This is a genomic window from Bacteroides sp. 4_1_36, from assembly GCF_003466325.1.
Classification (GTDB): Bacteria; Bacteroidota; Bacteroidia; order Bacteroidales; family Bacteroidaceae; genus Bacteroides; species Bacteroides uniformis.
This window is the reverse complement of sequence record NZ_QSOX01000012.1, coordinates 115343-160461: the sequence shown is the minus strand read 5'-3', so window position 1 is coordinate 160461 and position 45119 is coordinate 115343. Positions and strand designations below refer to the sequence as shown.

The 45119-nt window shown below is 43.7% G+C and carries 27 protein-coding genes and 1 pseudogene (1 of these 28 cut by a window edge); 19 read left to right on the top strand and 9 right to left on the bottom strand.

All coding sequences use genetic code 11. The features are described 5' to 3' along the window. Positions 1-212: 212 nt before the first annotated feature. On the bottom strand, positions 213-653 hold the full coding sequence (locus DXD65_RS13060; protein ID WP_005834355.1) for a DUF6078 family protein: 441 nt from the start codon (positions 651-653) through the stop codon (positions 213-215). 246 nt (positions 654-899) lie between these two features. Here DXD65_RS13060 and DXD65_RS13050 point away from each other — a divergent pair, with 246 nt between their 5' ends. From DXD65_RS13050 to DXD65_RS13040, 3 genes are all read left to right on the top strand, one after another. Further along, complete coding sequence (locus DXD65_RS13050; protein ID WP_005834356.1) at positions 900-1808, top strand: DUF6268 family outer membrane beta-barrel protein; 909 nt, start codon at positions 900-902, stop codon at positions 1806-1808. A 65-nt stretch (positions 1809-1873) separates the two neighbouring features. Then, positions 1874-2632 carry a LytR/AlgR family response regulator transcription factor gene (locus DXD65_RS13045; protein WP_117887712.1) on the top strand — a complete coding sequence of 253 codons (759 nt, stop codon included), beginning with the start codon at positions 1874-1876 and terminating at the stop codon, positions 2630-2632. A 10-nt stretch (positions 2633-2642) separates the two neighbouring features. Next, positions 2643-3662 (top strand): sensor histidine kinase, encoded by a 1020-nt coding sequence (locus tag DXD65_RS13040; RefSeq protein WP_057281444.1) that lies wholly within the window; start codon positions 2643-2645, stop codon positions 3660-3662. Here DXD65_RS13040 and DXD65_RS13035 read toward each other — a convergent pair. Then, positions 3649-4582 (bottom strand): annotated as a pseudogene (locus tag DXD65_RS13035) (acyltransferase family protein). The gene DXD65_RS13040 and the pseudogene DXD65_RS13035 sit on opposite strands and share 14 nt — an antisense overlap. 168 nt (positions 4583-4750) lie before the next feature. Between DXD65_RS13035 and DXD65_RS13030 the strand changes: the two are divergent. The 12 genes from DXD65_RS13030 (at position 4751) to DXD65_RS12975 (ending at position 31004) form a co-directional block, all read left to right on the top strand. After that, positions 4751-6814 carry an acetate--CoA ligase family protein gene (locus DXD65_RS13030; protein ID WP_008662517.1) on the top strand — a complete coding sequence of 688 codons (2064 nt, stop codon included), beginning with the start codon at positions 4751-4753 and terminating at the stop codon, positions 6812-6814. Between the two features lie 148 nt (positions 6815-6962). After that, positions 6963-10976 carry a two-component regulator propeller domain-containing protein gene (locus DXD65_RS13025; RefSeq protein WP_199670740.1) on the top strand — a complete coding sequence of 1338 codons (4014 nt, stop codon included), beginning with the start codon at positions 6963-6965 and terminating at the stop codon, positions 10974-10976. A gap of 65 nt (positions 10977-11041) precedes the next feature. Beyond that, entirely contained in the window at positions 11042-13594 is a 2553-nt protein-coding gene (locus DXD65_RS13020; RefSeq protein ID WP_005830794.1) for a hypothetical protein, read from the top strand. Positions 13595-13675: 81 nt separating this feature from the next. Continuing rightward, entirely contained in the window at positions 13676-15766 is a 2091-nt protein-coding gene (locus DXD65_RS13015; protein WP_005830792.1) for a glycoside hydrolase family 172 protein, read from the top strand. A gap of 154 nt (positions 15767-15920) precedes the next feature. Continuing rightward, positions 15921-16925 carry a GRP family sugar transporter gene (locus DXD65_RS13010; protein WP_005830790.1) on the top strand — a complete coding sequence of 335 codons (1005 nt, stop codon included), beginning with the start codon at positions 15921-15923 and terminating at the stop codon, positions 16923-16925. Next, on the top strand, positions 16926-17882 hold the full coding sequence (gene rbsK / locus DXD65_RS13005; protein WP_005830788.1) for a ribokinase: 957 nt from the start codon (positions 16926-16928) through the stop codon (positions 17880-17882). Between the two features lie 36 nt (positions 17883-17918). After that, entirely contained in the window at positions 17919-19463 is a 1545-nt protein-coding gene (locus tag DXD65_RS13000; RefSeq protein ID WP_005830786.1) for an ADP-ribosylglycohydrolase family protein, read from the top strand. A gap of 176 nt (positions 19464-19639) precedes the next feature. Then, complete coding sequence (locus DXD65_RS12995; RefSeq protein WP_198136114.1) at positions 19640-22762, top strand: SusC/RagA family TonB-linked outer membrane protein; 3123 nt, start codon at positions 19640-19642, stop codon at positions 22760-22762. A 28-nt stretch (positions 22763-22790) separates the two neighbouring features. Next, the gene (locus tag DXD65_RS12990; RefSeq protein ID WP_008662530.1) at positions 22791-24581 is read left to right on the top strand and encodes a RagB/SusD family nutrient uptake outer membrane protein; all 1791 of its coding nucleotides are present in this window, start codon (positions 22791-22793) and stop codon (positions 24579-24581) included. 76 nt (positions 24582-24657) lie between these two features. Continuing rightward, the gene (locus DXD65_RS12985) at positions 24658-27033 is read left to right on the top strand and encodes a GH92 family glycosyl hydrolase (RefSeq protein WP_117887710.1); all 2376 of its coding nucleotides are present in this window, start codon (positions 24658-24660) and stop codon (positions 27031-27033) included. Positions 27034-27075: 42 nt separating this feature from the next. After that, the gene (locus DXD65_RS12980) at positions 27076-28266 is read left to right on the top strand and encodes a glycoside hydrolase family 172 protein (RefSeq protein ID WP_005830778.1); all 1191 of its coding nucleotides are present in this window, start codon (positions 27076-27078) and stop codon (positions 28264-28266) included. A 53-nt stretch (positions 28267-28319) separates the two neighbouring features. Next, a complete protein-coding gene (locus DXD65_RS12975) occupies positions 28320-31004 on the top strand; it encodes a discoidin domain-containing protein (RefSeq protein ID WP_008662537.1) in 2685 nt (894 codons plus the stop codon). 126 nt (positions 31005-31130) lie between these two features. On the opposite strand, the gene DXD65_RS12970 is transcribed toward DXD65_RS12975, so the two are convergent. The 4 genes from DXD65_RS12970 to xerD form a co-directional block, all read right to left on the bottom strand. Then, positions 31131-32669 (bottom strand): YifB family Mg chelatase-like AAA ATPase, encoded by a 1539-nt coding sequence (locus tag DXD65_RS12970; RefSeq protein WP_005830774.1) that lies wholly within the window; start codon positions 32667-32669, stop codon positions 31131-31133. A 37-nt stretch (positions 32670-32706) separates the two neighbouring features. Continuing rightward, on the bottom strand, positions 32707-33780 hold the full coding sequence (locus tag DXD65_RS12965; protein ID WP_117887709.1) for a TlpA disulfide reductase family protein: 1074 nt from the start codon (positions 33778-33780) through the stop codon (positions 32707-32709). A 111-nt stretch (positions 33781-33891) separates the two neighbouring features. Beyond that, complete coding sequence (locus DXD65_RS12960; RefSeq protein ID WP_117887708.1) at positions 33892-35586, bottom strand: tetratricopeptide repeat protein; 1695 nt, start codon at positions 35584-35586, stop codon at positions 33892-33894. A gap of 136 nt (positions 35587-35722) precedes the next feature. Continuing rightward, positions 35723-36676 carry a site-specific tyrosine recombinase XerD gene (gene xerD, locus DXD65_RS12955; RefSeq protein WP_016272363.1) on the bottom strand — a complete coding sequence of 318 codons (954 nt, stop codon included), beginning with the start codon at positions 36674-36676 and terminating at the stop codon, positions 35723-35725. 118 nt (positions 36677-36794) lie between these two features. Between xerD and aroQ the strand changes: the two genes are divergently transcribed. From aroQ to DXD65_RS12940, 3 genes are all read left to right on the top strand, one after another. Then, positions 36795-37214 carry a type II 3-dehydroquinate dehydratase gene (gene aroQ / locus DXD65_RS12950; protein ID WP_005830766.1) on the top strand — a complete coding sequence of 140 codons (420 nt, stop codon included), beginning with the start codon at positions 36795-36797 and terminating at the stop codon, positions 37212-37214. A 20-nt stretch (positions 37215-37234) separates the two neighbouring features. Next, positions 37235-38692, top strand: coding sequence for a pyruvate kinase (pyk, locus tag DXD65_RS12945; protein ID WP_005830765.1), 1458 nt, complete (start codon positions 37235-37237; stop codon positions 38690-38692). Positions 38693-38810: 118 nt separating this feature from the next. Further along, positions 38811-39440 (top strand): O-methyltransferase, encoded by a 630-nt coding sequence (locus DXD65_RS12940; RefSeq protein WP_035447197.1) that lies wholly within the window; start codon positions 38811-38813, stop codon positions 39438-39440. A 9-nt stretch (positions 39441-39449) separates the two neighbouring features. Here the strand turns inward: DXD65_RS12940 and DXD65_RS12935 are convergent, their stop codons facing one another. From DXD65_RS12935 to DXD65_RS12925, 3 genes are all read right to left on the bottom strand, one after another. Further along, positions 39450-40685, bottom strand: coding sequence for an FtsX-like permease family protein (locus tag DXD65_RS12935; protein ID WP_117887707.1), 1236 nt, complete (start codon positions 40683-40685; stop codon positions 39450-39452). After that, entirely contained in the window at positions 40685-41017 is a 333-nt protein-coding gene (rbfA, locus tag DXD65_RS12930) for a 30S ribosome-binding factor RbfA (protein WP_005834378.1), read from the bottom strand. Before rbfA ends, DXD65_RS12935 begins: the two co-directional genes overlap by 1 nt. Before the next feature lie 695 nt (positions 41018-41712). Then, positions 41713-44223 (bottom strand): YfhO family protein, encoded by a 2511-nt coding sequence (locus DXD65_RS12925; protein ID WP_117887706.1) that lies wholly within the window; start codon positions 44221-44223, stop codon positions 41713-41715. A gap of 244 nt (positions 44224-44467) precedes the next feature. Here DXD65_RS12925 and DXD65_RS12920 point away from each other — a divergent pair, with 244 nt between their 5' ends. Continuing rightward, positions 44468-45119, top strand: the 5' portion of a protein-coding gene (locus DXD65_RS12920) for a 5'-methylthioadenosine/adenosylhomocysteine nucleosidase (RefSeq protein WP_008662547.1). The gene runs 53 nt beyond the window's last position; only the first 652 of its 705 coding nucleotides appear in the window; the start codon lies at positions 44468-44470; its stop codon lies off the right edge, out of view.

Genomic DNA, 45119 nt, shown 5'->3' with positions numbered 1-45119 from the left:
TCTACTGATATCGGTTATAAAAAGAAAAAGCGTCTAGCTAAATCAGGAAAAGACATTACCTTCTAATGTAAAGCCGTTTACCATAGGGTGTAACGGCCGTTACTCCATATTGTAACGGTCGTTACACCATAGTGTAAAGCCTTTTACCTCGTAGTGTAAATGAAGTTACCGTTTGGGGTAACCGGAGTTATCATGTGAGGTGACCGGAGCCGTCATGTGAAGTCGTACTCTTCTACATAAGCGTCGAAGTACTCCGCCCGTTGGAGTCCTAAGTTACGGGCAATTGCAATGACTTGTTGCTGCTCGGTTGGTGAGAGCAAAGTTTCCCCTTTCCGCTTCTGATAATATCTTCGGATACCCCATAAGCCGATGAGCCGGTAGCGGAACGTGCCGGACTGGCCGACAGAGATGGCTTCTGCCGTATGGATAAAGCCTTTGGCATAGCGCACTTTCTTATTCGAGCAATAATATTTGCATTTTCCCGCTGTGGACTCTATTGCTTTCGGATTCAGTACATATAGGAAGATGTTGTTTGAGGGTGCATACGTATATGCAATCCGGCGCAGGCAGGTGTCAGTATAAGGGCATGTGTCAGTAGCGCATAAGCCGAAGTTATGGGGAACTTTGGAATAATCGAAAGTTTCTTCTTTCATCATTTTTTTGTTTAAAGTACCGCAAAGGTACAATTAGTTTGGAGATTGATGGGTGCTTCACCTGATATTTGTTTTATCCCGAAAATATTATGTATTTTACGTAACGTGAAATGCGTAACGTAAAACATGGAATCATTCCGCCTTCCGGTTTCCGTATTTCGTCCTCCCCATTCCGCACCCCGTCCGTAAATGCTTCCCGCTTACTTGCCGCAGGACTATATTTGCAGAAAACATTTGCATATTCCCATGAAGACAAACTCTGTGATTCTATTGGTGTTGTGGCTTGCGGCGTGGCCGTTCTGCTGCCGGGGGCAAGGCTATATCAGTTACGACTATCTGCCCGAAAGTTCGTTGAAGGATGACCTCGGCAACGAGTATGGTTCGGGCAGCTTGATGATGGTATCGGGAAGGTATAACCTGCCGCTTTCCGTCAGGCATGACGACAAGGGCAGGCTGGTGGCGTGGTCGGCAACCGTCAATGCTGCCTATGGCGTATTCCATAATAAGGGGCAGGCGCGGGAGTTGAATCCGGACAATCTGCTGAATGCCAGTCTGAATATCTCCCACATCCGTCCCCTGTCCGACAAGTGGAGTATCATAGCCTCTGTGGGCGGCGGTGTCTATGCCCCGTTGGACGGGGTTTCCATGAAGACCCTACTGGCTAATGGAGCAATCATCTTTGTCTATAAACTGCGGAAGAACCTCGACTTGGGCATCGGTGCGGGGTTGACGAACTCTTACGGTATCCCGATGATACTGCCCATGATGTACTTCAGTTGGAGGAATGCCGGCAGGTATGAGCTGAAAGTGGATATGTCCAGCGGCATGAAAGTGTCCGTCGCCACCTGGCTGAACAAGAAGCTGAAGCTGGAACTGACCGCCCTCGATATGGACGGCATGTCTGCCGTGATGGAAGTCGACGGGAAATCGAAAATCTATTCTACCGTCATGCTGAGGTCATACATCAGTCCTTCGTACCAGTTGAGTAGGAAGACGGCTGTTTATCTGGGAGTGGGCGGTAACTGGATACGCGGGATAAGTATGTCGGACCGTAGTTTGAAAGGTTTTCTCAATAACTTCAAGAACGATGAGGACGAGCCTTGCTTCAGACCGACTCTGCGCCTGACGGTGGGATTCAGGTATACGTTGAAATGACAAATGCCATTTTAGTAAAGACAAGAGGTAAAATGGTATCTTTGTCGCAATAACAGACACGTTTTATGGTAAAGTATTTATTAGTAGAAGATGAGCGCTTCGCCTACGAAGAGCTGAAGCGTATGATGCAACGGCTGCGCCCTTCCTGGCAGTTGGCGGGCTGGGCAGAGAGCGTGGAGCAGGCTGTACTGCTCTTGCGTCAGGGCAGCCTGGACTTGATGATTGTAGATATCCGCTTGTCCGACGGGTTGAGCTTTGAGATATTCGAGCAGTGTCCCGTCGATTTGCCCGTTATCTTCACCACCGCCTACGACGAATATGCCATCAAGGCTTTCAAGGTAAACAGCATCGACTATCTGCTGAAACCCATTGAAGAAAGCGACCTAGAAGCAGCCTTGTGCAAGTTCGAGCGCAACAGTGCCCTCCGTTCTGCGGCTCCCGAATATCGGCAACTGGAACTCGGCTACTTGGCAGCCAACAAGAAGAACCGTTTTCTGGTGCAGGTGGGCGATACCTTCCGCTACGTAGAAACTCCGGATGTCGCTTTCTTTTATAGTGAGGACAAGCTGACTTATCTGCACCTCTTCTCCGGGAAACGGCATATCATCAGCTACTCGCTGGACCAGTTGGAGGGAATGCTGGATAGGGATGTTTTCTTTAGGGTTTCAAGGAGCTGCATATCCAACATTAGGTCCATCCGGAAGAGTTCCAGGTACTTCGGCAGTCGCTTGAAGCTTTACTTCGAGCCGGAGTGCCCGCACGAGGTATTGGTGAGCCGCAGTCGCGTGGCCGATTTCTTGAAATGGGTGGACGGAGTGGTATGAGTTATAAGTTATGAGGCATAAGAGATACATATTCCTTTTTATACTGACGGTTTCCGTCTCGTTGCTTGTCATAGGGTGCGTTTATAACGTCATCAGCGGTAAGCCGTGGTATGCGAATATCATGGTGCAGTTCTTTCTGAATCTTCCTTTGTGCATAGGGCTGGGGTTCATCGACTTTGGGGTTATCAACTTGATATATAAAAGACTGAAACAGCGCAACAATGCGGTGAGGATTCTGGTGGATATTGTGTTGACCACTGCACTGGCTGTTCTGTTGACGTACATCTTGAACTTCCTGCTGATGGGCGGGCATGGAAATTTCTGGCATATCCTGAGAAACTCCCTGCCGGTAGTGCCGTGGAACTGGATTATCGTTCTGCAGATAGAGATATTCTTCTATAGCCTGCAACGTTCGGAGATGGAGAAGCAGATGGCTGTCATCGAGAAGGAGAAGGCGCTGTATCAGTTCGAGGTGCTGAAAAACCAGATTAATCCTCATTTCTTATTCAATAGTCTGAATGTCCTTGCCTCCCTTGCTTATCAGGATGCCGAAAAGACGAACCGGTTTGCCAAGAAGCTGTCTACGGTGTACCGCTATCTGCTTACTACGCACGGCAGGGCTATGGTGACCGTGCAGGAAGAGCTGGCGTTCGTAGAGTCGTACTTATACCTGGAGCATATCCGCTTTGGCGATGCACTGCATGTGGAGATAGAAGATGATTTGCGGAATCATCATTGTCTCGTCATTCCTGCCAGCATACAGATGCTTGTGGAGAATGCCTTGAAGCATAATATCAGTACAAAGAAGTCGCCGCTGATAGTCCATATATCCATAGGAAACGAAGGGATTACGGTGCGCAACAATCTTCAGTTGCGTAATTATGTGACCAGTAACGGAGCGGGATTGAAGAACCTGCAACGGCAGTATGCCCTATACGGCACGCTGGTGGAGATTCTTAAGGACGAAAAGGAGTTTGTGGTGAAACTTCCCTTTGTGGGCGGAGACGTGAACCGCCTCAACACAATATAGTACTCTTCCCGAAGAAGAATCTGGAAACGTGTATCTTGTCCATAGCCCACGCCATACCCATGCAGCCGCTAAGAGTGAAGGCGGTGGCAGTGACAAGGAACAGCATCCCCGTAGGGTCGAAGGCGAACACGGGCAGAAACGCCTTGGACAGAATGGTGAAAATGGGTGAGAAAAGGAGTATGACCAGCGTATTGCGCCCTATAAAGAAGGCAAGCCGTTTGGCTTGTGCCGGCAGATAGCCGTAGGCTGCCAACAGCAGGCTGATGGAAAGCCAGGTGATGGCGACTCCTGCCAGAGTACCCCTTATCCAGATTGGCGGGAAAACAGCATAGTATTACGAATGGAACAATGGCGAAGGTTGTGGCGCGAAAGACTTGTGTAAAACGAAGCCCGCTTTGGCTCACTGTCATGCCGATAAGGAAATAGAGGGCATTGGAGAAGTTCATCAATCCTCCCCAATGGGAAAGGGCAAACAGGCAGACACCGGTCACAACCAGCCGGGAGACAACCGACAGCCTTACATAGCGGAATGTGATATAATAGATGAGGCTGCACAGAATCAGTGTATGCAGATACCAGTAAGGCCCCATCGGATGGAGGAATATCTTGTCGAGCAATACGGTAGGAGTAATGGCATCTACACTTTCGCGTACGGGCAGGAAATGCGACATCACCGTATAGGCCGCCTCCATGCAGGCATACGGAATGAAAATCCATAGAAACTTGCGGAGAAAGCTTCGGGCATCCTTCCGGTTATTGGCCAGATAGCCCGAAATAATCAGGAAAGCGGACATGTGGAACGTATAGACGATTTGTTTCGCATACGGATACTTGTCGCCTATATATACAAGGTGGAAGATAATCATCAAGGTGATGAAGATGCATTTCAGATAATCTATCTCTTTGACACGGCTTTCCATATAGGGTAGTTTTCTGCGTATTGTTATTGATGGCACAAATATATATACTTCCGTAAACTTATTTATATTTTGCAAAGGGATTAAGCTTATTTTCTCTTTTACCGATTGCTTTTATGTATGGAAAATGTATATTTGTGCATGAATCATTAACTTAATGTAAAACAGACTATGATAACAAGCCAATTACTTCACCCGGCCAGTATTGTGGTAGTGGGGGCATCCAACAATGTACACAAACCCGGAGGGGCTATCCTGAAAAATCTGCTTAGCGGCGGATATACCGGTGAGCTTCGTGCCGTGAATCCGAAAGAGACTGAAGTGCAGGGTGTTGCTGCCTTTGCGGATGTGAAGGACATTCCCGATACGGACCTTGCCATCCTTGCCATACCTGCCGCGCTTTGTCCCGATGCGGTGGAGATGCTTGCTGCGGAGAAGCAGGTGAAGGCGTTCATTATCCTTTCTGCCGGTTTTGGTGAGGAGACCCATGAGGGTGCTGTGCTGGAAGATCGCATACTGGAAACGGTGAACCGGTATGGAGCCTCTCTGATAGGCCCCAACTGTATCGGTTTTATGAACTCGTGGCATCACAGTGTATTCAGCCAGCCCATCCCGCAACTGCATCCGCAAGGGGTGGACCTGATTTCCAGCTCCGGTGCCACAGCGGTGTTCATATTGGAGAGCGCCGTAACCAAGGGATTGCAATTCAACTCTGTATGGTCTGTGGGCAATGCCAAGCAAATCGGCGTGGAGGATGTGTTGCAATACATGGACGAACACTTCAATCCGGAAGCAGATTCCAGAATAAAACTTCTTTATATAGAGAGTATCGGTGACCCCGACCGTCTGCTGTTTCATGCATCCTCGCTCATCAAGAAGGGCTGTAAGATTGCGGCCATCAAGGCGGGCAGTAGCGAAAGCGGCAGCCGGGCGGCGAGTTCGCATACGGGGGCCATTGCCAGTAGCGATTCGGCGGTAGAGGCCTTGTTCCGTAAGGCGGGTATTGTGCGTTGCTATTCGCGCGAGGAGCTGACGACCGTAGGTTGTATCTTCACACTGCCGGAACTGAAAGGGAAAAACTTCGCCATCATTACCCATGCCGGCGGTCCGGGAGTGATGCTGACCGATGCATTGAGTAAGGGTGGACTGAATGTTCCGAAACTGGAAGGACCGGTGGCGGAGGAACTTAAGGGTAAGCTTTTCCCCGGTGCGGCTGTGGGGAATCCCATTGATATTCTGGCTACGGGTACGCCGGAACATCTGCGCCTCTGTCTGGAGTATTGTGAGGAGAAGTTTGACAATATTGATGCTGTAATGGCTATTTTCGGCACTCCGGGGCTGGTGACCATGTTTGAAATGTATGATGTGCTGCACGAGAAGATGCTGCATTGCAAGAAGCCGATTTTTCCGATTCTTCCTTCCATCAATACGGCAGGAGCCGAGGTTGCTGCTTTTCTGGCAAAAGGCCATGTGAACTTTGCCGATGAAGTGACTTTGGGTACGGCACTTTCGCGGATAATGAATGCCCCGCGGCCTGCCAATAATGAAATCGAGCTCTTTGGAGTGGATGTTCCCCGTATCCGCCGGATTATAGATTCCATTCCTGCGGACGGTTATATCGCCCCGCACTATGTGCAGGCATTGCTCCGCTCTGCAGGTATTCCTATTGTGGAGGAGTTTGTTTCGGACAACAAGGAAGAAGTGCTTGCCTTTGCGCGTCGCACGGGGTTCCCGGTGGTGGCAAAGGTGGTGGGGCCGGTGCATAAGTCGGATGTGGGCGGTGTTGTGCTCAATATCAAGAGTGAACAGCATTTGGCATTGGAATTCGACCGTATGATGCAGATTCCCGAAGCTAGTGCTATCATGGTGCAGCCGATGCTGAAGGGTACGGAATTGTTTATCGGTGCCAAATATGAAGAGAAGTTCGGACATGTGGTACTCTGCGGTCTGGGCGGTATTTTTGTGGAGGTGCTGAAGGATATATCTTCTGGTCTTGCACCGTTGTCCTACGAGGAGGCTTACTCCATGATTCACTCGTTGCGTGCCTATAAGATTATCAAAGGTACGCGTGGGCAGAAGGGAGTGAATGAAGATAAATTTGCCGAAATTATTGTACGGCTTTCCACCTTGCTGCGCTTTGCAACGGAAATCAAGGAGATGGATATCAATCCATTGTTGGCGACTGAAAAGCAGGTGATAGCGGTGGATGCGCGCATTCGGATAGAAAAGAAGTAGGAAATATTGCAGCTCTAAATCCCCCTTATCTAGCGAGATAGAGGGGGATAGGACGAATCTTTCATTCATTGGGACGCATTTTTTATCGTTCGTTGGCAAAATGGCCTATATTTGAGGTCTAAATAATAGAGCGATGAAGAACACGAATCTGAAGAAAATGCTGATAGCTTTTATATGCCTGATATGTTTTTTCACTTGTTATGCACAAACAATCGGGGAGCACTATTATCTTAATAGTCTTACTATCCGGGACGGGCTATCTCAAAATACAGTATACGATATTCTACAAGATAAAGCCGGCTTTATGTGGTTTGGAACCAAAGACGGTCTAAACCGCTATGACGGTTCGTCATTTAAGATATTCAAATATGATAGGACAGATGAGCATAGTCTTGGGAACAACTATATACTTGCTCTATATGAAGATGTGGAAGGCAATATTTGGGTGGGTACGGATATGGGATTGTATATATATTATCCGGAAAGAGATGTTTTTGAGCCTTTCAAACAGTTAAGTGATGAAGGTACTACCATAGATAATGCTGCAGCCATGATTGTTGGAGACAAAAATGGAGATGTATGGATTACGGTAGAACGCCAGGGTATATTCCATTATAATTTGCAGACAAAGGCATTAAGGAACCATACACTTAAGGAGTTCCCTTTTTTGACTTCGAATGTACATTGTGTTGTTTTTGATAACAGTGAAACGATTTGGATTTATGGAAACGGATTGTTCTATTCAAAAGACGGACTCAAGACGATTCATCCTTTTGTCTCTTCTGATGGTAAGAAGGTCTTTGAAGGTGATCCGCTCATGAAGGTACTGCCGGGGGCTTATAACTGCTTTTACATAGCTTCTGTCGGTGGAGGTATAAAGGAAATGAATCTTAGTTCGGGAAAAGTCCGCGATTTGCTGTTGACAGATGAGACGGGGGAACGGATATGGTGCCGTGAGTTGATGTCTTTTTCTGACGATGAATTATGGATAGGATGTGAGTCTGGGATCTATATTTATAATCTTCGAACAGATAAATATGTGCATTTGAAAAGTTCTATGTATGATCCGTATTCACTGTCGGATAATGCAGTTTATTCTTTGTGTAAGGATTGCGAAGGTGGCGTTTGGATAGGCTCTTATTTTGGAGGTATCAATTACTATCCGCATTCATATACTTGTTTTGAAAGATATTATCCGAAGGGAGTGAATGATGGCTTACATGGGAAACGGATACGTGAGTTCTGCCAGGATAGTCAGGGAAAGTTATGGATTGGAACAGAAGATGGTGGATTGAATAGGTTTGATCCGGTGACGAAGGAATTCAAGTTCTTTACTCCGAGTCTTGGTTTTACAAATGTGCATGGGTTGTGTTCGGTAGAGAATGAGCTTTGGGTAGGAACTTTTTCCAAAGGACTGAAGGTAATTGATACCCGTACGGAAACTATTGTAAGGTCATATCAATATGACGGCGGCCCACATTCCTTGAATGACAATAATGTTTTTGCTATTTGCAGGACTGCTGCAGGGGACATTTATATTGGGACAGGATGTGGCTTGATGCGTTATAACAGACAAACGGACAGTTTTGATATAATTCCGGAATTAGTAGGAATATTTGTGTATGACATTAAGGAAGATACCAGTGGAAACTTGTGGTTGGCTACATATGTTTGTGGGGTTTTTCGTTATGATGTCAGTAAGAAAGAATGGAAGAATTATGTACACAATGAAAAAGATGAAAAGAGCCTTTCCAACAATAAGGTTCTGAGTGTTTTTGAAGATTCACGCCGGAATGTCTGGCTGACTACCCAGGGAAGAGGAATCTGTCTGTTTCATCCGGAAACAGAAAACTTTACACGCTATGATACCGGTAATGGATTGCCGAATGATGTGGTTTACCAAATTGCAGAAGATGAAGACGGGGTATTCTGGTTAACGACGAATAATGGTTTAGCCCGTTTTGATTTAACTTCAGGAGCGGTAAAAGTATATACGACGGCGAACGGGTTGCCGAGTGACCAATTCAACTATCGTTCCAGTTTTAAAGATAAGGACGGTACTATCTATTTTGGTAGTATTGACGGTTTTGTCGCCTTCAATCCAAAGACATTCTCGGAAAATAAATATGTTCCTTCTGCCGTCATTACCGATTTTCTCCTTTTCAATAAAGAGATGCGGGCTGGTGCTGAGAATTCGCCGTTACAGGAAAGTATTACTTTCTCGGATAAGTTGTTACTCTGTGCGGAGCAAAATTCTTTTTCTTTCCGGCTTGCTGCTTTGGGGTATCAGGCTCCGAAGATGAATAAACTGATGTATAAGTTGGATGGTTTTGATAGTGAGTGGTTGACTGTAGGGGAGAGTCCGTTGGTGACTTATTCTAACCTGCATTATGGAGATTATACGTTTCGGGTAAAGGCAGGCAATAGTGATGGAATATGGAATGAAGAAGAGACGACTTTACATATCCGTATTCTGCCGCCTTTCTACCTTTCTGTTTGGGCATATGTCGTTTATGCATTACTGTTCTTGATTTTCTTTGCCTATCTTTATCTCTATCTGAAGCAGCGGAATAACAGAAAACAACAAAGGCAGATGGAAAAGTTCGAGCAGGAGAAAGAACGTGAAATCTATAATGCAAAATTCGATTTCTTTACGAATGTGGCACATGAGATACGTACTCCTTTAACTTTGATTAAAGGACCCTTGGAAAATATCATTCTAAAAAAAGATGTTGATGCGGAAACTCGTGAGGATCTGAATATCATGGAACAGAATACGGAACGCTTACTGAATCTGACGAATCAGTTATTGGATTTTCGCAAGACTGAAAGTCAAGGATTCAGTTTGAATTTCACTAAATGCAATATAACGGAAGTAGTACAGAAGACACATTTGAGATTTACTTCTCTTGCCAAACAGAAAGGACTGGATCTCACTTTGAAAATACCTGAACGGGCTTGCTACGCGCATGTCAATAAAGAAGCTTTTACCAAGATACTCAGTAATCTGTTGAGCAATGCCATGAAGTATGCAGAGAGCTATGTACAGATTTTCTTGGAAATGGATATGGCTGTGGAGAATGGAATATTCCATATTCGGACAGTGAATGATGGGCCTATCGTACCGGATACAATGAAGGAGGAAATATTCAAACCATTTGTACGCTTTAATGGGGAGGAAAATGGAAAGGTGACTTCTGGCACAGGTATTGGACTGGCACTTTCCCGTTCTTTGGCTGAACTGCATCGGGGAAGTTTACGAATGGTGGAGGGAGAAGACGCAAATATATTTTGCCTTACTCTGCCACTCACCCAAGATAATGCTATTACGATGGAATCTGGGGATGTCAGTAATATGGAACCTTCTGCCGAACTTCAGGCGAAGTGGGAGGAGCTTAAAGAAAATAATGAAAACAGATATACTGTATTGGTAGTTGAAGATAATCCGGAAATGCTTTCTTTCGTAAGTAGGCAGTTGTCGCATGAGTATATCGTTCTGACAGCTGTCAATGGAGAAGAGGCTTTGCGTATATTGGATGAAAATTTTGTGAACTTGATTGTAAGTGATGTCGTGATGCCACTAATGGATGGCTTTGAGTTATGCAAGACTGTAAAGTCCAAATTGGATTATAGTCATATCCCCATCATCCTATTGACAGCTAAAACTAATATACAGTCTAAAGTAGAGGGGTTGGAGCTAGGAGCTGATGCATATATTGAGAAGCCTTTCTCACCGGAATATCTTTTGGCTGCGATTGCCAGCTTGATTAAGAATAGAGAAACGCTACGTCAAACTTTTGCCAAGTCTCCCTTTGTGGCTGCCAATACAATGGCGTTGACAAAGGCTGATGAGGAATTCATTAAAAGGCTGAATGAAATAATTCTTTCTAATCTTCATAGTCCGGAGTTCAGTATGGAGGATATGGCTGAAATGCTGAATATGAGCCGTTCTAATTTCTATCGGAAAATAAAGGGAGTACTTGATTTGACTCCTAATGAATATTTGCGTATAGAACGCCTGAAGCGTGCAGCCCAATTGTTGAAGGATGGTGAAAATCGGGTCAATGAAATTTGCTATATGGTAGGGTTCAATTCTCCTTCTTATTTTTCCAAATGTTTCTTAAAACAATTTGGGGTATTACCTAAAGATTTTGTGGACTGAAGTGGAAGGTCTCAGGGTAAAGTATGTATTTTCAATAAAAAATAAATATCAAAAATCGGAATATTATGAAATGTATAGTTAACAAACTATTTATCGGTGCACTGTTCCTTTTGGGCGCCTTGGTTTGCAGTTGTCAAAACACAACGGAAAATACGGTAGAGAGCAGTGTAGAGGGAAAAGACACACTAGGATTTAAGTATATTGATATTGTTCATATCACACATACTGATTATGGCTATACTGACCATGCATTGATTGCTGTTGATTTGCATAAACGTTTTATTGATGTGGCATTGGATTTGGCATTGAAGACCAAAGATGAAATTCCGGAGAATCGGTTTGCATGGACAGTAGAAGCGTTAGATCCATTTTACTCATGGTGGAATTCAGCTTCTGAGGACAGACGGGAATCAATGCTAGACATGATTGAAAACAAACAGATTGGAATCAATGCTATGCCTTTTCATATACACCCTTATGCCAATAAGGAACAATGGGATGAGATGTTTGACTGGATTCCTAAAGATATGTGGTCTCAATTGGATATTGAAGTGGGTATGCAACATGATGTGAATGGTTTCCCACGTGCAGCAGCAACAAGGTTACTTGACCGTGACATACATTATATCTGGACTGGCATTAATCCGCATTGGGGTGGTTCTCCGGTAGAGCAACCTGGTGCTTTTTGGTGGAAAATGCCTGATGATAGAAAACTTTTGGTTTGGTCAGGATATCCTTATTGGCAAGGTTATCTTTTCTTTGCGGAAAAGGAGTGGCGTTTACAACAGCGGGAATATGCCAATACGCAAACATCATGGCCGCGCAATGGTAATATTCTACAGACTGATGATGTATCTATGCATGGAGCATATGATGTGTGTGTGAAACGCTTGAAGGATTTGAGAGAAAAAGGGTACGATTACCCCTTCCTTACATTGACTTTTACCAATGAGTGGAGATGTGATAATGATGGTCCTATGCCACAGTTGCTTGCTTTTATCAAAAAATGGAATGAGATGGGTTTCAAGCCTATGTTGCGTATGAAAACAGCAGGTGAGGCGATGAGGAATATAGAAAAGGAGATTGGAAATCAATTGAGAACTTTCGAAGGTGAGTGGCAAGATTGGTGGGCTTTTGGTGGTGCAGCTATGCCACGCGAGATGGAAGTGGCACGTCGTGCTGTTTACCATACAAAAGCGATCAGTTCGCCAGTATGGGGAGAACTGAATAGTGGAGCTAAAGATGAATTGAAAGAGATTAACCGTTTGTTATGCCGTTATTTTGAACATACATATGGTTCTAATGAGACTTCAGAGGCACCTTATAGTTTATATACGCAAGGACAGCTGAATGAAAAGAATGGTTTTGCTTATCGTCCGTGGGAGCGGGGAAAATATTTACTGGCACAACTGGCACGTAATAAGTTCGCGCAGGCAGATGCTGGTTTGTATGTTGTTAATGCGGCAAATGCATCTTATACAGGATGGGTTAAACTGGATGTTACCGGTTTTAGGGAGGTAGACTATAAATCTGTACGAAACTTGGAGAATGGAAAGTCATATCCTTTGTTTAAAGAGGGAGATTATGTTTGGCGCTGGGTAGTTGATGAGAATCTTAATACTAGTCGTGAGGCGATTCCCGGAGGAACTGAGGCATGGTTTTGGGTATCTGATATGCCGGCTAATTCGTTTACTCGTTTTGCACTTGATACCTCGGAGGTAGAGATTATTGATAAGAAAATAGATTTGCCGGAGTTATTTTTTGATAAGAACGGTTGGGTGACATCTGCACGCTGGAAAGGTATGGATGAACCGTTGTTTACGGAAGGGCTTGCCGACTTCATGGTAGTACACTTCAATGATATGGACAGATGGTCTCAAGGTGATATCTATATGCATATGGATGAAGCACAACGTATAGAGAAGTTCAATGAGATTACTAGAATGGAGTGGGCAAAACCGAAAAGTAAGGCTAAAGTGAGAGAAACACCTTATTCATGGATTGTTTCGCAGGATATGGAACATCCAAGGGTGAAGAATATGAACCGTCAGGTTGAGATTTTCAAAGAGGTTCCGAGAGCGAAGGTTAATATTTTCTTTGACAGAATTTCATCAATAGCACCAGAAGTATTCTATGCTAAGTTTCCTTTTCCTCAGGATTGTAGACAACCGGTTGCTACCAATGGAGGAATTCCTTATGAACTGTACAAAGAACAAATACCTAACTCATGCAAGGACTTTTTTGTTATAGACAGCTGGGTGAAATATGAAGCGGAGGATGGTGCACGGATCTGGTCGTCAGGAGACGTTCCAATTGTCAGTTTTGGAGGACATCATATGGGGATGCGATTGCAGGATGCTCCTAAAAAAGAAAATGAACTTTATGGTATGCTTTACAATAACTTATGGGTAGTTAACTTCTGTGTAGATTCTCCCGGTGAAATGAATTTTGAGTTTGATTTGACATACCGTGAAGGGAAACAGTCTGTTGAGCAGCTCACTGATATGGCTGATTCGTATTATATTCCGATGTCTATTGTGAATACTCCAGAGGCACTGGAAGATCCGGTAGTCCATAAATATTTGAATACACCCCAACGTTTGACGTCGGGATACTGACTAAGACTATGTATGGACTGTAAGGGAGCTTATGTATTGGTATAGAAAATATCTGGTATAATTTTAATATCATGACAAATAATGACATGTAGTAAATTCTTTTTGGTCTTGCTGATGCAGGTGTTTATACTTTCTTCGTTTGCTAATGGTAATGAGATAACTTTTTCCTCTTTGTTGCAGGAGATGACCAACCGTGAGTCATTGGTTGATTATCCATCTCCATATTACACTGTGCGGCAGTTCAGCAGTTATGACCGTTTCTCAGATCATGCAGTGAAAGGTTCTTATGACTGGTTTGCTAATTGGGATTTTAGCCAGTTTCTTCGTACGGAAGAAAAGGATGGACGTAGGGAATTTGTTATGTTTGACGCAGAAGGACCTGGTGCTGTAGTACGTATATGGATTACGGTGGCCAACTATAATGATAACGGTATATTACGTTTTTATTTGGATGATTCGGATATACCAGCTATTGAAGGTGAGGTACTGAGTCTTATCAGTGGTCACTTTCTGGCAGATGCGCCTATATCTACGTCTGTATCTCCTTTGACTCCTTATAAACAACGGGGACATGATTTGTATTTACCGATTCCTTATGCAAAGCATTGCAAGATTACTTATGAAACTCCTGGTATCACTGCAGCAGGGAATCGTCCACCCGGAGAGAACTTCTTTTATAGTGTAAACTATCGCACATATGATAAGGGAAGTATTGTAAAAACATTTACTTTGGATGATTTGAAAAAGGAAGCTGATGTACTTGATGGTACACAGAGAGAACTGATGGAACAACCTATTCTTGAAGGAAAATATCAAAAAAAAGTATCTGGGGATAAGGCTATTACGAATTTATCGGGAGAGAATCGGATTGTTCTAGAGGGTGGAGGAGCTATACGTGGTATACAACTTAAACTATCTGCTGATGATTTGGCTCAAGCTTTACGTTCCGTGATACTTAGAATTACTTTTGATGGTAATCAGACAGTTTGGTGTCCGGTTGGTGATTTTTATGGAACGGGTAATCGTCTTTCGCCTTATAGTTCGTTTTATACTACTGTAAGCAAAGATTCTATGATGACTTGTTATTGGGTGATGCCGTATAAAGATAAATGTGAAATTTCTCTGGAGAATTTGAGAACTGAAGTAGTGAGTACATCTCTTACTGTTTATTCGTCTGATTGGGAATGGAATGAGAGAACCATGTATTTCGGCGTAGGCTGGATGGAATATCATCGTAAATATACAGGGTTACATAAGAGTATCAATGGGACATTGGATGCAGAAGACATAAACTTTGTAACTTTAACTGGTCAAGGTGTTTATGTTGGTGATGCTATAACAATCTTTAATACAGTTGGTGATTGGTGGGGTGAAGGGGATGAAAAGGTATATATTGATGGAGAAAGTTTCCCGTCACATTTTGGGACCGGGACGGAGGATTATTACGGTTATGCTTGGTGTATGCCAAATTTCTTTGAACATCCTTTTATTGCCCAACCCGATGGCACAGGAGCTTATCAGCCTGGACACGTGGCAAATTTGAGATATCGTGGGTTGGATGGCATAACGTTTAAGAAATCTCTTGTTTTTGATATGGAATTTTGGCATCAGAGTGCGACATATGTCAATTACGCACCGACTACTTATTGGTATATGCTTCCGGGAGGAAAAACGAACCGGAAACCAGAAGAAAAGATGGCTGTAATTGATATAGCGAAGCATAAGAATGACCTGGTGAGTAACTCTGTTGACAAAAATGGAAAAGTGGAGGGAGAATTTATGAATATTTCTGTAACTGGTGGCATGGAACGAACGCAGTGTATTCCTGAGATGAATTGGAGTAATGGAGTACAGTTTATATGGAGAGAAAGTAGGAAAGGAGATTGTGCTAATTTAGGTTTTGTGGTTGATGAGGGAGGAAAATATTCGGTAAAGTGCAGGTTTACGATTGCCCCAGATTATGGTCGCTTTTCTGTTGAGGTAAATGAAAGTCCGGTTCTTCCCTCTGTTGATACTTATAATTCAAAGTTGAGCATGATGACAGTTGAACTAGGTATATTGGAGCTGAAGAAAGGGGAGAATTTCTTGAAACTTGTACAGCTGGATAAAAATGAAAAGGCAGTTAATTCATTGATAGGATTGGACTATTTGACTGTAGAAAAGGTAAAATAGTCTCAGGATATAAGATGTGAAATAGTTTGGAATGGGATTGAGACTTTTGTATTATTTATTGGGACATTTATTATATGCTAAATCCTTTTTGCAGGTTAATTTTGTGGTCAGTAACTGTTTGAGTATTTAATTCTAATAAATCAATTCTAATACTATGTTTATCATTGAAAATTATTCGTTGGCAGTAGTGTTTTGTTTTATAACAATGCTGTGTTGGGGGTCTTGGGGCAATACCCAGAAGCTGGCGGGCAGTCGTGTCTGGCGATACGAACTCTACTATTGGGATTATGTAATAGGTGTGTTACTTTTGTCACTTCTGGCTGCGTTTACAATGGGGAGCGTAGGGGAATTGGGACGAGGTTTTGTTGATGATTTGTTGCAGGCTGACGCATCTAATCTGGCTTCGGCTCTTATCGGGGGTGTCATATTCAACCTTTCCAATATTCTACTTTCTGCCTCTGTTTCTATTGCAGGTATGTCTGTGGCCTTTCCATTGGGAGTAGGGCTGGCTTTGGTTCTGGGAGTATTCATTAATTATTTTAATGCACCGCAAGGTAGTCCGGTATTCCTTTTCTTAGGAGTTCTGCTGGTGATTGTGGCGATTGTCTTTAATGCTTGGGCCTATAAGAATATGGGAAAAGGTGGGGAGCAACAAAAAACAAAAGGTATTGTGATAGCTATAGTGGCAGGTATTATGATGTCTTTCTTTTTCCGCTTTATTGCAAGTTCTATGGATTTGCAGAATTTTGAATGTCCTGAAGTCGGTAAGATGACCCCCTATACAGCAATGGTGATTTTTTCTATTGGTATTTTCACCAGTAACTTCATTTTCAATACAGCCGCCATGAGGCGTCCTTTTGTCGGTACATCTACATCTTATGGGGATTATTTTGCTGGTAGTTTCCGTCTGCATGCTGTAGGAATATTGGGTGGTATAATCTGGGGTATTGGCAATCTGTTCAGTTTGTTGGCTACGGAAAAAGCCGGTGCAGCCATTTCATATGGATTGGGACAAGGTGCTACGATGGTGGCTGCATTCTGGGGCGTATTTATTTGGAAAGAATTTGTGGGAGGTCCTAAAATAAACAGAACTTTACTGACATGTATGTTCATTCTGTTCTTGTCTGGAATCGGTTTGATTATTTATGCGGGACTTTAAATGGTAATTTATATATCTAATGATGAAATGGAAAAATGTAAGAAAATAGTTGTGGTCGGTAGCACGAATGTTGATTTGATTGCCCGCGTCAGTCACCTGCCTGAACCGGGTGAGACAATAGGAGATGCAGAATATTGCCTTTCATATGGAGGCAAAGGAGCTAACCAGGCAATTGCTGCTGCCCGGTCAGGAGGACATGTCTCATTTATTTCTTGTCTGGGAGATGATGCCTATGCAGATACACTTATAACCTCTTTTGTAGATAGTGGAATTGATGTGGATTATATTCAGAAGTGTGTGAGACACTCTACTGGGATTGCTTTTATTTTTGTTGCGGAAAATGGAGAGAATTGCATTGCTGTGGCTCCAGGGGCAAATAATTTATTGCGAGGAGAAAGAATGGATACTATTCTTCCAGTTATAAAAGAAGCGGATGCATTGGTGCTGCAGCTGGAGATTCCTTATGAATCGGTGATTTCGTTGATTGAGTATGCTCATACTGTTGACACTAAAATCATTTTGAACCCAGCTCCGGCCAAGCAGATACCTTCTTATATCCTGGAGAAAGTGGATATTCTTATTCTGAACGAGACTGAGGCTATGCTTATAGCAGGACAGTCATTGGACTTTTCGGAACCGATAGGTATTGCTCGAAGTCTATTGAGAAGAGTAGGACAAGTCGTAATTCTGACATTGGGAGAAAAGGGGTCGGTTATTGTTTCGGATGAGATGGAGAAACAGATTCCTTCATATGTAGTGAATACAGTAGATACGACAGGAGCTGGTGACACGTTCTGTGGTGCTTTTGTAGCTCAGTGGGTGGAAGGAGTAGATTTACAGGATTGTGTACAGTTTGCAACAGCAGCTGCTGCTTTGTCTGTCACAAGAATTGGAGCGCAAGTTTCGATTCCTTATCAAAAAGAAGTAATTGAATTTATGCGCAATAGAATACTATAGGCTATTGGATTTGCAGAATACTTATGAGATAATATTATGAAAACAATCGGAAAAAAATTAGTTATTGTATTAATCTTGTTTTTGGCTGGAGGAACAATGACTTCTTGCCACCAACAATCTTCGTCAGTTACAAATACCATGTCTACAAGCCAACTTTTGGATAAAATAAAAGGAGGATGGGCAGGACAAACCATTGGAGTTAGTTTTGGCAGTCATACGGAGTTCAGATATCAGGGAACATTTATACAAGATTATCAGTCTATCCCATGGCATGAAGGCTATGTACAAGAGTTAATGGATTCTTGGCCCGATTTGTATGATGATATTTATATGGATTTGACATTTGTAGATGTATTGGAAAGAGTTGGACTAGACGCTCCTGTTGATTCTTTTGCCATTGCATTTGCGACGGCAGACTATAATTTGTGGCATGCTAATCAGGCTGCTAGATACAATATTTTACATGGGGTAAAGGAGTCTGGGCATTGGTTGTTTAATCCCCATGCGGATGATATAGATTATCAGATTGAAGCTGATTTTGCTGGCTTGATGAATCCAGGTATGCCAAATTCTGCTTCTGAGATTAGCGATAAGATTGGACATATTATGTGTTATGGTGATGGTTGGTATGGTGGAGTATATGTGGGTGCGATGTATAGTTTGGCTTTTATATCAAATGATATTCAGTATATTGTGGAGGAAGCTTTGAAAACCATACCTATTGAAAGTACATTCTATCAATGTATTTCGGATGTAATAAAATGGCATAAACAATACCCGGATGATTGGAAACAGACATGGTTTGAATTGCAGAAACATTATTCGGAAGAAGTTGGATGTCCTGATGGAGTTTTTGTACCATTAGATATTGATGCAAAGATAAATGCAGCTTATATTGTTCTTGGTTTGTTGTATGGTAATGGAGATTTTACTAAAACAATGGAAATATCTACACGTGCTGGGCAAGATTCTGATTGTAATCCTTCTTCTGCCGGTGGTATTTTAGGTGTGATGCTGGGCTATAGTCAGATTCCGGAATATTGGATGCAAGGTTTGAGAGGAGCAGAAGCCAAGAAATTTAAATATACTTCATTGAGTTTAGATGATTTATATGCTATTAGTTATAGACATGCTCTTCTAATGATAGAGAAAAATGGAGGGACGGTGTTTGACAATCAGGTAATGCTACCGATACAAAAGCCTACTGCTGTACGTTTAGAACAATGTTTTGAAGGAGTGTATCCGCTGGTTAAGAAAGGATTGAACTGTACAGATATTGATACTTTATCTTTTGACATAGATGGGGTTGGTTTTGTAATTAGGGGTGAGGCGATTCGTAGGGACTATAGTCAACCGGATGATATTATAAAAGCAAAACTTTATATTGATAATCATTTTGTAGAGGAAGCTGAGTTTCCAACAAGTTTCCGTTATCGTCGTTTAGATCTTTTCTGGAATTATCAATTGCCCAATGGAAAACATAATATCAAGGTAGTGGTTGATAAACAGAATGTTAATGCATTATTGCGTTCATGGGAATATATTGTGTATTCTGATAAGAAACAACAAAGTTCCTATTAGTTCTGTATAGGAAAAAAATTCTATTTTTTTCTCCTTAAGGGGATGTTTATGGTATTTAATGAGACATTTGTTTCATCGAAATACTGTTCTATAGTCTACTTTTGCTCTTAGTAATAGGTATGGGTAAATTACTATATCTACTTCTTTGTTGAACTAAAAATATGGTATTTAAAATTATGAAAAACAAAAGCGTTCGAACAGAAATTCAAAAGAGTTTTCTTTGGAATTTTAAGTTGTATGCATTTATAGGGTGTTTGGCATTTCCCTTGAATGTATTAGGTGAATCTGTTTCCTTTGACACTGACAATGTTGCTTTTATGTCTCCTTCTCAAAGGATTAAAGTTACAGGTATCGTAAAGGATGAGGCTGGTATTACTCTTCCTGGTGTAAATGTTGTAGTAAAAGGAACAATTATCGGTACGATTACTGATGCTAATGGACAATTTACATTAGAAGCTCCTAGTGACGGTGTATTGTTGTTTACTTATGTTGGCTTTGGAAATCTTGAACTGCCAGTTAATGGAAAAGAGAATCTGGAAATCATAATGAAAGAGGGAGATACTCAATTGGAAGAAGTTGTGGTGGTAGGGTATGGTACTCAGAAAAAGGTCAGTGTAGTAGGATCTATATCCAACATTGCTCCTAAAGCTATTAAGCAAACTGCAACCACTTCACTACCAAATGCGCTTTCTGGTCGCATGCCAGGTATTATAACACGACAGACATCTGGTGAACCAGGATTTGATGCAGCGTCTATTTATATTCGTGGTATTGCAACTTGGGGAGAAAAGGCACCTTTGGTTTTAGTAGATGGTATTGAGCGGTCTATAAGTTCAGTAAATCCAGATGAAGTCGAAAGTTTGTCTGTACTTAAGGATGCTTCGGCAACTGCTGTTTATGGTGTGAAAGGTGCTAATGGCGTTATTCTGATTAATACAAAGAGAGGTAAGCAAGGTAAGCCTCAAGTCTCGTTCCGAACAGAATCTGCTATTCTTTCCAGCTTGGCCGAGCGTAATTATATTGACGGTTATGAATATGCCTCATTAATGAACGAGGGATTGGCTAATGTGGGCAAGGCTCCTCGTTGGTCTAATGAAGAGTTGGAGAAATTCCGTACAGGTTCAGATCCTTATTTATATCCGAATGTGGATTGGATAGATAAGGTTCTTAATAAAAATTCATATCAGACAATAAACAATTTGAGTGTAACTGGCGGTAATGAAATAGTACGGTATTACGTGAATTTGGGATATTCAATGCAGACAGGTATATATAAAACGGATAAAAGTAATCCTCATAATACGAATGCAAAAGTTTCCAGATATAATTATCGTTCTAACGTAGATATAAACTTGACTAGAGACTTGGTTGTAGAGCTGGGTGTTGGTGGTATTATTGATGACCGTAATTATCCGGGTGCTGGTGCAGCAGGTATCTTTAATGGTTTACGTGATACTGGACCTATTGCATTTCCTGTGACGAATCCGGATGGAAGTATCAGTGGTCTGCCTACGTATATCGGCTCTAATCCATGGGGACAATCTACGCAAACGGGTTACTCTGATGAGCATTTGACTACTATACAATCTACAGCAGGTTTAACCTGGGACTTATCTCGTTTAGTAACAAAAGGACTATCGGTGAAGGGGCATTTCTCTTTTGACTTTTATCACGCAAACAAAGCATTGAGATATAAGGAATTTGGTATAAAGCAATATATTGGCAAGAATGAACAAACTGGAGAAGATCAATATATTACACACCGGGACGATAAGGCAATGGGGTATAGTATCGAACAAAATTCAAATCGTGCTATCTATATGGATTTTTCGGTAAATTATCAACGCACATTCGATAAACATTCTGTTGCAGGTATGTTACTTTTAAATCGTCGACAATATGATAATTTGTCTGCTGGGACTTCTATTATGAATTTACCTTATCGAAGTCAAGGTTTGGCGATGCGCGCGACTTATGACTATGCACAGCGATACTTTATAGAATTTAATGCGGGCTATAATGGATCAGAGAACTTTCCGAAAGGAAAGCGAATGGGCTTCTTCCCTGCTATATCTTTAGGATGGTTAGTTTCTGGAGAATCTTTTTGGAAAGATAATTTAGTAAGCAATTTGAAATTAAGATTTTCACATGGAGAAGTTGGTAATGACCAAATTGGTGGTGATCGTTTTTTGTATTTGACAAAGATGGATCAGAATTGGGAACAAGTGTACTATTTTGGACAAGATCAAATTAGATGGCCCGGTATTATTGAATCTAAGATTGGCTACAACAATGTTACTTGGGAAACTGCGGTTAAAACGAATTTAGGACTTGATTTAGGTTTGTGGAAAGACCGTTTTAGTTTACAGATGGATTTTTTCTATGAAAAAAGAAAGGGTATTTTAATGCAACGCCAATCTGTACCAACGGGAGCAGGTTTCTTGGCTGCAAGTGTTTTATGGGGTAATTTGGGAAAAGCAGAAAATAAAGGCTTTGATGCATTGTTGGAATTTAAAGATCGTACTTCTTCCGGATTGTTCTATTCATTACGCGGGAATGTAACATTTGCTCGTAGTAAAGTACTTGAAAATGATAAAGCCGATCCACTCTATTCAAATTTGTCCGAGATAGGACATCCTATCGGTCAACCGTTCGGTTTGGTAGCTGCTGGATTTTTTGAATCAGAAGAAGATATTGACAATTGGTATGACCAGTCTTTATTGGGTGGACGTCCAATACCGGGAGATGTGAAATATAAGGATATCAATGGAGATAATATTATTGATTCAAATGACCAATGCGCAATAGGTTATACTCGTGAACCAGAATTGGTTTTTGGATTTGGTGGTACGATTGAATATAAGGGATTTGATTTGAGTGCCTATTTTACAGGTGCTGCTCGTACGAGTACTTTCTTCGAAGATCGTACTTTCTGGCCATTTGCTAGTGGTATGGGCTTTTTCAATGTATTCAAGGAAATTTATGACAATCGTTGGACACCTGAAACTGCTGGTGCAGCAAAATATCCGGTGGTTACGGATGGCTTTAATGTACAAAGTATGCGGCGGTCGACGGTTTGGCAGAAAGATGCTAGTTATTTGCGTTTGAAGAATCTGGAAGTTGGCTATACTTTGCCAAAGAAAGTTGTAAGTAAATTGAAGATCAATAATCTCAGAGTGTTTGTAAACGGAACTAACCTTTATACATGGGATAAGATTAATCACACAATTGATCCGGAATCTGATAATTGGTATCCTATTCAACGGGCTGTGAATTTTGGACTTGCAGTGGATTTTTAAAAAGTAGAACGATTAAACTTGAGCGAATATGAAACGTATTAATATAGTTTGCATCACTTTGTTGATGATATTATTGGGAGTAAATACTTCATGTGCTGATTACTTAGATAAAGCACCTGATGAAGATTTGACCCTTGATGATGTGTTTACACGAGAGAATTATGCAGAGCAATTCTTATCATCCATTTATTGGAATATGCCCTGGGAATTGAATTTCACGAATGATTGGGGGCACAATCCATTCGTTGGTGCGGCAGATGAGCTGGATTATCCTTATACAAATTGTTTTGCCTACTTCATGAATAATGGGTCCTGGACACCTGATAATGTTTTAAAAGATATTTCCAATATGGCATACCAGGGTATTAGAAAAACGAATATCTTTCTTGAAAATGTAGCTAAGGTTCCTATGGATGAGTCAAAGCGTGCCGGTTGGATTGGAGAGGCTACTTTCTTACGTGCATTTTTTCATTTCCAATTATTGCGTATTTATGGGCCGATACACATTACAGAGAAAGTATTTGATCCCAATGAAGATTTTTCAGAATTGTGTAAACGAATGCCGTTAGATCAGTGTGTAGATTTTATTACTAACGAGTGTGATAAGGCTGGAGGTATGCTGAAAATGAAAGAAGGAGCAGACAGATATGGTCGTGTGACAAAAGCTGCTGCTATGGCATTAAAGGCGAGGGCTTTACTTTATAGGGCTAGCCCCTTGTGGAATGGTAATCCTGATTATGCAAACTTTACAGATAAAGAAGGAAATCACTTGTTCCCCCTCTCTTATGAAGCGGAACGTTGGAAGATTGCTGCCGAATATACCAAAACATGTATAGATGAAATGGAAAAGGCAGGTTATGGGTTGTATTATGCACCGTCAGGTGACCCAATGGAGAATTACCGTTACTTGTTTGTAGAGAACTGGAATAAGGAGATTATTTTTGCAAAGAATGTGGCGATTTATGACCAGATGGAACGTGCTGCCGCTCCGCTCAGTTTAGGCGGTTGGTCAGGCTTATGTCCTACTCAGGAGCTTGTTGATGCATATGAAATGGCAGATGGTACAACTCCTATTTTAGGATATAATGCTGATGGTAGTCCAATAATTAATTCTGAATCAGGATATTCTGAAGAAGGGTTTACGGAAGAGGCAGATGCAGAGGGGTATTATCCGGAAAATACTTTTAATATGTTTGTAGACAGAGAACCGAGATTCTATGCAACAGTTACTTATAGCGGTGCTTACTGGAGAGGACGTCAGATTGATTTCCGTATGGGAGCTCCTGATGGACGTACTGGTGGACCTGACTATACAACTACTGGTTATCTGATGCGTAAGTTTTTGGATGAGGATGGTGTAGATATTTTAAGAGGAGTTTTTGTAAATAAGACATGGAATTATTTCCGTTTGGGGGAACTTTACCTCAATTATGCAGAAGCATTGAATGAGGCTTCTGGTCCGGTGGATGATGTCTATAAATATGTAAATTTGATTCGTAAACGTTCGGGATTGCCAGGGTTGAAGGCAGGTTTGTCTCAAGATGAAATGAGACAAAAAATTAGACGCGAACGTCAAGTGGAATTAGCTTTGGAGACTCATCGGTATTTCGATTGTAATCGTTGGAAGATAAGCGATCAGGTAAAAGCGGTCCATGGTATGGATATTGGTGCCCGTGATAATAGTTTCTTTAAACGTACTTTGGTTGAGGAAAGAGTATTTGAGGCACCTAAGCACTATTTGTGGCCGTTCCATCAAGATGAAGTTAATAAGAATCCTGATATTTTTGTACAGAATCCGGGATGGGGTGGAATTAATTGATAGCTGAATTTGAACTTAATCAAAGAGGTTCGGTAGGCATGTAAAGTATTTATATGAAATTCATATACTTATAAGTATGAAAAAGGTGATATTATTGTTCTTGTTATACTTTAGCTCTTCTCTTTGGGGACAGTCAAGGGATGTCACAGAGTACGTTGATCCTATGATTGGAAATTCTGATTCGAGATGGATGCAATTTCCCGGACCAGCTATGCCATTCGGAATGGTAAAGCTTAGTCCGGACAATCAGGGGAATGTATGGAGAGGTGGTTATGAGTATAAAATTAATCAGATCATAGGTTTTAGTCATATACATAGTTGGACGATGGGGGGCTTACTGACCATGCCTGTTACCGGACCTCTGAAAATTAAGCCGGGAGAAGAAAACGAACCTGATAGCGGCTACCGCTCCCGTATTAATCATAAAAATGAGAAAGCTTCTTTATCATATTATTCAGTCCTTTTGGATGATTATAATATAAAAGCGGAACTAACTTCTACAACACGTACGGGGTTTCAAAGGTATACATTTCCAAAATCGGATAGTTCCCGTATTTTATTTGATTTGGAGAATGGTTCGGAATATCCATATGAAGTTAGATGGGCTTCTATATCCAAAGTCAGTGATTATGAAATAGAAGGTTTCTCTACCCAATCGTCGTATGATGAGCCAACCAATCTGCTGAATGATTATACAGTATATTTTGTTGCTCGTGTCGATAAACCGATGAAATCTTTTGGAACATGGGTCAATGGGTATGTGGATACTACTTCAAGCATTTGTTGGGGAAGACATGATATCGGTGCTTTTATGAATTTTGATACGGAGGAGGGTGAGATTATCCAGCTTAAGACTGCTATATCGTATGTGAGTATTGAACAAGCACGAAAGAATTTGGAAGTGGAGTCTGGAGGCTTTGGCTGGAACTTTGATGCAGTCCGTAAATATGCCGTTAATGAATGGAGAAAAATCTTAAGCACCATTGAAATTGAAGGAGGAACTGAGGAAGATAAACGAAAGTTCTATACGAATTTATATCGTTCTTATTGTTCAAGGACTATTTTCAGTGATGTGGACGGTCAATATGTTGATATGTATGAGCGAACACAACAATTGAAAGATCCTGCTTCGCCTATTTATGGCTGTGATGCTTTTTGGAATACTTTTTGGAATCTCAATCAATTGTGGGCACTTGCTACTCCAGACATTATGAATAAGTGGGTAGAGTCATTATTGGAGTATTACAGAGTGGGTGGATGGTTACCCAATGGACCTCCGGGAGTGGAGTATTGTGATATTATGGGAGCTCAGCATGAGATACCTCTTATGGTGAGTGCATATCAGAAAGGTATTCGTAATTATGATGTAGATAAAGCGTATGAAGCTGTTAAAAAGACCTTGACAACACAGGGAACAGCACTTTCTTCTGGTGGTATTGTAGGCAATAGGCATTTGGATGTTTACTTGAAGTATGGATTTGTGCCTTATGGTGAGAAATCTCATCATAATGTCTTTGGAACTACCTATGAGGGGCCAACTTCTAATACATTGGAGTACGCTTTTGATGATTGGAATGCGGCACAATTTGCCAAGGCTCTTGGCTATGAAGAGGATTATGATTATTTTACAAGACGTGCTTATAATTATAAAAATGTTTTCGATTCGGAAACGAAATATGTCCGGCCGAAATATAGTGATGGAACGTGGATGCCGGATTTTGAACCTATTAATAAAGATGAGCATTCTACCAGTTGGTCGTGGCTGGGCTCTGGATTTGTAGAAGGTAACTCGTGGCAATATACGTGGATGGTACCTCATGATATGAATGAGTTGGTTAAGATGATTGGTAGGGAAGAATTTAACCGTCGGTTAAATGAAGGATTTGAAATTTCTTCTGAATACAGTTTCTCTCCTCCGGGTGATAGGTTCAGTGCGGCTTATGTGAATCACGGTAATCAACCGTGTATGCAGGCGGCTTTTCTGTTTAATTATTCTGGAAAGCCTTGGTTAACGCAGTACTGGGCACGAGAAATGATGAATAAATATTATGGCTCGACCCCTATTCATGGTTGGCCGGGTGATGAAGACCAGGGACAAGGTGGAGCTTGGTTTGTAATGGCTGCAATGGGGCTGTTTGAAGTGAATGGAGGAGGCTGTGTGGAGCCTTTTTATGAGATTAGTTCGCCATTATTTGAGAAGGTAACCATTCATTTGGATGAAAAATACTATAAAGGTGGTAAGTTTGTAATTGAAGCAAAAAATGTGTCCAATGAGAATCGGTATATACAATCTGCCAAATTGAACGGGAAGAAACTTTCTAAACCTTGGTTCTATCACTCTGAACTGGTAAATGGGGGGGAACTGGAGTTGATAATGGGGAAAAAGCCTAATTATAAATGGGGAAGTAGGCCGCAAGATGCTCCACCTTCCATGTCTTCCAATACCCAGTAAAAAATCAATATGTGTATTGTTTAATTGATTAATACATTAAGAATGAAAAAAATAAATTTGATTATGTTGTTCTTTTTGAGTATGTTCGCAACTTTAGATGGTCATACTCAAGTGAGGGGTGGAGAACTAGGAGGGTTGACTACTATTCAAGAAGGTGTCCGTAACCGTAGAATAAGTAGTGCCGATAAAACGGGGAATAATAATGATAATGTAGGTCCTATAAAACCAGGAGAGAAATGGAGTGTTGATATTCCGGGTACTGGTATTATTAACCATATTTGGTTTACTATTGCCCCGATGCATATTATGAGAAATGATCTCATATTCAGGATATATTGGGATGGACGGTCTACTCCTTCAGTAGAGTCTCCGATTGCTGCTTTTTTTGGAAATGGATGGGACGAGCATTATGAATATGCTACACTCCCATTGGCAGTTGGTCCTACAAATGGGACTGGTTTGGTTTCTTATTTCCAGATGCCTTTTGCCAATGGTGCCCGTTTAGAGATAGAGAATCAAAGCGATATAAATATTGATTGCATCTATTTTTATGTAGATTATGTAGAAATGAGAAAATTGCCGGTGGGTTCAGGACGTTTCCATGCATGGTATAATCATGAATTGACGGAAGCTTTACCAGAAGGTGAAACCGAATGGGGATTGGTAGGACCAATGGGTAATAATGTGGACGGTGCTAATAACTATCTGTTTGCTGATATAAAGGGTAAAGGACATTTTGTAGGGATAAATTATTATGTCCATTCTCCTTCAACAATGTGGTATGGAGAAGGAGATGATATGATATTCATTGATGGTGAAGAAAAGGCATCTTTGTTAGGTACGGGCACTGAAGACTTTTTTAATACTTCGTGGTGTCCGAAGACCTTGTTCAATCATCCTTATTATGGTTATGCAAGGGTTAATAATGACAATGGTTGGTTGGGAAGAACGCATGTGTATCGTTTCTTTGTGGCAGATCCGATTTATTTTGAGAAATCGTTAAGAGGGACAATAGAACATGGGCATAATAATAATTTGACACTGGATATTAGTAGTGTGGTATACTGGTATCAATCAGAAGCTGGAGTTCTACCTCCTGCTCCGACCAAAGAAGATAGAAGGCCTAAAGCTTTTATTCGTGATCAGGATATACATAGATGGAGGCATGAGTGGCGAAAGAATTTGGGTAATGGTGCCAAACTGTGGGGAAATGAAACTCAAGTTGGGGGATAATTCGATAACGTTCTATCTATGAGATTCAAATAAACATGATAAACAAATTTAAGATGATTATGAAATTTAAGATTGTATGGGTATTGGTGATGATGCTATCTCTCCATGGCTATTCTCGGGAAAAGTATGGTGATAGTTTCTCTTTTGCAAGGTCTGGAACGGATATTCTTGAAGTAAGGAAAGGAAATTTATCGGTAGGAGCGTCCACTGTGGCATCTTCTTCCAAAGGGAAGCATTCTTCAGCCAAAGCTGTAGACGGTAGTTTGACTTCTTTCTGGCAATCTAGCCAGTCTGCCGGATGGATTGTAGTAGATTTGAAAACCTCTTATTCATTGACTAGCATTTGTCAGGTATTTCATGAATCGTCTGTTTGGAAATTCAAGGTAGAAGGCTCTGTTGATAAAGAGAATTGGTTGCTGTTGGTAGATAAGACGAAAGGAGCTTCCGGTGATGTTTTTGCAGAAAGTGTGAGTGGCGTGTACCGTTATGTAAAATTAACTGTCCTTGAGTCTAAAGATGGTTTTCTGCCTTCTTCGAAAGAATTTGTTATAAATGGAACAAATGCGGATAAGAATATTGCTTTAGGTAAGCAATGCACTAATGTGGTGCTGCAAAAGGATCATAATCCGAATGATGCTTTGGATGGAAATATGTCAACCTATTGGATTGCTGATAATGAGCAGTTTCCCCAATCTTTGACTGTTGATCTGGAAGAGGTTTGTACGTTATCCGGAATTCAGCAAATCTTTAAAGACCATGATAGCTGGAAGTTTAAGATTGAAGGTTCCAATGATGAATTGCACTGGGCTGTTTTGGTTGATAATACAGATGGTATTAGTGGATTTGATTTCAAAACTCCGGTTTCAGGAGAATTCCGTTATATTAGACTGACTATTTTGGGCTCAGCGAAGGGATATTGGGCACACAGTTGTGAATTTCGAGTTTTTGGAACAGAAAAAGATGTGGTTTCTTTAGGCGGTCGGGAACTTGAGGATTTGGCCTTTAATGCTTTAGCTGCCACTTCTTCGTTTTGCGACAATAATCATACTCAGAAGAAGGCCTTTGATGGTGACAATACTACTTTTTGGTATGCGGACAATAATGCTTATCCGCAATGGTTATGTGCGGATTTAGGTTTGCCATGTGATGTTCGGAATATAAAACAGACTTTTGTGGAAAAAGATGTTTGGTCCTTTATTATTGAAGGGTCAAATGATAATAAAAAATGGGACTTATTGGCAGACTGTCGTTCGGGTATTGCCGGTACTGAGTACGTAAAAGAATTGAATGGTGTATATCGGTATATCAAATTAACTATATTGGATGCCAAAAGTAAAAGTAGAGCAGGTAGCCGTTCGTTGGTCATTAAGGGGTTTGGTTCACCACGTAATGCAACGTGGTGGGAAGAGACTTCTGGTATGACAAGGTATTACCCCAAATACTATCGCCAAACGCTTAACTCTATAAAAGACAGTTTGGATATATTGCAGGCACAAGGTTATCGTAATATTGAACTTTCGGCTATATATGAAGGTGATCCTAGTGTGTGGGGAGGGCTTGGAGCTACAAATAACTATGCCATAGACCCGTCTATTGGAACATTGGAAGATTTTGAGGACCTTCTCCGTGAAGTACATGCACGGGATATGAGGCTGACTTTCTTTGGAAATGTTGGTTATTGTTGGTATAAAGCTCCTTTCTTTGAAAAAGCATGTGATGATCAGCGTAATGGTGTATATAGTAAGGAGAGGAACTGGTTTCATTTCAGTGATAAGAAGTTGAATGACAATTGGTTTTGGAGTGACAGAGCCCAGGCTTATTACTATTCGTGTTGGGGAAACTCGGATGGGGCTGAAGGACGCATTCCAAGCTACAACTTTAACAATTGGGAGTGGCAGGAAGAGTGTCGGAATTATCTGGACTTTTGGGCAGATAAGGGGGTGGATGGAATACTTCTGGATGCTCCTGAGGTCTATGATGGTATTACTGACGATATTATCAATGAGTCTATTATAAAAGTTTTAAATCGTAGAGGCATTCTAACTAATGCGGAGGGAGCTTCAAATATTGAAAAATGGATTAGCAGGTTTGATTTTAAACTAATTCAAGGTTTTGATATGTATGGTTGGGGCGGTGGAAAAAGAAGTGAGGTCTTAAATGCCAGAAGAAATCAGAACCCATGTGAATTGAATGGAAAGTTGAAGAGTTATAGAGACCGTATTGTGGCATTGGGGGCAACAACTATTACTCCACCAATGTGGGAGATTCCAGCTACTAATGAGGAGCGCCTTTTTGAATTGGCTTATTTAATTTCCATGGGGACAGTAGTAATAAACCATTATGGTGATCATCATTCGGATTATATAGCCCAATTAATTCTTGATAAGTGGCCTCAAAAGGACCAGAAGAAGTTTTATGATTTAATCAGGTTGCAGAATGGCTATAACGGGTTGGCTCCCATGGGACAGCGCACTTGTATTCCTTCAAATGATGATAGTAAGTATACTGTCTTTAAACGAAGCAATAAAGATGGGAAAGTTTCGGCCCTAGTCATTATGAATTTCCAGAATAGTACGGAAACCATTTCTGTGAATTTGAAGAATACGGGTATCTTGCTGGGACAAACTCCTCTAAATCTATTGGATGGAGATAATATACCACCTGTATTGTCTGAGGACTATCATATTACATTGCCTCCTTATGGGTATATGATACTCGGTATTCAAAATGAAGAATAAGATGTGAGAATTTCTTCTGTATAATATGTGGAGAACTACTATTATAAAAAGATAATAGATTTCTTGATCATGATTCCGTGGGGCTGGGAAGTTCCACGGAATTTTATATTTTTATTTCGCGACGATTTATCCTGCCCAGTCCTCCCTATCCAGATTTCTATATCCGATAGCTTCCGCCAAGTGTGCCGGCTGTATCAATTCGCAGCCTTCCAGGTCGGCGATGGTGCGTGATACTTTCAATATACGGTCGTAGGCGCGGGCCGAAAGGTTTAGGCGGTTCATGGCAGTTTTGAGCATGGCAAGTCCTTTGTCATCCGGACGGGCGTGGCGAGCAAGCAGTTTACTGTTCATCTGGGCATTACAATATATGCCGGGAATGTCTGCATACCTTGCTTCTTGAATTTGTCGGGCACGTATCACACGCTCGCGTATGGTGGCGCTCGATTCGCCGGGGCGAGAATCTGCCATCTCTTCAAAGGGGAGTGGGGTGACTTCAATTTGCAGGTCGATACGGTCGAGCAAAGGTCCGGATATGCGGTTCAGGTACTTTTGTACTTGTCCAGGACTGCATACACAAGCCTTGGTGGGATGCGTGTAATACCCGCATGGACACGGATTCATAGAGGCTACCAGCATAAAACTTGCCGGGTACTCTACATTGCATCGGATGCGTGACACGGTAATCTTCCTATCTTCCAGCGGTTGGCGAAGAACCTCCAATACGTTACGGCTGTACTCTGGCAGTTCATCAAGATATAAAATTCCGTTATGTGCCAGACTGATTTCACCGGGCTGGGGGAAACTTCCTCCACCGGTCATCGCTACCGTAGAAATGGTGTGGTGAGGGGCGCGGAACGGGCGTTTCGAGATGAGTCCACCGTCTTTGCCCAACTTTCCGGCAACAGAATGAATCTTGGTCGTTTCCAGACTCTCTCCCAAAGAGAGGGGAGGAAGTATAGATGGCAGACGCTTGGCAAGCATGGACTTACCGCTGCCCGGCGAACCGATGAGAAGTATATTGTGGCTGCCCGAAGCAGCTACCTCCAAGGCTCGTTTCACATTTTCCTGTCCTTTTACTTCTGCAAAGTCGAAATCGAAGTTGCTCTGCTGGGAATAGAATTCCTCGCGGGTGTTGACTAACGTAGGGGTTAATTCCTGCGTGCCATTAAAGAATTCTATAACTTCCTTGATGTTTCCCGCTCCGTACACTTTCAGATTGTTTACTACTGCCGCTTCGTGGGCATTCTGTTGCGGTACAATCATACCCTCAAACCCCAGTTCTCTGGCCTTGATGGCAATGGGGAGTGCTCCTTTGATAGGTTGCAGGCTGCCGTCAAGGCTTAGTTCACCCATCAGCAGATAGCGTTCCAGCTTATCGGACTGGATAACTTCGCTGGCGGCAAGTATGCCGATGGCTAAAGGTAAATCGTAAGCTGCACCTTCCTTGCGGATGTCAGCCGGAGCCATGTTGATGACAATATTGCTGGTCGGCATCCGGTAGCCGTTGACCTGCAAAGCAGATATGATACGTTGATGGCTTTCTTTGACCGCAGAGTCCGGCAAACCGACTAAATAGAACATACAGCCTCTGGAACTGTTGACTTCAATGGTGATGAGGGTTGCGTCAATACCTTGAACAGCCGCTCCAAAAACTTTTATGAGCACGTTTTTAGTGATTAGGGGTTAGTGATGGCAGGATAGGCTACCGTCGGTTTTGTTTTTTGAGTTTCTTTTCACTCTCTTTCTTCTCTTTTTCCTTTTGCTCTATCTCCTCCAGTTTCTTTTTGATGTCTTCCTCACTCATATTCTTCCCTTCAATTTTTCCGGAAGGGCTAAGGAACAGATTGGCAGGCAATGCTTGTATGGCGAGCTGTTTGATGGGCGCTGTGTTCCATCCGGAGAAATCACAACTCTGTTCCCACTTCAGGGTATCTCTTTTGATTGCTTCTTCCCATTCCTTTCTGTCGATATCCAAGGAAATGCCCCAGAGTGCGAATAGCTTGTTCTTTTCTTCTTTCTTGTAAATCCGGCGCAGGGCAGCGTTGGCTTCCATGCTTTGCGGGTCCCAAGATGCCCAAAAATGTATCAACAGATATTTGTCCTTAAAGCTAGTACGGCTGATTTGTGTGCCTTTGGCATTGGGCAGGTTGACGTAAGGGATGATTTTCCCGACGGATACCTTCTCTTCTTCTTGGATAAGGTCAAGCAGTTCGTCCACATATGGGCGGTCTTTCAGGCCTCCGGTCATGTGTTCTGTCATTTCTTTGATTAAGGAGAAGTCCGGTTGCGGTTTTTGCACGAAATATTTCTCCAGCAGATAGATACTTACCAGTGAAGAAGGATGGCTGTTGATGAAGGCTTCTGCTTTTTCTTCCAATGCTTTCTCCGAGGGAGTACTCAAACCTTTCAACTCTTTCTGAAAGGCGGTCAGTTCTTCATTGGGAACATTCCCCGTGATTTCCAGTGAAGTAAGTTCGGCGGCAGAGCCTTTTATCTTTATGTTGTCTCCTTTGTCCAGGTAAAGCGGATATTCTGTACCGTCACTGAATTGCAACCATGTAGAGGCAAGTGTGTCGGTGGTGAGGGTTGCAGAGAACTTGTCATCCTTGACAAGCAGAGTGTCCATACGGTTATAGAACTTGTCCGTACCATATATATAAAGGGTATCATTCCCCAGCCCTTTGATTTCACCATTTAGGTAGACTGAATTTGTATTTTTGCTGCCGCAGGCAGACAATATAATAAGCAGAAGGTATGCAAGATAGATTTTCTTCATTCCGGTTCTTTTTCTGATACTTCGTCGCGAAAATACTTCTTTTTGGTGTGAATAAAAAGAAATGCCCGACATATTTCTATGCCGGGCACGTTCTTTTCAATCTAACCTTTATTATTTGATGATATTCATAAAGTCAGTGTTAGTGAAGTATTTGGCGAATTCCAGGTCAGAAGTAGCCTTCTTTGCCAAAGCCGGTTCTTTTGCAATGGCATTCTTCAGACTGCTGGTTACCATAGATGTATTGTTGGTTCTTGCGCCAAGTACAGCCATCAGGTAGTCAGTATAAGCGTCTGGTCTTTCGATAGCAGCCAGTGTGTTCTTAGCCTTGTTGTAGTCCTTAGCCAGGATTTGTGCCAAAGCAGCGCTGTTAGTCTTAGTGTCGCCAAATGAGCTGACAGCCTTGTCGTACTGTCCTTGAGCAACATACAGATTACCCAATGCCTCGTTCAGTTCCTTAGAACCGGAAGCCTTGCTCAGATAGCTTTCTGCTGCTGTTCTGTCGCCCTTGGTCAAGGCAATCAGACCGAGATTCATGTTTGCTTCAGGAGCATCCTTGATGGAGAGAGCTTTCTTGAAGTAGCTTTCAGCCTTGTCAAGATCACCAGCCTGATAAGCCAGTTTACCTAAGTTGTTGTAAGCACGGAAATCGTTCGGGTAGATTTGAGTAGCTTTTGTGAAGATGGCTTCTTGCTTGGCAGCATCTTTAGTCAAGGTGGTGGCATACAGTAATTCTTCGATGTTCAGCTGCTTGGCATCGCTGTCGGCGAGGTTTGCGATTTCTTCGTCAGACTTACCGATGATTTCGTAGTTCAAAGTCAGGCGTGAACGACGCAGTTGCGGCAGGATTTCGTCAGCCAAAGTTTTATAAACAGAAGAGATGTTCTTGATTTCTTGTTCTCTTTGTTCAGGATCCTGATACATGGAAAGAACGCGAAGAATCAATTCTTTATCTTGGATGTTTGATTTGGATACCAGTTCCTGGAAGCCTTCCCAGTCCTGAGCTGTATACTTGGTGTCTACTGCTGCATCGATTTTTGCTTTCTTCAAATCTCTGTTGATGATTTTAGCCGTGTTGTCCTGGCGGTTCTCAGCCAGTGTAGTATTCAAGCCTACACCACCATCGGGAGAAGCGTATGCGGAGATTTCGATGTTGCTGATTTTCTTGTTTTCAGCTTCGTCTATGTTTTTCACTTCTTTGCCGAATTCTTTGGCAGTCTTCAATTCGCTGGCGCGTACGTTGGCTTGTTGAATCAAGAACATGATGTTGGCGTCATGCTTTTCTTTGATGATACGTTGGAAAGCGTCGTCACCATTGGCGGGGTTAGCGCTGCCCAATGTTTGTTCCAGCATCTCAGAAGTGGAGATTACACCATCAGCTACTTTTACAGCAGGGATAGTGACAGTCTTTTTGCCTACTGTAGCCTTGAATTCCAGATACAGTTCGGATTTGGCCATTTCCGGTACATAGTCGAAAGATGTCTTCATAGTGTAGCTGCCGCCCATCTTGTAAGAGATAGTCTGGTCGTTACCTTCTACTTTTTCGCCCTGGAACACAGCCGACTGGCCTTTAGCTTCGCCGCCATTCCATTTCAGCACAGGGGTCACTTCTACCACAGCCTTCTTGTTGAAGTACTTTTCGGGGAATTTTCCGTTGATTGTAGCGGGAACTTTACCACCCACAGCTTCCAGAACTTGAGGAGTTACGGTGAAATAATCTGATGACAATTCACCCATCTTTTTGCTGCACGATGTCATTAATGCAACAATCATTGCCATTAAAAACGGCAGATACAATTTCTTAGTCATTTTAGGTATAAATTAATTGTTTGTAATTGAAATTTGTCTATTCCATGTTAGTGTGCTGTTTAGGCATGGACATAACAACGCAAAGATATTAAATCCTATTACAGTTTGTTAACTCGTGCAGCAATTTTATCATAATTTAATGAATTTCCCGCTCTTTGCGGTACTTTATATTGCGGGGATGATGTTCTATGATTTCACTGCGCAATCTGTGCCGGTCAATATGTGTGTAAATTTCTGTTGTAGCGATAGATTCGTGGCCCAGCATACTTTGTATGGCGCGCAGGTTGGCTCCTCCTTCAAGCAGGTGGGTGGCAAAGGAATGGCGGAAGGTGTGCGGACTGATGTTTTTGGTGATGCCGGCCTTCTCTGCCAGTTCCTTGATGAGATGGAATACCATGATGCGCGAGATATTTTTGCCCCAGCGTGCCAGGAATACATAGTCTTCGAAGTCCTTCTTGATTTTCCAGCCTCCATTGCGGTCTACAAACCAGTTCCTTATCTCTTTGATGGCACGGGACGATATGGGTACAAGGCGCTGTTTGCTGCCCTTACCTTCTACCTTGATGAAGCCTTCGTCGAAATACAAGTCGGAGATTTTCAGATTGCACAGTTCCGATACCCGTAGACCGCAACTGTATAGAGTCTCGAGGATGGCCCGGTTGCGTTGCCCCTCGTTTGTGCCTAGGTCAATGGCGGAGATGATGCGGTCTATCTCTTCCACTGTCAGTACTTCTGGAAGCTTGAATCCGATTTTGGGTCCCTCCAACAGTTCGCTGGGGTCTCCCTCCAGGTAGTCGGCCATGACGAGGAAATGGAAGAATGACTTGATGCCCGACAAGATGCGTGCCTGCGAGCGGGGATGGATGCCGATGTCGTGCAGTCCGGAGGCAAAATGCTGCAAGTCATCCAGGGTAGTGTCAAGGATAGCGATACCCTCTCCTTCCAGAAAGTGCAGCAGCTTCTGTAAGTCTGTTTGGTAAGCATCCACTGTATTGGGTGAGAGTGCTTTTTCCAGTTTCAGATACTGGTGGTACTTTCTGATTATCAGCGTTTGTTTCTCCTTATTCGTGGATTTTTCTTCTGATTTCATTTCTTTTTTCTACCTTTGCTTCGCGAAAATAGGCTGCATTTCAGCAAATTGCAAATAAATTTGCATCTGCTTTCGGTTTGCACTATCTTTGCACCGCAAAGGTATAAAAAATTGTGTTATGAGGATACAGATTATTAACGGCCCCAATATAAATCTCTTGGGCAAACGTGAACCTTCCATTTACGGTAGCGTTACTTTTGAAGACTACCTTGCCGAACTCCGTAAGAAATATGCGGATGTACAGATTGACTATTTCCAGTCCAACATTGAGGGAGAGCTGATAGACAAGATTCAGCAGGTAGGTTTTGATGTGGACGGCATCATTTTGAATGCGGGTGCTTACACCCATACGTCCATCGCTCTGCAGGATGCTATCCGTTCGGTCACTTCTCCGGTGGTTGAGGTGCATATCTCTAATGTACATGCCCGCGAGGCTTTTCGTCATGTGTCCATGATTTCCTGCGCTTGTAAAGGTGTCATTCTCGGTTTCGGGCTGAACTCCTACCGTCTGGCCATGGAGGCGTTAAAAGATTATTAAATAAAATAGGTATATAGATTATGTTATTGAAGCAAACGAAGATTGTCGCAACGATTTCTGACCAGCGCTGTGATGTTGATTTTATAAAGCAGTTGTTCGATGCAGGTATGAATGTTGTACGTATGAATACTGCACATCTTGGCCGTGAAGGTGCCGAGAAGTTGATAAACAATGTGCGTACGGTTTCCAACCGCATCGCTATCCTGATGGATACGAAAGGACCGGAGGTCCGCACGACGGTTCTGGCTGAGCCCATTCCTTTCAAGGCGGGCGACCGCGTGAAGGTGGTAGGCAACCCGGAGCAGGAGACTACCCGTGAATGTATCTCGGTATCCTATCCCCATTTCGTCAAAGACTTGAATGTGGACGGCCATATCCTTATTGATGACGGTGACTTGGAGTTGGTTGTTGTAGAGAAGACCCCCGACTACCTGCTCTGCGAAGTACAGAATGAGGCTACTCTGGGCAGCCGCAAGAGCGTCAACGTTCCCGGCGTCCGCATCAATCTGCCTTCTCTGACGGAGAAGGACCGCACCAATATTCTTTATGCCATTGAGAAGAACATAGACTTCATTGCCCACTCCTTTGTGCGCAATAAGCAGGATATACTCGACATCAAGGCGATTCTTGACGCTCATAACAGCGATATCCGTATTGTGGCTAAGATTGAGAACCAGGAAGGCGTTGATAATATCGATGAAATCCTGGAAGTAGCCGACGGTGTGATGATAGCTCGCGGTGACCTCGGTATTGAAGTTCCGCAGGAACGTATTCCGGGCATCCAGCGTGTGCTCATCCGCAAGTGTATTCTTGCCAAGAAGCCGGTGATTGTTGCCACACAGATGCTTCATACCATGATTTCCAATCCGCGTCCCACCCGTGCGGAGGTAACGGACATTGCCAATGCCATCTATTATCGTACGGATGCCTTGATGTTGAGCGGTGAAACCGCCTATGGAAAGTATCCGGTAGAAGCGGTGAAGACGATGACCAAGATTGCCGCCCAAGCGGAGAAAGACAAGCTGTCTGACAACGATATCCGTATTCCGCTGGACGAGAACAGCAACGACGTGACTGCGTTCCTGGCCAAACAAGCGGTAAAGGCTACCACCAAACTGAAAATCCGTGCAATCATCACCGACAGTTACAGCGGCCGTACTGCCCGTAACCTTGCCGCTTTCCGTGGCAAATATCCGGTGTTGGCCATCTGCTACAAGGAAAAGACCATGCGGCACCTTGCCCTTTCCTACGGTGTGGAAGCTATCTATATGCCCGAACTTGCCAACGGGCAGGAGTATTACTTTGCAGCCTTGCGCCGCTTGTTGAAGGAAGGTCGTTTATGTCCTACGGACATGGTGGGCTACCTGAGTAGCGGTAAGGAAGGCACACAGACCTCTTTCCTTGAAATCAATGTCGTAGAAGATGCCTTGAAGCATGCTGAAGATAGTGTGCTGCCTAACAGTAACAGATACTTGTAGGATAAGGGATTAAGGATAAGGGGTTAGGGATTAGCGGTTAATGATTAATTAATAATTGTGCGCAGAACTAACCCCTAACCCCTAATCCCTTATCCCTAACCTATAATCCATTAACAAAGTGACGATTGACGAATACATTTTGCAGCACATTGATGATGAGGGCGATTATCTGAAAGCGCTCTATCGCGACACGCATGTCAAGTTGCTATATCCCCGCATGGCTTCCGGACATTTGCAGGGGCGTATGCTCAAGATGTTTGTCCGGATGATTCGTCCCCGGCAGGTGCTGGAGATAGGGACTTATAGCGGGTATTCCGCACTTTGCATAGCAGAAGGACTGCCGGAGGGCGGGATGCTGCATACGTTTGAAATCAACGACGAGCAGGAGGACTTCACCCGTCCGTGGCTGGAGAATTCCGATTACGCGGATAAAATCAGGTTCTACATTGGCGATGCCTTGGAGCTGGTACCGCAACTGGACCTCACTTTCGACCTTGCCTTCATTGACGGAGACAAGCGCAAATACATCGATTATTATGAAATGGTGCTCGCCCGCCTTTCCGGCGGTGGATATATCATTGCCGACAATACCTTGTGGGATGGCCATGTGCTGGAAGAACAACCCCATCGCACAGACCTGCAGACAATCAGTATCAAAGCCTTCAATGATTTGGTGGCGTGGGATGCGCGTGTGGAGAAAGTCATTCTCCCCCTGCGTGACGGATTGACGATTATCCGTAAGAAGTAACTGTTTTTTTTATCTTTTTCTCAGCAGCCGCTTGCTGAGGTATCTCACCGGATACCATACGGACAAGAAGCCTACAGTGATGACCGTTAAGAATACCAGAATAATATCCGTGGCATGTACACTTACCGGATAAGCGTCCACTACAAAACTTCCATTGCCTCCCCCCAATGAAATCAACCCGAAACGTTGCTGCAGAAAGCACAGCAACAATCCTAAAACGATGCCGGAGAGGGCGCCGAATACAGAAATCATCCTGCCTTCGAACAAGAAGATGCGCGCTATGAGGCGGTCGTCGGCACCCAGGTTGCGCAGTGTCTCCACATCCTCCCGTTTGTCCAGTATCAGCATGGACAGCGAACCGATGACATTGAAGCATGCGATACCCAGAATGAAGGTGAGGAAGAGATAAGAGATGAGTTTCTCTATTTCCATGATGCGGAAAACATCGGCCTGCTGCTCGTAGCGGTTCTGTACAATGAATCGGTCGCCGAGAATGCCTGCTATTTTCTTTTGTACGGAGCCGATGTTGGAACCGGGTTTCAGTTTCATCTCGATGGCAGAGACTTCCGTGTCATAATTGAACAGACGGCGGGCAAAGTCAAGTGACGTCAGTATGTAGCGTGAATCGTATTTTTGCTGGTTGACGGCAAAGATGGCGCCGGGCGAGAAGAGATACTCCCGGTTGAAAGCCGCAGTGGGGTTGGCTATGTTTACCCGTACGTTCCGTTTGGGGGCATAGACCTGCAACGGGTCTACGAACTGAATGCCGGTGCCCAACTCGGATATAAGTTCCACACCCAGAAAACCATAGTTCACCACCGAGTCGCTCAGTAGGAACTTTCCCGTCCCATAGAGCAAGCTGTCGATGGATGTAAGCTGTTCGAAATTGTCCTCCACTCCCTTGATGACGGCCATTGCCTGGCGGTCCTTGTACTGCACCATGGCATTCTCTTCCAGTGTTTCCGTCCACACGTCAATCTCGGACAGGGCGTGTACTTGCCGGATGCACGCTTCGTGCGGGTCGAAAACCTTACCTTCGCGGACGGTGATTTTCAGTTCCGGGTCGAAGGCTGTGAAAAAGCCTGCCACCATGTCCTGAAAACCGTTGAACACGGACAAGGTGCATACCAACGCCAACGTAGCCAATGCCACTCCACACACCGAAATACCGGAGATGATATTAATGGCATTGTGTTTCTTCTTGGAGAAGAGGTAGCGGCGGGCTATAAAGAAGGGAAGGGACATTATTTCAGCAGTTCGTCAATTCGTTCCAGATAGTCCAGTGAGTCGTCTACGAAGAACTTCAGTTCGGGGATAATGCGTAGTTGGTGGCGTACGCGGGTACCCAGTTCAAAGCGTATGGATTTCATGTTTCCGTTGATGTTCTTGACTATTTCTTCGCTTTTCTCCGAGGGGAATATACTGAGATAAGCGCGTGCCACGCTCATGTCGGGGCTGATGCGTACGGCACTGACGGAAATCAGTATGCCGGGCATGGACTTGGTTTGCAACAAGAAGATATCACTCAGTTCCTTCTGCAGGAGACGGGCTATTTTATTTTGTCTGGTAGTTTCCATACTGTTCATTTTTTTATGCTGGGGTGCAGCCTGTTTTCACGTTAGCAAAGTTACTGAAATATATCGTTCTGCCGACTGTTTATAGCTTTTTTTTCATTCTTTTCCCTATTGTAGGGTTCATTCTTTTCCGTTCTGTCGATGAGATATGCCTTTTCGTAGATTCTATTTGTTGTTCTTGTTATGCTTCCCTAACTTTGATGTCAGTTCGGAGAACTGCTGATGATGAGTGAAGAAGGAAGAGAACCATTCCGTTATAGAAGAGACTCTCTCTAAATAGCGTTTTTTCATGTATTATTGACTTGAACCGTTTTTACCCGGGAGGGTAGAAACGGTTTTTTTGCGCATCTGACCGGGCTTTCTTGTCTCTTGCATAGGCTTCCGTTGTGTGTTACATAGGCTTCTGTTGTGTTTTGCACGGTGGCTTGTCTTGAGAAGCCTTTGGGTTTATCATGTGCGCACGGCTGTGGTACGCCTTTTCCACAGTCGTGAAGAAGACGTGCCACGGCTGTGAAGAATATGCTTCACAGCCGTGGTTTTTCATCAATATATAGGGGTTGACAGAACAGACATAAGGGAATGACAGAACAAACATGAGGGGATAACGGAACGGACATAAGCACTCGACGCATTCCGTATCAGGGTATGAATAGCGGAATGCGTCGGGTGCTTGTGGGGGAATGATATGATATTTGTTCTTATGCCTTTACATACTTCCTTTTGGCTATCAGCACTGCCACGATGATACCTATCACCAGCAGCGCCAGTGCTCCGTAGGCGATGCCTTCCGTCACGTGCAGGCTGGTGGGGTCAAAGCGCATTTCGATGGTGTGCTGTCCGGCAGGAACATACATTGTGCGCAGGATATAGTCGGCGCGTGCCAGTTCGGCAGGCTGTCCGTCGATGGTTACGTGCCAGCCGTCCGGATAATAGATTTCGGAGAATACGGCAATACCGTCTTGGGCATTGTTCGTTTCGTACGTCAGGCGGTTAGGTGTGTAACTTGTCAGGCGGATGCTGGAGAGGCTGTCTTTATAACTTTCCGTGGCACCTTTCAGCACATCCTTGAAGCGGGCATCCACTACGGCTGTCTCCGTAGGTATGATGCTGTCCAGGGCGTCAATCTCTTCGTTGGCGTTGTTCACATACTGCACCTTGTTTACAAACCATGCATTGCCGTAGGCGTGCGGGTTGAGGATGGGAACGGTTTGTCTTTGCTGTCCTGCAGGGAAGATGAAGTATTTGGTGTTTAGCATGTTCAGTACGCGGAACTTATTGGCATCCACGCTGTCCATCTCACCTCCGGCGGTGGCAATGGCCTTGTAGGCCGCCTGCATTTCGGGAGAGATGTGATGCTCTATCATTTCCTGGTAGCGGCGCAGCTTGGCCGGGTGATAACCGCCGACGCTTTTGTGCCAGTAGGAGGTGTTGTTGTCATCGAAGGTGCTGGTGGCAAAGTTCAATACACGATAGTCCAAGCTGGTATCTTGTAGTATCAGCTCGTCTGTATTTGTCTTGGTGAAGGTTTCCGTACGGATGGAGTGGGGCACGAACTGGGCATCATTCAGATAGCGCTTGTTGACCCCCCACATATCTGCCAGGCAGAGTATGGTGATACCTGCAATGGTCAGCGAGCTGCGCAGCTTGCCGCTTGCATAGAGCCAGAGCAGGCTGCAGCCGATGCCTATGATGATGAAGCTACGCAGGGCGTCGCTGCTGACGAGTTCGGCACGCATCTCTCCCAAGTTGGCAAGGATGCCGGAGAGCTCGTTGGCGGGTATCATCTGCTGGTTGACGGCATTCTGCAGCATCTGTGCCTCTTGGGCGGGCACGTAGCCGGAGCCGATGCTGCCCGGGGCAACGGCAAGCAGCAGGGCGATGCCTGCAGTGAGCAGCAGGCTGATGCCGAGGGGCTTCTTTTCCTGTTTTAAGATTTCCGGCTCTTCGAGCAGGCGTTTCAGGGCAAAGATAGCCAGCAAAGGTATCGTGAACTCTGCTATGACAAGGATGGAGGACACGGCGCGGAACTTGTTGTACAACGGGACGTAATCGATGAAGAAATCCGTCAGCGGCATGAAGTTCTTGCCCCAGGACAAGACGATGGAGAAGAAGGTGGCTCCTATCAATGCCCACTTCAACGGTCCTTTCACGATGAAGCATCCCAGTACGAACAGAAACAAGACGAATGCTCCGACGTAGACGGGACCCGACGTCATGGGCTGGGTACCGAAATATTGTGTCAGTGAGCCGTACAGACTGCTGTACATCGGGTTTGCCTTGCTCATGGCAGTTTCACTCTGGCTGAGGGCGGCAGATGCTCCGCCTTTGAAGTTGGGCACCAGCAGAGTCAGTGTTTCGTCGATGCCGTAGCTCCACTGGGTGATGTAGTCGCGGTCCAGCCCGCTACTGGTCTGCTTGGCAGCGTCGCCGGTCTGCACCAGTTCGCTTTTGCCGCGCATGGTTTCTTTGCTGTAGGCATAGGTGTGATAGAGGTTGGATACGTTGGCGGCTATGCCGACGAGGGCTGCCACAATCAGTACGGCACTTGCCTTGAAGAACTGGGGCAATGTCTTGGTACGCCATGCTTTCTCGAAGTAGGCTCCCACAAAGAAAAGGATGACGAAGAAGAAGTAATAGGACATCTGCACGTGGTTCGAGGTGATTTGCAGGGCCACGAACAAGGCGGTGAGGATGCCTCCCCACAGCAGTTTCCCACGATAGGCGAGCACAATGCCTGCTATGGTGGGCGGCACGTAGGCAAGGGTGATGAACTTCCAGATGTGTCCGGCAGATATCAGGATGAAGAAATAGGACGAGAATGCCCACATGATACCGCCCAGTCCGGCCAGCCAGACCGGTATGCCGAAGACGCGCAGCAGGATGTAGAAGCCGAGCATCAGCATGAATGTGAGGCACACATAGTCGGGCAGGAAGAGTTGGTAGGCTTTCTGTACCCACTGCAGTGACTTGGTGGAGTCATACGAAGGGGCTATCTGATACATGGGCATACCGCCGAACAGCGAGTTTGTCCAACGGCTGCGTTCGCCCGTCTGTTCGTAATACTCCTTGACTTCTTGTCCTGCCCCTGCTCCTGCAGCCGTGTCGTGCTGAAAGAGAATACGGTTTTCTATATCCGCCGGGAAGAAGTAGGCGAAGGAAAGGAGGACGAATGCCAAGATGGCAATAAGGTCGGGAAGAAGCTTCTTCATGAGTTATAAGTTATGAGTTATCAATTAATCAATTGTGGGGCAAAGATAGTGCAAACCGAATACAGAACTTTCATGCTTGCGTGAAAAAGTTTTGTTGAGGTGCAGCCTATCTTCGCTTTTGTGGCAAAGATACATAAATGCAGATTGTTATTGTCACGTTATCGGCAGAATGTTGTACCTTTGCCTTTCCAAAAAAAGATTAAAGTGCTTTAATGGTAATATGCAAGCTTAAATTATTATAGATATGACAATAGGGATAATCAGTGCAATGGACAGCGAACACCGCCGGTTGGTGGAGCGCTTGCAGGATAAGAATACGTCGGGCGATGGTAGTTTCCGCTATGTGGAAGGTACATTGGGCGGTAACCATGTAATCTTGACGCAATGCGGCATCGGTAAGGTGAGTGCAGCGGTAGGAGCTTCGGAACTGATACGGCGCTTTTCTCCGGACTGCATCGTCAGCACCGGTGTGGCGGGCGGCATTGATGCTTGCCTGAAGGTGACGGATGTAGTGGCAAGCCAACGTCTGGTGTATCACGACGTCTGGTGCGGCGACGGTAACGAGTACGGACAAGTGCAAGGTTTCCCCGCCTCTTACGAGGGGTGTCCCTCTCTGTTGAAACATGCCTTGTCGCTGAACGAAGCCGGAATGGAAAGCCGCATCCACAGCGGACTTGTCTGTACCGGCGACCAGTTCATCACCAACCGTACGGAGCTGGATACCATCAAGCAACGTTTCCCCGACGGTCTTGCCGTTGATATGGAGTCTGCCGCCATTGCGCAGACTTGCTATCTGTACAATGTTCCTTTTCTCAGCTTCCGCATCATCAGCGACACACCCGGAGTAGAGGACCATGCTTCGCAGTATGCCGATTTCTGGGGAACCATGGCAGAGC

Coding starts and splice junctions, on each gene's coding strand:
- DXD65_RS13060 (WP_005834355.1), bottom strand. CDS start 653: ATGAAAGAAGAAACTTTCGATTATTCCAAAGTTCCCCATAACTTCGGC.
- DXD65_RS13050 (WP_005834356.1), top strand. CDS start 900: ATGAAGACAAACTCTGTGATTCTATTGGTGTTGTGGCTTGCGGCGTGG.
- DXD65_RS13045 (WP_117887712.1), top strand. CDS start 1,874: ATGGTAAAGTATTTATTAGTAGAAGATGAGCGCTTCGCCTACGAAGAG.
- DXD65_RS13040 (WP_057281444.1), top strand. CDS start 2,643: ATGAGGCATAAGAGATACATATTCCTTTTTATACTGACGGTTTCCGTC.
- DXD65_RS13030 (WP_008662517.1), top strand. CDS start 4,751: ATGATAACAAGCCAATTACTTCACCCGGCCAGTATTGTGGTAGTGGGG.
- DXD65_RS13020 (WP_005830794.1), top strand. CDS start 11,042: ATGAAATGTATAGTTAACAAACTATTTATCGGTGCACTGTTCCTTTTG.
- DXD65_RS13015 (WP_005830792.1), top strand. CDS start 13,676: ATGACATGTAGTAAATTCTTTTTGGTCTTGCTGATGCAGGTGTTTATA.
- DXD65_RS13010 (WP_005830790.1), top strand. CDS start 15,921: ATGTTTATCATTGAAAATTATTCGTTGGCAGTAGTGTTTTGTTTTATA.
- rbsK (WP_005830788.1), top strand. CDS start 16,926: ATGGTAATTTATATATCTAATGATGAAATGGAAAAATGTAAGAAAATA.
- DXD65_RS13000 (WP_005830786.1), top strand. CDS start 17,919: ATGAAAACAATCGGAAAAAAATTAGTTATTGTATTAATCTTGTTTTTG.
- DXD65_RS12995 (WP_198136114.1), top strand. CDS start 19,640: ATGAAAAACAAAAGCGTTCGAACAGAAATTCAAAAGAGTTTTCTTTGG.
- DXD65_RS12990 (WP_008662530.1), top strand. CDS start 22,791: ATGAAACGTATTAATATAGTTTGCATCACTTTGTTGATGATATTATTG.
- DXD65_RS12985 (WP_117887710.1), top strand. CDS start 24,658: ATGAAAAAGGTGATATTATTGTTCTTGTTATACTTTAGCTCTTCTCTT.
- DXD65_RS12980 (WP_005830778.1), top strand. CDS start 27,076: ATGAAAAAAATAAATTTGATTATGTTGTTCTTTTTGAGTATGTTCGCA.
- DXD65_RS12975 (WP_008662537.1), top strand. CDS start 28,320: ATGATTATGAAATTTAAGATTGTATGGGTATTGGTGATGATGCTATCT.
- DXD65_RS12965 (WP_117887709.1), bottom strand. CDS start 33,780: ATGAAGAAAATCTATCTTGCATACCTTCTGCTTATTATATTGTCTGCC.
- DXD65_RS12960 (WP_117887708.1), bottom strand. CDS start 35,586: ATGACTAAGAAATTGTATCTGCCGTTTTTAATGGCAATGATTGTTGCA.
- xerD (WP_016272363.1), bottom strand. CDS start 36,676: ATGAAATCAGAAGAAAAATCCACGAATAAGGAGAAACAAACGCTGATA.
- aroQ (WP_005830766.1), top strand. CDS start 36,795: ATGAGGATACAGATTATTAACGGCCCCAATATAAATCTCTTGGGCAAA.
- pyk (WP_005830765.1), top strand. CDS start 37,235: ATGTTATTGAAGCAAACGAAGATTGTCGCAACGATTTCTGACCAGCGC.
- DXD65_RS12935 (WP_117887707.1), bottom strand. CDS start 40,685: ATGTCCCTTCCCTTCTTTATAGCCCGCCGCTACCTCTTCTCCAAGAAG.
- rbfA (WP_005834378.1), bottom strand. CDS start 41,017: ATGGAAACTACCAGACAAAATAAAATAGCCCGTCTCCTGCAGAAGGAA.
- DXD65_RS12925 (WP_117887706.1), bottom strand. CDS start 44,223: ATGAAGAAGCTTCTTCCCGACCTTATTGCCATCTTGGCATTCGTCCTC.